We start from the raw sequence: 56,168 nt of genomic DNA, 5'->3' as shown, positions 1-56,168 counted from the left end.
AATCCGGGTGTTCGGACGACATGGGTGTTCTCTCTTCGCCAGGGACTTCAACCCAAGGTAGTCGTACCGTAAAAATAAATAAAATTCACGTTTTTAATGCAAGGCATTCCTTGAAGGAATACAAAAAACACCGATGGTTCCATGAACCATGCGTGCCAAGCCTGCCCCCTGATCGAACACCGACGATAACGTGAAGCCACCGCGAATGGCCGCAGGAAGGCGACTGCAGCCCACTTCGTATCCGCCCCATATTGTTGCGCGAACACCCCGTAAAGCTTTCATATAGTCGATGTCATTTGCCCGGAATTTCGACTATTTCTCTGCAGGTCGCCGCCTGATGCGGTGTTTTCCGGAGACCTGCCATGACCCATATCCAAATCGGCCTGCTTATGCTGTTGGGCATCTGCGCGTTCGGCGTGATCACCCTCTACCTCGACTTCTGGCGTGCGGCCAAGGTGCAACGGGAGAACAAATAAGCCGTCACAGACCGACCAGGCGATAGCCCACCTGCAGTTCGGTGATCAGGTGCTGCGGCTGCGCCGGGTCGGCTTCGAGTTTTTGCCGCAGATGCGCCATATGCACCCGCAGGTAATGGGCGCGATCGGCATAGTCCAGCCCCCAGACATCCAGCAGTAACTGTCGGTGAGTCAGTACCCGCCCCTGCCCCCGGATCAACGCGCTCAACAGGCGAAACTCGATCGGTGTCAGGTGCACGCCCTCGCTGCCACGGCGCACCTCATGGGTTGCCAGATCAACCTCGACCGCACCGAAGCGCACCTTGCTGCTCACCGCCGCCGTGCCGCTTTGTACCTGCCGCCGCAGTTGCGCGCGAATACGCGCGAGCAGTTCGGGAACACCAAACGGCTTGACCAGATAGTCATCGGCCCCGGCATCCAGCGCGGCGACTTTTTCATCTTCGCGATCACGGGCCGACAACACCAGGATCGGTACGCTCATCCAGCCACGCAGCTCGCTGATCAGGTCTTTGCCGTCACCGTCGGGCAGGCCCAGGTCGACAATCACCAGGTCCGGCTGACGGCTCGCCGCGTCGATCAGCGCGCGCTTGCTGCTATCGGCCTCGAAGACCTGGAAGCCTTCGTCCTGCAAGGCGATACCGATGAAACGGCGGATATTGGCTTCATCCTCGACAATCAGGATACGGGTGCTGGTCATAAGGTTTCCATGGACGGCGGTTGACCCGCCGGTAAGCTGATAACAAAACAAAGGCCGTTCGGCGCCCGTGGCCGCGCGACAATCCGCCCTCCGTGGGCTTCGACAATCCGCCGGACCAGCGCCAGCCCCAGGCCGATACCGGACACCGCCGACTCTTGCCGGCCACGGCTGAAGGCTTCGAACAGTTGCTCCGGGGCAATACCGGACGGGCAGCCCGGGCCACTGTCGGCGACCTCGAGGACAATCTGTCGATCGACCTGGCTCGCGGTGATCTCGATCGGCGTATTCGCCGGGGTATATTTCGCCGCGTTGTCCAGCAGGTTGACCAACACCCGCTCGATCAGCAGTGCATCGATCTCCACCAGAGGCAGATCCACCGGCAACAGCGCCCGCACCGGGTGTCGGGCGAGGGGCTCACGCAATTGGCGCAAGGCGCTGCCGACCACTTCTTCCAGCGAATGCCACTGTCGATTGAGGCGCACCCCATGCTCCTGCAGGCGCGCCATGTCCAGCAGGTTTTCGATCAGACGCTGCATCGCGCAGGCCTGATCGTGAATCCCGCTCAACAAGCCACTGACCAATTCGTCGCGCACATGGGGCGCGGCTGCATCAGCGGCCCCGATAATGCTGGTCAAGGGCGTGCGCAGGTCATGGGAAATGGCCGCGAGCAAGGTATTGCGCATCCGCTCACCTTCCATCTGCACCAGGGTGCTTTGCGCCACTTCGACGAAATGCACCCGCTCCAGCGCAATCGCCAACTGGCTCATGCAGGCTTCCAGCAGACGCCGCTCATCGGGGTCCTTCAGACGTTCGGAATCATTCAGGTCGAGAACCAACACACCACGCACACGCATCGGCGCCTTGAGCGCAAAGTAGCAACCCGGTGCGGCAGCCAGGGTGTCACTGCCCTGCCCGGCCGGACGCCCCTGTTCGTAGGTCCACTGGGCGATGCTTTCATCCACTGGGAAGACACTGCCGAGCATAGTGCTGACCCGGTCGTTGGCATCGGGCAATGCCAGGCCGGCCCGGGCTTCGAACACGCCGCTGAAAGTGCGCAGCGCCACCGCGCCGAGCTGCTCGACGGTCAAGGCGGCGGACAGGTCGCGGGCCAACAACGCCAGCGAGGTCGCCCGGCGTTCCCGGGCAGCGGCCGTGCGTGCCTCGTGGCGCAGGCGCGCGGTCAGTTGCCCGGTGATCAGGGCAATGCCCAGCATCAAGGCGAAGGTGAAGAAGTACTGGGTGTCGTTGACGGTAAACGACAGTACCGGCTGGACGAAGAAAAAATCGAAACACAACACCGCCAGCATCGCCGCCCAGACACCCGGCCCGCGCCCCAGGCGCAGCGCCACCAGCACCACCGTCAGCAGGAACAGCATGACCACGTTGGCCGGGTCGAAGACTTGCAGCAACAACGCCGCCACCGCCGTGGCGGCGAAACAAGCCAGGCTCGCCCACAGGTAGGCCAGGCCCCTGCCCGGCGCCAGTCGCGGTTCCGCTTCCGGCCGGGACGGCGCCGTGCGCGGCAGCTCGCCATGGGCAATCACAATCTGGTCAATCTGCGGATGATGGCGACTGATCCGGTCGCTGACCGTCTGATGCCAGAACTGCCAGACCCGGCGTGGCCGATGGCCGAGCAACAGGCGGTTGGCATTGCGCTCACGGGCACAGGCCACCAGGGTTTCGGCGACATCGATGCCCGCCAGGATCGCGGTATCGGCACCGAACTCGGCGGCCAGGGCCAGGGTTTTCACCGCCGCCGCGCGCCGCCGCAGGGCCATGCCGCCGGTCGAGGCCGACTCGACATGCACCACGACCCAGTCGGCTTCGAGCTTCTGCGCCAGGCGCGCGGCTTCCCGCACCAGGCGTTCATCCGAGGGTGCGCCGGCGATCCCCACCAGCAAACGCTCACGGGCGGCCCACAAGGTGTCGATGGAACGCTCGCGGCGATAGACACGCATTTGCGCATCGACCCGATCGGCCGTGCGGCGCAGGGCCAATTCGCGCAACGCCAGCAGATTGCCTTTGCGAAAGAAGTGCCGCGATGCCCGCTCGGCGTGTGGGCCCTGGTAGACCTTGCCGTCCTTGAGGCGCTGCAACAGTTCGTCGGGGGCCAGGTCGATCAGCACCACCTCATGGGCACTGTCGAATACATGGTCGGGGACAGTTTCCCGCACACGGGTGCCGATGATGCCGCTGACCAGGTCGTTGAGGCTTTCCAGGTGCTGGACGTTCAGGCTGGTCCAGACCTCGATCCCGGCCCGCAGCAGCTCTTCGATATCTTGCCAGCGCTTGGGGTGGCGTGAGCCAGGGACATTGCTATGCGCCAGTTCGTCCACCAGCAGCACCGCCGGACGACGGACCAGGGCCGCATCGAGATCGAACTCCGACAACATGCTATCGCCATGGGCCAGGCGATGGAGCGGCAGTTGCTCCAGGCCGGCGAGCAAGGCGGCCGTGTCACCACGGCCGTGGGTTTCGATCAGCCCGGCGACCAGGTCGCGGCCCTGGGCCCGCTCACGGTGGGCGGCTTGGAGCATGGCGCAGGTTTTCCCGACCCCGGCGTTCGAGCCGAAATAGATGCGCAAACGGCCGCGCTGGGCGGCCTTCTCGTCTGCTTGCAGTTGCTCCAGCAGCGCATCCGGATCGGGTCGACCGTCGCGGCTGGTGCGGGAGAGGTCATTCAAATCCATGTCATTCCTTGTACAGACCGCCATCTTCGGCAGTGGGAGCCGGCTTGCCGGCGATGGGACCCGCGAGCCTTGCGACGCCCATCCGCGCGCCATCGCCGGCAAGCCGGCTCCTACAGGATCTGCAGCGCGTTCAAGATCCGCTGCCTAGACCACGCCCACGCCGACCAGCAGCATATCGATCAGTTTGATCCCGGCAAACGGCACCAGCACCCCGCCCAGTCCATAGATCAGCAGGTTGCGATTGAGCAGCGCCGCCGCGCCAATGGCCCGGTAGGCTACGCCCTTGAGCGCCAGCGGGATCAGAAACACGATGATCAGGGCATTGAAGATCACCGCGCTGAGGATCGCCGAGTTCGGGCTGCCGAGGTGCATCACGTTCAAGGCGCCGAGCTGCGGATAAGTCGCCACGAACGCCGCCGGCACAATAGCAAAATACTTCGCCACATCGTTGGCCACGCTGAAGGTGGTCAGCGCGCCACGGGTCATCAGCATCTGCTTGCCGACCTCGACCACCTCGATCAGCTTGGTCGGATTGCTGTCCAGGTCGACCATGTTCCCGGCTTCCTTGGCCGCCTGGGTCCCGCTGTTCATCGCCACCGCCACGTCAGCCTGAGCCAGCGCCGGGGCGTCGTTGGTGCCATCGCCGGTCATGGCCACCAGCTTGCCCTGAGCCTGGTAGTCGCGGATCAGTTGCAGCTTGTCTTCCGGCCGGGCCTCGGCCAGGTAGTCATCGACCCCGGCTTCCACGGCAATGGCCGCGGCGGTCAATGGATTGTCGCCGGTGATCATCACGGTCTTGATGCCCATCCGGCGCAACTCGCCGAAGCGTTCCTTGATGCCGGCCTTGACCACGTCCTTGAGTTCGATCACCCCCAGGGCCCGCGCGCCATCAGCCACCACCAGCGGTGTGCTGCCACGCCGCGAAACTTCATCCACCCGCGCTTGCAAGGCCTGCGGGAAACCACCGCCCAGCGCCTCGACATGCCGGCGAATCGCATCGGCGGCACCCTTGCGGATCATCCGCCCATCCGTCAGGTCGACGCCGCTCATGCGGGTCTGGGCGCTGAACGCGACGAAACTGGCATCCAGTCTTTCCAGATCCGCCTCGCCGAATTCGAACTTCTGTCGTGCCAACAGCACGATGCTACGCCCCTCCGGCGTTTCGTCGGCCAGGGACGCCAGTTGCGCCGCCTCGGCCAGTTCCCGCTCTTTCATACCCGGCGCCGGCAGGAAGGCACTGGCCTGGCGATTGCCGAGGGTGATGGTGCCGGTCTTGTCCAACAGCAGCACGTCGACATCACCCGCCGCCTCCACCGCACGGCCGGAGGTGGCGATCACATTGGCCGCCATCATCCGGCTCATGCCCGCCACGCCGATGGCCGAGAGCAGGCCACCGATGGTGGTGGGAATCAGGCACACCAGCAGGGCCACCAGCACCGTTGCGCTGACCACACTGCCGCTGCCACTCATCAGCACGGCGAAGATCGAATACGGGCTGAGGGTGACGATCACCAGCAGGAACAAGGCCGTCAGTCCCACCAGCAGAATGGTCAGGGCCACTTCGTTGGGGGTCTTCTGACGCTTGGCCGACTCGACCATGGAAATCATTCGGTCGAGAAAGGATTCGCCGGGATTGACGCTGATACGCACCACCAGCCAGTCCGAGAGCACCCGGGTACCGCCGGTCACCGAGGAAAAGTCGCCCCCGGCTTCACGGATCACCGGGGCCGATTCGCCGGTGATCGCGCTTTCATCCACCGACGCCACACCTTCGATGACGAGGCCATCGAGGGGCACCAGATCGCCGGCCTCGATCAGCACCACGGCGTCCTTGCGCAACTCACTGGCCGCCATCGGCAACCATTGCGCGCCATAACGCGGTTTTTGCAGGACCTTGGCCAGGGTCTGGCGCTTCATCCCACGCAAGCTCGCCGCCTGGGCCCGGCTACGACCTTCGGCGAGGGCCTCGGCGAAGTTGGCGAACAGCACGGTGAACCACAGCCACAAGCAGATACTCAGGATAAAACCACTGGGGGCCTCGCCCTGGCCACCCCAGGACTGCAACCACAGCAAAGTGGTGAGCAGACTGCCCAGGTACACCACAAACATCACCGGGTTTTTCCATTGGGCCTGGGGCATCAATTTCCTGAAGGCATCCACAGCAGCCGCCAGCAACAGCTCGCGGTCAAACAACGGCAAACGGGCTTTCATGTCACTCATGATCGATTCTCTTACTCAGTGACGGCGACAGGGGGCTGGCCGGGTGTCGCCAGGGCATCCAGCGCCAGGTTGAGTTGCAGCACATTGACCCGCGGCTCACCGAGCAGGCCGAAGGTGCGCGCCTCGGTCGACGCCCGGACCAAGATCAGCAGGGCGTCTTCGGACAGTTGTCGCAGCGGTGCGACGCGGCGGGCCTGGATCAGCGCGTTGGCCACTGAAATATGCGGGTCCAGCCCGGAAGCCGAAGCCGTCACCGCGTCGACCGGTACCGGCGCTTGCGGGTCCAGGCCGTTCAAGGTTCGATAGGCCTCGGCCCGTTCCTTGACCACGTCGAGCTGACGCTGGCTGGTCGGGCCCAGGTTGCTGGCCCCGCTGAGGCCGGCGTTGTAGGGCGTGGTAACGGTCTTGCTGGCGTCGTTCGGATCGACGCTCTGGGTCACGCTGGGGCGGGCCTGGAAATACTCCGGGCGGCTGAACGCCTGGCCGATCAGCGCCGAGCCGACCACCTGACCGTCGCGCTCCAGCAGGCTGCCCTGGGCCTGGAACGGAAACAGCAGGTTGGCCGCCAGGGTGGTGAGCGCCGGATAGGCCTGCCCGGTCAACAACATGAAAAACACCGAGGACATCAGCACCGGGCGCCACAGGCCACGGAACAGCCCTTGAGTTACCGCCAGCGGCGGCGTGGAAATACGCGTAGTCATGCAATCATCCTCACTTGTAGGTCTGGCCGGAGAGCAGTTGCAGTTGCTCGACCACAGGCCCCAGCGCGAGCGCCGGCAGGAAGGTCAAGCCACCGACCACCAGCACCACGAACACCACCAGGAACATGAACAGCGGCGTGGCGGTGGGAATGGTCCCGGCACCGGCCGGGGTGGTCTTTTTCAAGGCCAGGGAGCCGGCCACGGCGAGCATCGGCAACAGGGTGAAGAAACGCCCGAGCAACATCGCCAGGCCGATGGTGGTGTTGAAGAACGGCGTGTTGGCGTTCAGCCCGGCGAACGCCGAACCGTTGTTCGCGGTACCGGAGGTGTAGGCGTAGAGCACCTCGCTGAAACCGTGCGGCCCGACGTTATTCAGGCTGTCCAGGGTCGCAGGCCAGAGCGCGGCCAAGGCGGTGAAACCGAGGATGCAGATCGGATGCGCAAGCACCGAGAGCATCACCAGTTTCATCTCTCGGGCTTCGATGCGCTTGCCGAGGAACTCGGGGGTGCGACCGATCATCATGCCCACCAGGAACACCGTCAGCAGGGCGTACTGGATCAGGTTGATAAAGCCCACGCCGTCGCCGCCGAACACACAGTTGAGCATCATCTGCGCCATGGGCACGAAGCCACCCATGGGCATCAGCGAGTCATGCATGGCGTTGACCGAGCCGGTGGTGGCGCCGGTGGTGGTGGCGATGAACAGGCTGGTGTCGGCGATGCCGAAACGCAGCTCCTTGCCTTCCATGTTGCCGCCGCTCTGGGTCGCGGACAGCAGTTGGTCGACGCCCAGCTGGGTTAGCAGCGGATTGCCACCCTGCTCGGCAAAATAGACCACCGCGAGAAAGCCGATGAACATCACCAGGAAGGTGCCGAAGAACACCCAGCCCTGACGCCGCCGGGCCAACCGGCTGCCGAAGGCGTAGGTCAGTGCCGAGGGGATTAGCAACATGCTGAAGATATGCAGGATGTTGGTCAGGGGCGTCGGGTTCTCGAACGGGTGCGCGGCGTTCATGCTGAAAAAGCCGCCGCCGTTGGTGCCGATATGCTTGATCGACTCGAAGCTCGCCACCGCACCGACGATCAGTTGTTGCCGGGTGCCTTCAAGAGTGGTCGCCAGGGCCTGGGACTCGAAGGTCTGCGGCATGCCCTGCCAGACATAGACCAGCGCCATGACGAAGCACAACGGCAACATCACCCGGTAGAGGATGCGGGTGAAGTCCACCCAGTAGTTACCGATATCCGTCGCACTGGCCCGGCTCAAGCCGCGAATAAAACCAGCGGCGGCCACCACCCCGGAGGTGGCGCCGGCGAACATCAGGAAGGTGATCACCGCCATCTGGCTGAAGTTGGACAAACTGGTTTCACCCGAATAAGCCTGCCAGTTGGTATTGGTAATAAACGAGGCGGCGGTGTTGAACGCCAGGTCCGGGGTCTGGGCGGCCAGGCCCAGCGGGTTGATCGGCATCGATGCCTGCCCGCGCAACAGCAGGTAGCCGAGCAGCATCATCGCGCCGTTGGACAACAACAGCGCCGAGCCGTAGCGGGCCCAGCCCATGGTTTCCCGCGGATCGACGCCCAGCAGGCGATAGGTCAGGCGTTCCGGCAGCGCATGGGCGGGGTGGCAAAACACCCGGCTCAGCCAGCGCCCCATCAAGACGGCGAGCCCGGTCATCAGACCCAGGACCAGCGCAAATTCCAGCAGTACGGTCAACATGTGGAGGCTCCGTTCAAAGCTTGTTCAAGGCGACAATGAACAAGGCTGTCGCGCCGAAAAACACCAGGGTCGCGCCCAGGAAAATCAGGTCGTACATGGTTGGGTTCCTTGTTCGATACGGTTCTTGCGAACCGTACAAAGCGCCTGCGGCGAGGCGCGCGGTGAGATCAGAAATCTTCGGCCCGGATCAAGGCGTAGCCCAGGTAGACGAACAGGCCGGCCGCGCCCAGGCCGCTGATCAGGTAGATAAGTTTGAGTGTCAACACGGTGGCTCCCCTTGCGAAATCGGCGGCTCGCTCAAGCGCACACAAAGGCGCCGCAAGCCAGGTCAAAGGGTACGGGCGAGGGTATTAAGGTCGGACACTGATTGGCCGGAGGGACGTTAAGATGGCGTATAGAAGCGCGTTCCCCTGCTGGCGTAGAGGAACGTCCAGGGCACGGGATCAGGCCTTGATCGGCAACCAGATCTCCACGGTGCCGGTGCCTTTTTCCGGATTGAAATCGGCGCTGTAGCGCTCGAACTCCGGCGCATCGGCCGCCAGGTAGCCGGATTGCGGCAACCAATGGTTCCAGATGGCCTCGAAGGTCTGCTTGAGGGTATCGAGGGAGCCTTGATGTTCGAACACCGCGTACTGCTGGGCCTGCAGTTCCACCCAGCGATACAGCTCGGGCAGGTCGTCGAGCTTGCTGATCTGCACTCCGGCGATGTACTCGAAGCCGCCCTGGCCATCCGGATGGCAGCAGATACCGTACGTCACCTCACCGACTTGGCTGGGGATTTTTCCGATGTGCGGCACAAAGGCGTCCCACAGGTCAGGGATAGAGCCCGACGTCTCGGCGGTAAAGCGGGCGCCCAGGCCGGCGATCAATTGAAAATGACCGTGCTCGAAGCGTGGCGCTGGCAAGGCCTGCGTGTAGCCAAGATGATGTGCTGCGTCCATGGGTGCAAACTCCATATGGGAAACGACTCCGAAGGCAGTATAGAAGCAAATAATCGTGTCGCTTTGACAACCCGGCCTCTGCCCCCCCTTCGAAAATATTTTCCACGGCACATCTGGACAGATGGCCAGCATCGCCCTTATTGTCTGCCCGCAGGCCACCGCAGTGGCCGACGTCGCTCGGACGGTTCCGGGCGCTTACGTGTCAGAGGTTTACATGGCAGACCAAGGTTCGCCGCGCCGCTTTGCGCGCATTGATCGACTCCCCCCCTACGTATTCAATATCACTGCCGAGCTGAAGATGGCCGCCCGTCGTCGTGGCGAAGACATCATCGACTTGAGCATGGGTAACCCCGACGGCGCCACCCCGCCGCATATCGTCGAAAAACTGGTCACCGTCGCCCAGCGCGAAGACACCCACGGCTACTCCACGTCCAAGGGCATCCCCCGGCTGCGTCGAGCGATTTCCCACTGGTACAAGGATCGCTACCAGGTCGATATCGACCCGGAAAGCGAAGCCATCGTCACCATCGGTTCGAAAGAGGGCCTGGCCCACCTGATGCTCGCCACCCTCGACCAGGGCGACACGGTGCTGGTGCCCAACCCCAGCTACCCGATCCATATCTATGGCGCGGTGATCGCCGGCGCCCAGGTCCGTTCAGTGCCGCTGGTGCCCGGCGTGGACTTCTTCGCCGAACTGGAGCGGGCCATCCGTGGCTCCATCCCCAAGCCGAAGATGATGATTCTCGGTTTCCCGTCGAACCCCACCGCGCAGTGCGTGGAACTGGATTTCTTCGAACGGGTGATTGCCCTGGCCAAGCAGTACGACGTGCTGGTGATCCACGACCTGGCCTATGCCGATATCGTCTACGACGGCTGGAAAGCCCCGTCGATCATGCAGGTGCCGGGGGCCAAGGACATCGCGGTGGAATTTTTCACCCTGTCCAAGAGCTATAACATGGCTGGCTGGCGTATCGGTTTCATGGTTGGCAATCCGGAACTGGTCAACGCCCTGGCGCGGATCAAGAGCTACCACGACTACGGCACCTTCACGCCGTTGCAGGTGGCGGCCATCGCCGCGTTGGAAGGCGATCAGCAGTGTGTCAAGGACATCGCCGAGCAGTATCGCCAACGCCGCAACGTGCTGGTCAAGGGCCTGCATGAACTGGGCTGGATGGTCGAGAACCCCAAGGCCTCGATGTATGTCTGGGCGAAGATCCCCGAAGAGTATGCCCATATGGGTTCGCTGGAGTTCGCCAAGAAACTGCTGGCCGAAGCCAAGGTCTGCGTCTCGCCGGGGGTTGGCTTTGGCGAGTACGGCGACGACCATGTGCGGTTCGCCCTGATTGAAAACCTCGACCGTATTCGCCAGGCCGTGCGCGGGATTCGCGGGATGTTCCGCGCCGATGGCCTGCTGAAGAAAGCCACTGCTGAGTAACCCCTGTGTAGGAGCGAGCTTGCTCGCGATGGTCGTCAACGATAATACGGGGCATCTGATACCCCGCTGTGCCTGGACTGCCATCGCGAGCAAGCTCGCTCCTATGATGGCATTAGGGCTTGCCACAGGATCGGGGCCGACACCGTCACAAGTGTCGGCCCCGAGTCGTTTAGACCACCAGCGACAGCAGCAGGATAAACACCAGCCCCACCACCGACAGAATGGTCTCCATGGCCGTCCAGGTCTTGAACGTCTCGGCCACGGTCATGTTGAAGTACTGCTTGACCAGCCAGAACCCGGCATCGTTGACATGGGACAGGATCAACGAGCCCGCCCCCGTCGCCAGCACCAGCAGCTCGCGGTTGACCCCGGGAATCAGGTCCACCACCGGCATCACGATACCCGCCCCGGTAATCGTCGCCACCGTCGCCGAGCCCGTGGCCACGCGGATCACCGCCGCCACCAGCCAGGCCAGCAGGATCGGCGAAATCTGCGCATTCACGGCAATATGCCCGATCACGTCACCCACGCCACTGGTCACCAGCATCTGCTTGAAGCCACCGCCAGCACCAATGATCAGGATGATCGCCGCGGTCGGCGCCAGGCTGGCATCGAGCAGCTTGAGCACGCGCTTGGAATCCATGCCCTGGCGCTTGCCGAAGGTGTACAGCGCCAACAGCAGGGCCAGCAGCAAGGCGCTGATCGGATGACCGATCATGTCCATCCAGATGCGAAAGAAATGCCCGGTCGGCAGGGCAATGTCGGCAAAGGTCTTGAGCAGCATCAGGAACACCGGCAGCAGCACCGTGACCAGGGTCACGCCGAAGCTAGGCAGCGCTTTGACTTGCGGTTCGCGGGCCAACTGGTCGACCAGTTCCTGCGATGGGTTGCCCGGAATGTACTTGGCAATGAAGGTTCCGTAGATCGGCCCGGCGATAATGGCGGTCGGCAGGGCGACGATCAGGCCGTAGAAAATGGTCTTGCCGATATCGGCATTGAACACCCCGATGGCCAGCAGCGGTCCCGGATGCGGCGGTACCAGGCCGTGCACCGCCGAAAGCCCGGCCAGCAGCGGAATACCAATCTTGATCAGCGGCACGCCGGTACGTCGCGCGACGATGAACACCAGCGGAATCAGCAGCACGAAGCCGATCTCGAAGAACAGCGGGATGCCCACCAGAAACGCCGAGCACATCATCGCCCACTGCACCCGCTCCTTGCCGAAGGCACGGATCAGGGTCTGGGCGATCTGATCGGCGCCGCCGGAATCAGACATCATCTTGCCGAGCATGGTCCCCAGCGCGAGGATGATCCCGACAAAACCCAGCACGCCGCCAAAGCCATCCTGGAAGGCGCCGATGATCTTGCCCGCGGGCATGCCCGAGGTCAGACCGAGAAACGCCGAAGCGATAATCAGCCCGACAAAGGGGTGAATCTTGAAGCGGGTGATCAACACGATCAACCCGATAATCGTGACCACTGCATCCAGCAACAGATAGGTCTCGTGGGACAGTCCGAACATAAGGTGTCTCCTGCTTGTTGTTTTTATACGCGGCGTGGTTTGACGATAGTCGCCTGGGACAGCGCTATCTTTTCGAAGCAAAAATCAGGCGGAACGTTCCAGCCCGTGTCCCTGCCACCAGTGATGGGCCGCCTGTGCCAGGCGCTCGACGCTCTGGCTCGAGGCGTCCAGGATCAGGGTCAGGGGCTCGCCGAGCGGCGGTTCAAGGGTGGCGAACTGGCTGTCGATCAGGGTCGAGGGCATGAAGTGTCCGGGACGATGGGCCACCCGCTCGGCGGCGACTTCGCGGCTCAATTCGAGAAACACGAAGCCCAGGCCCGGTGCCGCGCCGCGCAGGCGTTCGCGGTAACTGTGCTTGAGCGCCGAACAGGTCAGCACCGGATGCCCGCCCGTGGCCAGGACCCGACGCAACTCGTCGCACAGGCTGTCGAGCCAGCCGGCACGGTCGTCATCGGTCAGGGGAATGCCGGCACTCATCTTGGCGATATTGGCGGCGGGGTGAAAGCTGTCGCCTTCGATCTGGGTCGCGCCGTTGAGCCGGCACAGGGCCTCGCCCACACTGGACTTGCCGCAACCGGAGACGCCCATGATGACCAGGGCAGTGATGGGTTGACTCATGTAACACCTCAGCACGAAGACAGCGCTGTCTTTGCCAGAGCTTCCATTACAGGAAAGCAAAGCACAAAACACAGACTGCCGACGCTTTCTTGTCATTTTTATGGGGTGGTGCGCTAAACATCCACGACAGCATCCGACGCGATCAGGCCAACCACGCTCGGACAATTGCAGGCTCGTCGAGACAGCGCTACCTTAGTGCCTTGAATTTTGTTTGGCAAGCCGTCCGATGACCTCCACCAAAACCGACAAGAATACCCGTACCACGGGACGCCCTACCCTCAGCGAAGTCGCGCGCCTGGCCGGCGTCAGTCCGATCACCGCCTCGCGGGCCCTGCGCGGCATCAGCAGCGTGGCCACGGAGCTGGTGGAAAAGGTCCGACAAGCGGCAGAAGAACTGAACTACGTGGTCAACCCGGCCGCCCGCGCGCTGGCCTCGGCCCAGAGCCATTCAGTGGTGGTGCTGGTGCCGTCGTTGTCCAACCTGCTGTTTATCGACACCCTCGAAGCCATTCACTCGGTGCTGCGCCCCCGGGGCTTCGAGGTGCTGATCGGCAACTATCACTATTCCCGCGACGAAGAAGAAAACCTGCTGCGCAACTACATGGCCTACCAGCCACGGGGCTTGTTGCTGACCGGTTTCGACCGCTCGGAAAGCGCGCGGCGGATGATCGAGGCGAGCAACGTGCCGTGTGTCTACATGATGGACCTGGACCCCGGCGCCGGGGTGAACTGCGTCGGCTTCTCGCAACAAAACGCCGGCGCCACCGTGGCCGAACACCTGATCTCCCGCGGTCGCAGGCACCTGGCCTATATCGGCGCGCAGCTGGACCAGCGCACGCTCCTGCGCGGCGAAGGCTTTCGCCAGGCGCTGCAGGCGGCCGGGCTGTACCACCCGGACCTGGAACTGCTGACCCCGCGCCCTTCGTCGGTGGGCCTGGGCGGCGAACTGTTCCTGCAACTGATGCAGAGTCATCCGCAGGTCGACGGGATCTTCTTCGGCAACGACGACCTGGCCCAGGGCGCCCTGCTGGAGGCCATACGCTGTGGCATTAAGGTGCCGGAGCAGGTCGCGGTGGTGGGCTTCAACGACCTGCCTGGCTCGGCCTTCATGGTCCCGCGTCTGAGCAGCATCCGCACGCCCCGGGAGGCCATCGGCCGGCGAGCGGCGGAGCAGATGCTGAGTTTGATGGCCGGCAACCCGGTGGCCCAGCCCGTGCAGGACATGGGCTTTGAACTGATGGTGCGCGAGAGCAGTTAAGCCGCCGCAGGTACCTGGAGTATTCCCCGGCGCACCGGGGAATGGGCCTCAAGCGTGATCGGCGCGACGTTTTTCCCTGATCAGCAGCAGCGCGGCAAACACCCCGATCCAGACCACCGAAGCGCCGTAGTTCAGGCGCTGGTAGAGACCGAAGCCCTCCCCCGCGGCCACCGCCAGCCCCATCAACGGCAATGCCGCCAAGGCCACCAGGGTGCAGGCCAGGGAAAACCAGGCGAAGGCTTTCGAGCCCAGCAAATGACCGGCGAGATACACCCACAAGGCGTTGGCGATCACCAGAGTCAGAAACATCATCAGCCCCGCGCTGTTATGCACGGTCTGGTTGAAGGAAGGGTGCTGCAACCCACAGCCGGCGTCGCAGGAAAAGTAACCGGTGAACAAACTGGCAATGCCGTGCAGCGCAATCAGCACGCCACTGATCTGCGCCAGGCCGCGGCCTTCGAAACAGGCGAAGACCGTCACGCCGAAGGCAAAGAACAACAGCCCCAACGGCACATTGTTGATCAACGGCGACAACTCGTGGGTCGGCGCGCCCAGCGCCCCCAATTCACTCATGGCCTGATTGAGATGGCTGTAGCCCGGATACAGGGCACCAGCCAGGGCCAGCCCGACGAGCAACCAGAAGGGCGTCAACAACCCGGCCACACAGCCGAATTTACGCAATGCCTTGTGCATCTAGCGCGGACCTCTGAGGGTTGGATGAAAGCAACAGGCCACTATCCTAAAACGCCACGGGAACCGCGAGCCAGAGATTTATCGAGCGGACAGACTGACGGCCATGGTCTACCTTGAACTGTCACAAAGCATTCATTCGAGCGTAAAAAAAACTGCATGGAAGTCTGAATGAACTCTCTCAAGGTATTACTGACCGGCGCCTGCGGCCGGATCGGCAAGACGTTTTTCCAGGCCACGAAACAGCATTACGACTTTGTCCTCGCCGACCGCCATCAGCCGGACTTCGCCATCGGCGATCACCGTTTCGTCCGCCTGGACATGGCCGACAAGGAAGAGCTCGCGGCCCTGGTCGATGGCATCGACGTGGTGGTGCACCTGGCGGGCATCCCTTTTGCCGATTCGTCCTTTGAGGAACTGCTGCCCAACAACATCATGGCCACCACCTATCTGCTGGAGGCCGCCGCGAATGCACAATGCAAGCGCGTGGTGTTCGCCAGCAGCGCCCAGGCCATCGAGGGTTACCCCCAGGACCGGCAGATCACTCCGGGCATGCCGGTGATGCCAGCCAATCTGTTCGGGGTGAGCAAATGCTACGGCGAAGCACTGTGTGCCTTCTACTCGGCCCAACGCGGGTTGTCGTGCATTGTCTTGCGCATCGGCGCCTTCAAATTTCCCGACGACCATGACCTGCGCCACACCGCCGACCTGAGTACCTGGCTCAGCCCCCGCGACGCCGTGCAGTTGTTGCAGCGCGCGATCGAGGTCAAAGGTGTGCAGCACCTGGTGGCCTACGGCATCTCCAACAACCGCTTCAAGCGTCTGGACCTGAGTGAAACCACCCGGGTATTGGGTTATCACCCGATGGACGATGCATCCCAGGCGTTCGGGCTGCAGCTTCACTGAACCCGGAAACGCACTGCCGGGAACGGCAACCAAGGCGGCACGGCCCCCCTCCGTCGTGGCGAGCAACGCGAAGACCGCGGACAACCAAGCCAACCCACTCGACCAGCAGGCTGCCGGGGCCTTCCTGAGCACGAAGTAAGCCGTCGGCTCAGCGCAACATTTCGAACAAGGCCCGCACCGCCGCCGAGCGCCCTCCCGCGGCCGACGGCAGCAAACCGAAGTGCCGTTTGATCGGCACCTCCAGGCGCAGCACCCGCAGGCCCTTGCGCTCGGTGGGCAGGGCCAGCTCGGGGACCAGCGTCACCCCGAGGTTTTCCCGCACCAGGGTGTAGGCGCTGCTCCACTCGCGGACCTCGACGCGCACGTCCCGCAGCGACAGGCCGATTTCGCCAGCAATGCTCCGCGCGTTGACCTCGCAACCGCCGGTCGCCAGGACAAAGGGTTCGGCGACCAGCTCGGCCAGACTCACACGGCCATCGGCGCCCCTCGCGGCCAGTCGATGGCCCATGGGGACCACCGCGACCCAGGTGTCGTGCCCCAGCTCCAGGGCGCCACTTTCGATATCAGGGTTGAGCACCACGCCAACGTCCACGGTGTCATTGGCGAGCATGGCCTGCACTTCATGATCGCTAACCTCCAGTGCCACCACTTCGATACCGGGATGGCGTTGGCGGAACTGGCGCAGCAGCGGTGGCAGCAAGGTGCCCAGGATCATTGGAAAGCTCGCCAGGCGAATGCTGCCGCCGACCAGTCCTTTATCGCTGTCGACCTGCCGGCGGATGTTTTCCAGGGCGGCGAGCATCACCCGCGCCTGTGCCAGGACCTGCTGGCCGATGGCGGTGGGCAATGACTGGCGGGCATGGCGGGTGAACAACTGGACGCCGAGGGTCTGTTCCATCGCCGCCAGCGCCTGGCTGGCCGCCGATTGGGTCATGCCGACCTGTTCGGCAGCGTGGGTCAGGGTACCGGTATCGAGTACCGCCACCAGCAGGCGCCAATGCAGCAGATTCATCATGACAGTAGCTGACCTTATGGCTTATTTCTCAAGAATTAATTTTACCCAGGTCCGGGCACCATATGACACTGCCGCTCGCCAAAGCCACCCAGGCTGAACACGGTTCTTACTCCAGGGAGTCTCATTGTCATGAAACTGTACTACGTCCCACAGACCTGCTCGCTGTCACCGCATATTGTCCTGCGTGAGCTCGGCCTGCCCTTCGAACTGGTGCGGGTCGACAACCAAAGCAAAGTCACCGAGCACGGTGAGGACTTTCTCAAGATCAATCCCAAGGGTTATGTGGCCGCACTGCAGTTGGACGATGGCCGGGTTCTCACCGAAGGCACCGCCATCGTGCAGTTTCTCGCCGACCTCAAGCCCGAGGCCGGACTGGCGCCGGTCAATGGCAGTTGGGAGCGCTCGCGCCTGCAGGAGATGCTGAATTTTATTTCCGGCGAAGTGCATGGCGGAATGGGGCCGCTGTTCAACAGTGCGATAGCGGATGCGGTGAAAGCGATTTTCCGGGAGAAGCTGTATAAGCGTTTCGCCCTGCTGAGCAGCACCCTGGAACAGCATGACTACTTGCTGGGCGCACACTTCAGCGTGGCCGATGCCTACCTGTTCACCGTGCTGCGCTGGACGGCCTTCCTTGGCCTGGACCTGGGTCCGTGGCCGGCGTTGGGACGCTTCATGGAGCGCATCGCTCAACGGCCAGCCGTTATCGCCGCGCTGGCGGTGGAACTGGCGGCCTGAAAGTCCGCTGGCGAGCGCGATAGCAGACACCCGCACTTGCACCTCACAGGCCGCCACTCACACGCTGGACCACCGCCGAAGGGACCCAGGCGTTCCAGACCTGTGGTTGTTGACGCAGAAAGGCTTCGGCGACCTGGCGTGGTGGCAGACGTTTTTCAGCCATTTCGGCCAAGGTGCGGTTCAGCAAATCGATGGGCAGGTCGACCTTGGCAAAGAACTCGACCAGTTCCGGGTACTGCGCCTTGAACGGCGCGGACACGCCGATCGCCAGATGCGCCGGTAGCGAGCGGGTACCGCGTGGGTGCGGGTTGCTGGCATCGGCCAGGGTCTTCCAGGCTTCGCCGTCGAACGGCGGCTCTTCCAGTTTCACCAGGTTGAAGCGCCCCAACAGTGGGGTCGGCGACCAGTAGTAGAAAAGGACCGGCTTGCCGCGTTTGACCGAGGACGCGACCTCCGCGTCCAGTGCCGCACCGGAGCCGGTGCGGAAGTTGACGAAGCTGTCGCTCAGGCCATAGGCCTTGATTTTCTGGCTGTTGACGATCTCCGAGGTCCAGCCGCTGGGGCTATTGAGGAAGCGCCCGCGGGACGGGTCTTCCGGGTCGCGGAACACGTCCTTGTAGCGTGGCAGGTCGGCCACCGACTTGAGGTCCGGTGCCAGTGGCTGGATACCCCGCGCCGGGTCGCCCTTGATCACATATTCCGGCACCCACCAGCCTTCGGTGGCGCCCTTGACCGTGTCGCCCAGGCCGAACACCTTGCCTTCGCTTTCGGCCTTGACCCAGGCCGGGCTGCGTCCGGCCCACTCTTCGCCGATGACCTGGATATCGTTTTTCGCCAGGGCGGCTTCCAGGCTCACGGTGCTGCCGGGCAAGGTGTCGGTGGAATAACCGTAGCCTTTCTCGACGATCAGCCGCAGGACCTCGGTGATCAGGCTGCCGCTCTCCCAGGTGATGTCACCGAAGTGGATCGGGGCGTTCTTTTCAGCGGCGGGTGCCGGCTGGGCCAGCAGGCTCAGGGCCAGCAGCGAGCCGCCGAACAGGGTCTTGATGGATTTCATGGTCACCTCGTGGTGGTTGAGTTTTCATGTCGGGTCATCGAGCGCCACTGGGGTTTCCCCCTTGGAGTAGCGGTATGCCTGGCCCAGGTCATGTAATTGCTGACTGACCGTTGAGAAATCCCCAGTTCGGCGGCGATCTCGGGGTAAGTCAGGCCGTTGACCTGGGACAGCAGAAAAGTCGCCTTGACCTTGTCGGGCAGGCCGTCGAACAGGCGGTCGATATTTTCCAGGGCCTTGAGCATCAGGACCCGCTCTTCGGCAGACGGCACTTCGAGCGGCTGAAGCTGTTGCAAGGCATCGAGGTAGGCGCGCTCCAGGTCGCGGCGCCGCCAGAGCTGGTACATCAGGCGCTGGGCAATGGTGGTCAGCAGCGCGCGCGGCTGACGGATCGGCACCGTGTCGGGAACCATCAGCAACTGGACGAAGGTGTCGGCGGCGATGTCTTCGGCGCTGGCACTGGAATCCAGGTGGCGGCGTAAACGGGCGCACAGCCATGGGTAATGACTACGGAACAATCCGCCCAGGTAATCGCTGTGAGGTGTGTCGGCGCCGGACATAGTGGCTCCAATTCAAGAGAGATGTGCTGTATGTCCGGTGGTCCGGTGGCAGGGATCCTACCAACCCGGCTTATTCTTTAATAATATTTAAAAACTATTTTTATATATCATTTAGTTATTTAATTGATTGATTGACGTCGATCCCGTAGGAGCCGTTCAGCGCACCTGGCTAAATCCCAGCGCCTGGGCCTGATCGCGGTAATCCAGCAGGACCTGATAATCCGCCTCGCTCGCCGGCAATATCTCGCTCAAACCCAACGTGGCCGCAACATCGGGAAGCTCGTGCAGCGCTTGGTTCATCGCCGCCCGAATGCCCTCGATCTCCTCGACGCTCGCCCCGGCACGGGTAATGTAAGGCAGGCACGGACTCAAGGCGCTGCGCGCCACCACTCTCAGCCCGGCCACTTCATGGGGCGCAAAACGCGCCAGGCAGGCAAAGGTCACGCTGTCCACCGCCGCCAGGTCGGCGAGATCCTCGCGCAACCAACGCAAGCTTTCCCGGTGAGCACCGCTCTGCCCGACACTGGCAAAGAACCGAGCGTCCCACTGCAGGGGCGCCAGTGAATGTCGCAACAGGTTCATCCCGCTATTGGAACCCTCGTCGTTGATCACACCGCGACTGCCGTGGAAGTCTTCCAGCACACGACGGTCCTCACGCTCACGACTCAGCAACAGGCTGCAATGCTCACCGCCCGAGGCATGCTCCAATTCATAACGCGGACGCCCGACCAGCTTGACCTGACCGCGCAACAGGGTCATCAGCGGATAACCGCAGGTCTGGGTGAACAACAACTGCGGGGACAACCAAAGCCCCATCAAATCCAGGCCCTCGGCAGAACCACGGCGCACCCCGAGCTTTTCCACAATCCGCTCGATCCAGCGCTCGTTGGCCTCCCGCACTTCCTGCGGCGCCACATACATCAACAGTTCGGCATAGCGATGGGTCATGAACCCTCCTCAGGCAAACGGATGCCGTGGGCTATCAACAACCTTCACGGCATGCCGCCGCGCCAGCTCGCCATAGCCTTTTACCAGGTAGCCACCACTGCGCGCCAACCAGGCGTCGCGCCGCGCGCGATAGACCCGCGGGAGGAAATACCAGGGCAGTTTCGGTAGGTCATGGTGCACCAGGTGCAGGTTCAGATTGAGGAACAGCCAGCGCCAGGGCCAGCCCGCTTCGTTGAGCACCGTGCGCTGGTGCGACAAGGCACTCGGGCGGTGTTCATAAAAAGACCGCAGCGCCCCCACCGACAGCGCTGGAACGCTGATCAGCAGCAGGTAATGCCAGGCCGGAATCACGCTGTAATGGACGATGAACGCCAGCATCAACAGGGTCAGCGTGCCGTGGCTCAGCCACATCAGCCAAGCCTGGCGCTCGCCACGGCGCAGGCGCTGGCCTTCTTCCTTGACCAGGCCGAACAAGGCCAGCGGCGCACCCAGCAGCAGGCGCCCCGGGACCGTCTTGTTCAAACGCTGCAGGCCACGCTCCAGGGCCGAGCGGTGCGGCCAGTCCTGCTGACTGAAGTAGCGGCTTTCCGGGTCAACACCGGGCAAGGTCAGGTCCTCATCGCGGTGATGCAACAAGTGGCTGTCGCGATACAGGGTGTAGGGATACCAGACGGCGAACGGCGCATACCCCATCAACTTGTTCAGCCAGACAAAACGGCTCGGATGACCATGCAGCAGTTCGTGCTGCACCGACATCCACAGCGTGACAATGGGAATCAACAACACACTGCTCGGCCACAGGCCCAGCCAGGGATTGGCCAACAGCACGGCGAACCAGCTTAGATAGACACCGATCAGCAATAGCCAGGTTGGCCATTCGGTACGACCGGTAAAGGTTTGCTGCAGGTGCAGGATTTCTTCGCGTTGGGCAACATCGAGATAGTTGGGCATCGTTCGGCTTCACACAGGTTCAGCCGATGGATAAACCCCCGGCTTTATCCCCTGATGTGGATTACCGACGACAAATCTTGCAGATCAATTGGTTATATCCTTAGCACACCTCAATGACCGAAGACATCGACCTTCTTGGCCTTCTTCGCCGCACGCTTTTCATCGGCGCTCTTGGCGGGTTTCTTCTTGGCGGCTTTCTTTGAATCCATGCCCTTGCTCATGATGCGTACTCCAGGAGGATGTAGACTCAGGTATACACCCATCTGACCACTTCGGCTCTCTTATAATCCCGTGCCAGCCCCCTCCAGCGATGAATTCCATGTCCACTCCCGACTACGCACGATTGCCGGAAACGCTGCGGCCACTGCTGAACAAATTCTACCGCGCGCACAATTCACCCATGCGTTCGGCCAGCGCCGGACAACTGTGGGTGGCCCGGCAAGGGGAGATCATCGGCGGTCTGTCGCTGACACCGGTTGCCCAGGGACATTGGCTTAGCGGATTGTTCGTCGCCCCGCCACGACGTGGCCAAGGCATTGCCGCACAGTTGTTGCAACAGGCGCTCGGCGACTGCAACGGCCCGGTCTGGCTGTTCTGTCATCCCGACCTGCGCGGGTTCTATGAGCGCCTGGGATTCCACTGCGACCCGGCACTGCCACAGCCTCTGGCGGAGCGCCTGGCGCGCTACTCGCGCAGCAAGCCGATGATCGCCCTGGGTATAGAACCGTTGGTGAGGTCGACTGCGAAAAATGTGTGATGGGCGCTGCATTTGCCCGTGATAGCCTCGAACCCACACCCGTTTTTTATCAGGATGATCATGAAACGCACCCTCGTGGCTTTAGCCTTGACCGCCCTTCTTGCTCCACTCGCCAGCCAGGCCGCCACCGCCAGTGCCGCCATCACCGACGCGCAATACGCCAAGGTCCTGGCCGGTCCGTGGCGGGCGCCGGAAAACAGTGTCCGCGACGGCTATCGTCATCCCCGGCAGACTTTGCAGTTCTTCGGTTTGCAGGCCAACCAGACGGTGATCGAGATCACCCCCGGCGGCGGCTGGTACAGCGAGGTACTCGCGCCACTGCTCAAGGACCACGGGCATTACATCGCGGCCGTGCAGGCGCCCGCGACCAGTGAGTTCGCCAAACGCTCGGCCGACAACCTGAAGCAGAAATTCGCCAGGGACCCGAGCCACTACGCCAAGGCCGGTGTCGTCGAGTTCGATCCCCAGGCGCCGGTGTTCGGCAAGCCGGGCTCGGCCGATCGGGTACTGACCTTCCGCAATGTGCACAACTGGGTCATGGCCGATGACGCGCCGGCGATGTTCAGCGCCTTCTTCAAGGTCCTGAAACCGGGCGGCGTGCTCGGCGTGGTGGATCACCGCGCCAAGGATGGCGCCGACCTGGCCAGTATCAAGCAAAGCGGCTATCTGCCTACCGCTTACGTGGTGAAACTGGCCACCGATGCCGGGTTCGCGTTGGAAGGACAAAGCGAAATCAACGCCAACCCCAAGGACACCAAGGATTACCCCGGTGGTGTCTGGACCTTGCCGCCGTCACTGAAGCTGGGGGATCAGGACCGAGCCAAGTATGTCGCCATCGGCGAATCGGACCGCCTGACCTTGCGCTTCGTCAAACCCGGCAAGGTAGCGGTCCAATAAGCGGCATTGGAAGCCCGGACGCTCAGTCGTCCGCCGCTGGGTCCAGCTCGGGGAACAGCACTTCGGTGAAACCGAATTTACTGAAGTCGCTGATCCGCGATGGGTACAGGCGACCGATCAGGTGGTCGCATTCGTGTTGCACCACGCGGGCGTGGAAACCCTCGGCGACCCGCACCAGCGGTTCGCCATTGGGCGTGAAGCCTTCGTAGCGGATACGCGAGTAGCGTTGCACCGCGCCACGCAGGCCCGGCACCGAAAGGCAGCCTTCAAAGCCCTCTTCCAGCTCCGGCCCCAGGGGCGTGATCAGCGGGTTGATCAGGATGGTCTGCGGCACCGCCTCGGCATCCGGGTAACGCTCGCTGTGCTCGAAACCGAAGATCACCAGTTGCAGGTCGACGCCGATCTGCGGCGCGGCCAGGCCGACGCCACCGACGTGCTCCATGGTCTGGAACATATCATCGATCAGGTCCCACAGCGCCTTGCTGTTGAACAGTTCCGCCGGCACCGGCGGGGCGATGCGCAATAGGCGCTGATCGCCCATTTTCAGTATTTCACGAATCATGATCAGGCTTCGTCAGTAGTCGGCTTGAGGGAGTGGTCGCGCCCCAAGCCGGAGATAGGCAGGGTGTCGTCATGCTCGTGGAAGTCCTTTCCGCCAGGATTCTTGCCTTCGGACGACATGTGTTCGATCACCGCATTCATTTCAGCCCCCAGCAACAGGACCGCCGCGGAAATATAGAAGTACAGCAGCAAGACGATGATCGCGCCGATACTGCCATACATTGCATTGTAGTCGGCGAAGGTTTTCACGTAGTAGCCGAAGCCCAGGGACGCGACGATCCAGACCACCACCGCGAGCACCGAGCCTGGGGTAATAAAGCGGAATTTCTGCTTCACGTCCGGCATCACGTAGTACATCAGGGCCACGGCGAACATCAGCAGCAGCACCACCACCGGCCAACGCAGCCAGGTCCAGAGCGTGACGACGTAATCCTGCATGCCGATCTGCCCGGCCAGCCAGCTCATCACCTGCGGCCCGAGCACCATCAGCGCGGCGGCGGCCAGCAGCATCACGGCGATGCCGACGGTGTAGAAAATTGACAGCGGGAAGCGCTTCCAGATCGGCCGTCCCTCGAGCACGTCATAGGCGGCGTTCATCGCGCTCATCATCAAGCGTACGCCGGCCGAGGCGGTCCACAGGGCAATGACGATCCCCACCGAGAGCAGGCCGCCCTTGGATTGCTGCAACTGGTCGATCACCGGGTTGACCTGGTCCAGGGCCTGGGGTGGCAATACCAGTTCCGACTGCATGCGCAGCCAGGTGAAGAAGTCCGGCAGGTGCAGGAAACCGATCAGGGCGATCAGGAACAACAGGAAGGGAAACAACGAAAACAGCATCTGGTAGGCCAGTGCCGAGGCATAGGTCGACATTTCGTCGGCGACGAATTCAGTGACCGTGCGCATCATCACGCGGTGCAGGGGCAGGTCGCGCAACTCGGGGAAAATCATAGCGTCTCCTTTCGCCGCAAATAAAGGTAGCGAGTCAAGGCGACTCAAAAGGTGCTTCCAATAAAGCTCTTTCTAACGCAAAGCAACGCGGTTGGCGACCCTCAAAGCATTTCTCGGCCCTAACCCGTGTAGCCGCCACGCGAAAACGGCCAGCCGGGGATGGCCATATGCCGGTGTCATGTCTCGCCATAAGGTTGACCCAGGGCCTGTGTGCAGGGTTTCATTTTTTTCAGCCAGCGCTTGCCCGCGACTTTTCATCGAAGAATTCAGGTTTGCCTTTATGTTTGCCCGCCAACCCCCGAGAATGCGCACCAGATTCAGGCTTCGGCGCTGAAGATCGATAACGGTAGGAAAGTCATGAAACTCGATAAAAAGCAGGCCATCGCCCGCCGCAACCAAGAGCTGGGTGGCGCGGTACTGGGCCTCAACAACTGTCACTTCACCGAATTGAACCGCAACAAGAACATCTGGTGGTTCGATATCCCGGTAGCGCGCCTGGCGATCGGGCAATACGAATGGGTGCACCTGTTGCTGCACACGCCGAGCACCGACCAGTTGCTGCACCTGAAGGTGACCACGGCGTTCCTGCGCGAGAAGATGGAAGGCCTGGTGGTACGCAACGCCGGCAAACGCCGTCCGACCTTGAGTCTGGAACTGAGCGCCGACAAGGACTCGTTCCTCAAGGACGTACGCCCAGCCGGCACCGGCGTGGACTTCGCGCCGTTCCAGCAGCCCTGAGCGTCGCGCTGAAACACTGACGTGAGCTGGCTTGCTGGCGATGGCGTCCGAGTAGGCGCGGTAAGACTCTAGGGCCTCATCGCTGGCAAGCCCACAGTGACCTCGTTCAGCCGAAAAATTCAGCATCGGCAAAATCGCTGTTGCCGAACGCCATAAATGACAAAGCCCCGCATGGCGGGGCTTTGTCATTTCAGCGGGTCAGGCGATTTTCTTCAGGCCCAGCTTCTTCAGCTCCGCATCGCGCAGCTCGCGACGCAGGATCTTGCCGACATTGGTGGTCGGCAGCGCATCGCGGAACTCGACGAACTTGGGCACTTTGTAGCCGGTGACATTGGCGCGCATGTGTTCCATCACCTGGTCCTTGGTCAGGGTCACGCCCGGCTTGGCGACGATGAAGATCTTGATGACCTCCCCGGACCGCTCGTCTGGCACGCCGATGGCCGCACATTGCAGCACACCCGGCAAGGTCGCCAGCACGTCTTCCAGTTCGTTCGGATAAACGTTGAAGCCCGATACCAGGATCATGTCCTTCTTGCGGTCGACAATCCGCATGTAGCCGTCCGGCTGGATGATCGCGATATCGCCGGTCTTCAACCAGCCGTCGCTGTCGAGGATCTCATCAGTGGCGTCCTGGCGCTGCCAGTAACCCTTCATTACCTGCGGGCCCTTGACGCACAGCTCGCCGATTTCGCCCAGGGCCTGTTCTTCCCCGGCATCGTTGACCACCTTGCACAGGGTCGAGGGCACCGGAATACCAATGGTGCCGACCTGAATGTTCTGGCTCGGGTTCACCGAGGCCACCGGACTGGTTTCGGTCATGCCGTAGCCTTCGCAGATCGAGCAGCCGGTCACCGCTTTCCAGCGCTCGGAAGCCGCCAGTTGCAGGGCCATGCCGCCGGACAGGGTGACCTTGAGCGCGGCAAAGTCCAGTTTGCGGAAGGCTTCGCTGTTGCACAGCGCCACGAACAAGGTGTTCAGGCCGACAAAGACACTGAACTTCCACTTCGACAATTCCTTGACCATCGCCGGCAAGTCGCGCGGATTGCTGATCAGGATGTTGTGGTTACCGATCAGCATCATCGCCATGCAATGAAAGGTGAAGGCATAGATGTGGTACAGCGGCAGCGGGGTAATGACGATCTCGCAACCTTCATTGAGCTCCGAACCCATCAGCGCCTTGCACTGCAGCATGTTCGCCACCAGGTTGCGATGGGTCAGCATCGCGCCCTTGGCCACGCCGGTGGTACCACCGGTGTATTGCAACACAGCGACGTCGCTGCTGGCCGGATTGGCTTCCTTGACCGGCTGGCCACGGCCCTTGCTCAGCACGTCGTTGAACTTGACGGCCTTGGGCAGGTGATAAGCCGGGACCATCTTCTTCACGTACTTGATGACACTGTTGATCAACAGGCGCTTGAGCGGCGGCAACAGGTCGGCGACTTCGGTGACGATCACGTGCTTGACGCCGGTCTTGGGCACCACGGTTTCGGCCAGGTGCGCCATGTTCGCCAGGCACACCAGGGCCTTGGCCCCGGAGTCGTTGAACTGGTGTTCCATTTCCCGCGCGGTGTACAGCGGGTTGGTGTTGACCACGATCAGCCCGGCGCGAATGGCGCCAAAGACCGCGACCGGATACTGCAGCACGTTGGGCAGCTGCACGGCAATGCGATCGCCCGGTTGCAGGTCGGTGTGTTGTTGCAGGTAAGCGGCAAAAGCACCCGACAGTTCGTACAGCTCACCGTAGGTGAGTGTCTTGCCGAGGTTGCTGAAGGCCGGCTTGCTGGCGAATCGTTGGCAAGACTGTTTCAATACCGTCTGAACATTCGGGTACTCGTCTGGATTGATATCGGCAGCAACCCCAGCCGGGTACTTATCCTTCCAAAAGTCTTCGATCATGGAAGCCTACTCCTCAGCAACGCGAATTCAGCACCGCATTTGATGCGATTATTATTTGTCTGTGTTTTTTATGGGGTGAGTCCGGCTTTAACTTACGCCGAGAAGTCACAAAGCGCGCCGAGAGTAGCAGCTTTGCCGAGGGTCGCCTAGAGCCAAACGTGGCCATCATGGTCATAAAGATGACTCAAGAAATACCAGCGGTCACTTTTAGAGTAAAGATTCTATTTGTTTGAATTTTGCTCTGGATCGGGGTTTTCAGGTCCAAAAAGCTTCGCGGGCAAGCTCCGCTCCCACATTGGAATATTGTCGTCTCGTTATTTCGAGTCCGACTCAAATCCACTGTGGGAGCGGAGCTTGCCCGCGAAGAGGTCCGCAATGACGCCACATCAGCTGCGCCTCAAGCGATATCGCGCAACTCCCGCCGCAGGATCTTGCCCACCGCCGTCATCGGCAGCGAATCGCGCAGCACGATGTGCTTGGGCACTTTGTAGCCGGTAAAGTTTTCCTTGCAGTAGGCCTTCAGCTCTTCGAGGCTGACCCCCGTATCCCGCGCCACCACGAACAACTTCACCGCCTCGCCGGAACGCTCGTCCGGTACGCCGATCACCGCGCAATTGGCGACCTTCGGATGGGCCATCACCACATCTTCGATTTCATTGGGGTACACGTTGAAACCGGAGACGATGATCATGTCCTTCTTGCGATCAACGATACGCACGAAACCGTCCGGGTCGATCACCGCGATATCGCCGGTCTTGAACCAGCCCTCGGCGTCCAGCACCTGTTCGGTGGCTTCCGCCTGCAACCAATAACCCTTCATGACCTGCGGCCCCTTGATGCACAACTCGCCGCGTTCGCCCAATGGCTGCTCGACGCCGTTGTCGTCGATGACCTTCAAGGCGGTGCCGGGCACCGGCAGGCCCACCGTCCCCAGCTTGCCCTTGTCGCCATAGGGGTTGGTGCAGGCGATCGGCGACGTCTCGGTCAACCCGTAGCCTTCGGTGATGCGACAGCCGGTGAGCGTCTGCCAGCGGTCGGCGGTGGCCTTGACCAGCGCGGTGCCCCCCGAGTTGGTGAGTTTCAGGCTGGAAAAATCCAGGGCCTTGAAATCCGGATGCTCCATCAACGCCACAAACAGGGTGTTGAGCCCCAGCAGCGCGGAAAAACGCCAGTTTTTCAGCTCCTTGATAAAGGCAGCGATGTCCCGTGGATTGCTGATCAACACGTTGTGGTTGCCGGTGACCATCATGCACATGCAGTTCGCGGTGAAAGCATAGATGTGGTACAGCGGCAGCGGCGCGATCATCACCTCCTGACCTTCCTTGAGCAGCGGCTGGCCGTCCGGGCCGGGCTGGGACAGGCAGCCGCGGGCCTGCTGCATGTTCGCCACCAGGTTGCCATGGGTCAGCATCGCCCCCTTGGCCAGGCCGGTGGTGCCGCCGGTGTATTGCAACACCGCGATATCCTCGAGGCCGACGGTCAAGGGCCGCACGGCGTGGCCCCGACCCAGGCGCAAGGCACTCTTGAACGAGGCCGCCTGGGGCAAGTCGTAGGCCGGGACCAGTTTCTTCACCTTGTCCACCACCAGGTTGGTCAACCAACCCTTGGCGGCGGGCATCAGGTCGCCCATCTTCGCTTCGATCAGATACTCGATCTGGGTATCGGGCAGCACTTCCTGGACCCGCTGCCCGAACAGGTTCAGGTACACCAGCGCGCGGGCGCCGGAATCCTTGAACTGATGGCGCATCTCGCGAACGGTGTACAGCGGATTGGTGTTGACCACGATCAGCCCGGCGCGCAACGCACCGAACACGGCAATCGGATAATGCAGGACGTTGGGCAGTTGCACCGCGATGCGGTCGCCCGGTTGCAGCTCGGTGTGGTTTTGCAGGTAACCGGCGAAGGCCGCGCTGTAGCGTTCGAGCTCGGCGTAGGTCAGGGTCACCCCCATGTTGCTGAAGGCCGGACGGTCGGCGAACTTCTTGCAGGAGCGCTCGAACACCTCGATCACCGACTTGTAGGCGCCCAGGTCGATGTCCAGGGGTACGCCGCTAGGGCGTTTGTCATTCCAGAAATCAGGTTGCATTGTTTTTGTCCTCTTACCTGAGCCTCTGCGGGGCCGCCTGCGCGCCAAGGCGAAAAAAGCGGTGCTTAGCGGACGTTAGCAGTTAACGCGGATCAGGCAAATATGCCGGACACAGTCATTAACATCATGAATCTTGCTGCCAATGCGCGGCAGGGTCTGCTTCCTGTGCGAGGATGCGCTATACAATGGAGCGACAACGCGCCCCGGCCGATGTCCGTCTCGTCCCCGTGCAAAGGAACCGCCATGATCCATGACACCTTCTGGCTGACCGTGAGTGACCACAGCCGCCTGTACGTCAATCGCTGGTTGCCGGACGGCCCCCCGAAAGCCGTGATTATGCTGTCCCACGGCATGGCCGAGCACAGCGGCCGCTATGAACGCCTGGCCGATGCCTTGTGCGACGCCGGTCATGCCCTGTACGCCTTCGACCAGCGCGGCCACGGCAAGACCGCCGAACACGGCATCCTCGGCCACTACGCCGACCAGGACGGCTGGTGCGCGGTGGTCAGTGACCTGGCCAGCCTCAACCAGCGCATCGGCGAGCAACACCCGGGGGTACCGATCATCCTGCTCGGTCACAGCATGGGCAGCTACATCGCCCAGGCCTACCTGCTGCACCACAGTGCCAGCCTGCAGGGCGCGATCCTCAGTGGCTCGAACTTCCAACCGGTGGTGCTGTACCGCGCGGCCGCCGCGATTGCCCGCTTCGAACGCTGGCGCCAGGGCCCCACCGGGCGCAGCGCACTGATCGACTGGCTGTCGTTCGGCTCGTTCAACAAGGCCTTCAAACCCAACCGCACCGCCTTCGACTGGCTGAGCCGCGACCCGAATGAAGTAGACAAATACGTCAACGACCCGCTGTGCGGCTTCCGTTGCACCAACCAATTGTGGATTGATCTGCTCGGCGGCCTGCAGCAGATCAGCAAGGCGAAAAACCTCGCGCAGATCGACCCGGGCCTGCCGCTGCTGGTGATCGGCGGCAAATGTGATCCGGTCAGCGAGGGCAAGCGTCTCAAGGATCTGGCCGACGCTTTGCGCGCTGCCGGTAGCCAGAACCTGCAATTGAACGTCTACCCACAGGCACGGCATGAAGTGTTCAACGAGAGCAACCGCGAGGAAGTCACCCACGACGTGATCCAGTGGCTGGAACAAGCCCTGGCCCATCGCCGCCCCTCGCGCTCGGAATGATCGCCGGCTACATTATTTTCTTTGAAATCAATTCGTTGATTTTAAATAACCGCTAACAGGATCCCCTTGCGATGACCCAGGTTACCAACACGCCTTACGAAGCCCTTGAGGTCGGCCAGACCGCCAGCTACAGCAAGACCGTTGAAGAGCGCGATATCCAGTTGTTCGCCGCCATGTCCGGCGATCACAACCCGGTGCACCTGGACCCCGAGTTCGCCGCGGCAAGCATGTTCAAGGAGCGCATTGCCCACGGCATGTTCAGCGGTGCGCTGATCAGCGCCGCGGTGGCCTGCGAGCTGCCTGGGCCGGGCACCATCTACCTGGGCCAGCAAATGAGCTTCCAGAAGCCGGTGAAGATCGGCGACACCCTGACCGTGCGCCTGGAGATCCTCGAGAAACTGCCGAAATTCCGCGTGCGCATCGCCACCCGCGTCTTCAACCAGCGCGATGAGCTGGTGGTCGACGGCGAGGCCGAGATCCTCGCGCCACGCAAGCAACAGACAGTGACCCTGACCAGCCCGCCGCCGATCACCATTGGCTGACCATCAGTGGGAGCTGGCTTGCCAGCGATGAGGCCCGTGAGTCTTACGGCGCCCGTGCGGACGCCATCGCCAGCAAGCCGGCTCCCACCAAACCGCGCTCCAGCGCAAAAAATCCGTTGTGCTCAACAAACAAAAAAACGCCGGATCAACCGGCGTTTTTTGTGACCGCGCGAAACTTAACTGGCGCGAGCGATATTACGCAGCGCTTTCACCTGGTCATGATTGCGCAGCACCCCCTGGTACTGGCGGTTCACCAGATCGGTGAGCCCCACCAGGTTGTACTTGGCCAGCTTCACCAGCGCTTCGCTGTAGGCCTTCTTGGCGTGGTCTTCACCGCGCTCGGCTTCGTTGAGCACGGCCTCTTCACCCTTGCCGGTGAACAGCGCCTTGACGTCCACCCAGCGACGGTGCAGGTCACCGGCCACACTGCTGGAGTTCTCCGGATCACCGCCCAGTTTGCGCACCTCGGCCTGCAACTGCAGCGCCGAGTTCGCACACTCGCTGGCACGCTGCACAAACAACGCCTTCAGCTCAGGATGCTTGATATCGTCCGCACACGTCTGAAAACCTTTCTGACCATCTTTGCTGACTTCAATCAGATGGTTGAGAATCGATACGGCTTCTTTATTGATGTTGGTCATGGCTCAATTCCTTCTGGTGGTGGAAGTTAGCCAAGACGGTTGCAGTCACCGTGCCAAATCATGAACAACTATTTTTTACTTACATTTCATAAACTTAAAAATATTCAAAGAATCTGTATGGTGGTTATTTGCATGAACTGTCAATTGGCCTGCATGCAGAATGCCGGTATTTTTCAAGACGCTTGAACAGCGCAAGACAAGGTCGCCCATGAATCCCGAGAAACTCGAACTGCTGGTCACCCGCGAAATGCCATTCGGCAAATACAAGGGGCGGATCATCGCCGACCTGCCCGGCCCGTACTTGAACTGGTTCGCCCGCGAGGGCTTCCCCCACGGCGAACTCGGCGGCCTGCTCGCCTTGATGCAGGAGATCGACCACAATGGCTTGTCCGACCTGCTCGACCCGCTCCGCGCCAAGCACGGCAAACCCAAACCCCGCCATTGAGCCCCGTTGTCGAGAGAAGTACCGTCATGCCATGGAATGAAGAACACGCCCGCGACGAACACTTCTGGCAAACCGTGGCCGAGCGCTACGACGTAGAGCCCGGTCCGATCAACCTGGAAAACGGCTACTTCGGCCGCATGACCCGTAGTGTCGTGGAGACCTACAAAGGCCATATCGAGTTCATCAACCGTAGCAACTCGGTGTATGTGCGCCAGCGCTTCGAAACCATCGAAAGCCTGGAGATTCGCGCGCAACTGGCCGACCTGTTGGGCAGCCATCCGCAAGCGCTGGCCCTGACCCGCTGCGCCAGCGACGGCCTGCACGCGCTGATCCGCAACTACAACGCCTTGCAGCCAGGCGACCAGTTGCTGGTCAGCGACCAGGAATACCCCAGCGTACTGGGCGCCATGCGCTGGCTGGCGCGCAACCGCGGCGTCGAGCTGATCGAGATCAGCCACCCCTTCCCGACGAGTTTCGCCAACCTGGTGAGCACCTACCAGGAAGCCTTCGAACGCTACCCCCGGCTGAAACTGATGGCCCTGACCTATGTCACCCATCGCAGCGGGCTGGTGATGCCGGTGCAGGCCATCGCGACCCTGGCCCGCGAGCATGGGGTCGACGTGATTCTCGACGGTGCCCATGCCCTCGGCCAGATCGACTTCAACCTCGAAGCACTGGGTATCCTGTTTGCCGGTTTCAACCTGCAGAAATGGATGGGCGCGCCACTGAGCCTGGGCTTTCTCTATATCGATCCCAAGCGCCTGGCGGATATCGACCCGGACATGGGCGAAGACCGCTACCCCCTCAACGATATCCGTGCCCGGGCCCCCTATGGCACACCGAATATTCCGGCCTGGATGACCTTGCCTCTGGTCCTTGAGGAACATCGGGCACTCGGTGGCTCGGCGGCCAAGGGCGCGCGACTCAATTACCTGCGGGATATCTGGGTGAGCGCGGCACGCGGAATGCCGGGTATCGAGGTGCTGACACCGGATGATCCGCGGTTGTATTGCGGCATCACCTCGCTGCGCTTTCGGCATGAGCCGGACCAGCAGCGGATGGTCGAACGACTCTTGAAGGACTACAACCTGTTTACCGTGGTCCGCGACGGCACCGCCCATGGCAATTGCATCCGGGTCACACCGGGCCTGGCCAACTCGGCCGAGGACTTCAAGCTGTTGGCCCGGGCGCTGGGCGAATTGAGTCGTTGAGTGGCCCGCTGCGTGGGATCGCGAGCGAGCTTGCTCCTACCGATATCCGCGTCGTACAGACGATCACGTCTACAACACCGCTTTTCACCAGGCAAAAAAAAAACGGTGCGCCGACCAAGCGCACCGTAAAGCCGTAGAACACACAACGAATTCAGTAACGCTCAATCAGTCCAGCAAGGCCAGCGCCTCGGCGGTGCACTCCTGGATCCGCGCCCAGTCGCCGTTCTTGATCCACTCCGGATCAAGCATCCAGCTGCCGCCCACGCACATCACGTTTTTCAACGCCATGTAGCTCTTGATATTGGCCGGGCCGACGCCGCCGGTTGGGCAGAATTTCACTTCGCCGAATGGGCCGCCCAAGGCCTTGATGGCTGCCACACCGCCGCTGACTTCCGCCGGGAACAGCTTGAAGCGGCGATAGCCCAGGCCATAACCTTCCATGATCCCGGAGGCATTGCTGATGCCGGGCAACAACGGAATCGGGCTGTCGACGCTGGCTTCCAGCAGATCACGGGTAATGCCCGGAGTGACGATGAATTGCGAACCCGCCGCCTCCGCCGCCGCCAGCATCTGCCGATCGAGCACGGTGCCGGCACCGGTCACCAGCTCCGGACGCTGCTCACGCAGGATCTGGATGGCCTTGAGGCCGAACTGCGAGCGCAGGGTCACTTCCAGCGCGGTCAGGCCACCGGCGGCCAGGGCATCGGCCAGCGGCAGGACATCCTGTTCGCGGGCAATGGTGATCACCGGAAGAATCCGTGCACGGGCGCAGAGCTCATCGATCAGGACGACCTTGTCTGCCATGGAGACGGTCGGGGCATTTTTTGTCATAGCAGCGGATCCTTGACTCATGGGCACCAGTAAATATTCAGGGTAGGTTGCAAGAACGCGCGAATCGGCATGGCGGCGAGGTCGTCGCCGGCCAATGCGGCACTCAGGGTGGTCAGTTTCGACTGGCCGGAAATCGCCAGCACGGTGAAGCTTGCCGAAGCCAGCAGGGCCCGACTCATGCTCAGGCGCTGGCGCGGCACGCTGGGCGCCAGCATCGGCCAGATCCGCCGGCTGCCATCCACTTGCAGGGCCGCCGCCAGGTTCGGGCTGCCGGGGAACAGTGACGCGGTGTGACCGTCATCGCCCATGCCCAGGACCAGCACGTCGATCGCCGGCAGCTCGGCGAGCAGTTGATCGGCCTGTTCGGCCGCCGCTTCCAGGTTCGCCGCGGCGCTGTACAAACCGATAAACCGCGCCATGGCCGCCGGGCCCTGGAGCAGGTAGCGCTTGAGCAGGCCGGCGTTGCTGTCGGCGTGCTCCACCGGCACCCAGCGCTCGTCGGCCAGGCTGATAACCACACGGGACCAGTCCAGCTCCTGTTTCACCAGGCTCTGGAAGAACGCCACCGGGCTGCGCCCGCCGGACACCACCAGGGTCGCCACGCCACGCGCGGCAATCGCTGCCCGCAGTTGCTCGGCCACCGCCTGCGCCTGACCCTCGGCCAACAGCGCCGGGCTGCGGAACTCGCGAGCCTGCACGCCCTGCGGCAGTTTCAATTCAGATATCGCCATACCACGACCTCCCATCCCGCGTGATCAGTGCAATGGAACTCATCGGCCCCCAGGACCCCGCTGCGTACGGCTTGGGCGCATCGCCGGATTTTTTCCAGCCGGCGATCAACTGGTCGCACCACTTCCACGCGGCTTCGATCTCATCTTTACGGACAAACAGGTTCTGGTTGCCGTGCATCACTTCCAGCAACAGACGCTCGTAGGCGTCCGGAATCCGCGCACTGCGATAGGTGTCGGAGAAATTCAGTTGCAGCGGCCCGCTGCGCAGTTGCATGCCCTTGTCCAGGCCCTGCTCCTTGGTCATCACCCGCAGGGAAATCCCTTCGTCCGGTTGCAGACGGATGATCAGCTTGTTGCTGATCTGCAAGCGCTGCTCGGGAGCGAAGATGTAGTGCGACGGCTCCTTGAAGTGGATGACGATCTGCGACAGCTTCTGCGGCATGCGCTTGCCGGTACGCAGGTAGAACGGCACGCCGGCCCAGCGCCAGTTGCGGATATCGGCGCGCAGGGCAACGAAGGTCTCGGTATCGCTCTGGGTGTTGGAGTTTTCTTCCTCCAGGTAACCCGGTACCGAATGCCCTTCGCTGTGCCCGGCAATGTACTGGCCGCGCACCACCTGGGTGGTCAGGCCTTCCGGGCTGATCGGCGCCAGGGCCTTGAGCACCTTGACCTTTTCGTCACGGATGCTGTCGGCCGAGAGATCGGCCGGCGGGTCCATGGCGATCAGGCAGAGCAGTTGCAGCAGGTGGTTCTGGATCATGTCCCGCAGCTGGCCAGCCTTGTCGAAGTAACCCCAGCGACCTTCGATACCGACCTTCTCGGCCACGGTGATTTCCACGTGGGAGATGTAGTTCTGGTTCCACTGGGTTTCGAACAGGCTGTTGGCGAAACGCAGGGCGATCAGGTTCTGCACCGTCTCCTTGCCCAGGTAGTGGTCGATGCGATAGGTGCGGTTTTCCGGGAAGAACCGCGCCACGGCGTCGTTGACCTTGCGCGACGACTCGAGGTCCGAACCGATGGGCTTTTCCAGCACCACCCGGGTGTTGTTCGCCAGGCCGACCTTGGCCAGGTTCTCGCAGATCGCGCCATAGACCGAGGCCGGCGTGGCGAAATAGGCGATCAGGCACTGAGTGGTACCGGCCTGCTCGGCCAGGGCGACATAGTCGTCAGCCTTGAGGAAGTCCACATGCTGGTAGCTCAGGCGCGCGAGAAAGCGCTCAAGCACCGCTTCGTCGATTTCCTTGGTCTCGACAAAAACCCGCAGTTCTTCTTCGATGGTCGCCAGGTGCTCGGCATTGCTGCCGGGCTCGCGGGCCAACGCCAGGATGCGTGTGTCCTCATGCAGCAGGCCCGCGCCATCAAGGTGATACAAGGCAGGAAACAGCTTGCGAAGCGCCAGGTCGCCCAGGGCGCCGAACAAGGCAAAGGTGCACGGTTCAACCGTTATCGAAGGCATGATGTTTGTTCTTTTATCAAGTTAAGCGATAAATACCTTTTTTCGAGGCATCACTCAAGGAAAAATGTAGTAATAACCACAACATTTTATCAAAATGATGATTCCGAGTGGTGGTCATCACACGCCATCAGTAGGATAGGCCACCGCCGGGAGCTGCCCAAGGGCATTGTTCCGGGCCTTGCAGAACCCAAGTTGTCTCGAATCAAGGAATCACCAAATGGACCGCGTGCGAAATCTCCTGGAGCAGATCCAGGGCCGCCTCGAAGGCCTGAACAAGGCCGAGCGCAAAGTCGCCGAAGTCATCCTGCTCAACCCGCAGCAGGCGACCCGTTTCAGCATCGCCGCCCTCGCCCAGGCGGCCTCGGTCAGCGAGCCGACAGTCAACCGCTTCTGCCGCTCGTTCGGCGTCAGCGGCTACCCCGAACTCAAGTTGCAACTGGCCCAGAGCCTGGCCAGCGGCGCGGCCTATGTAAGCCGTGCGGTGGAGGCCGACGACAACCCCGAGGCCTACACGCAAAAGATCTTCGGCAGCGCCATCGCCTCCCTGGACAGCGCCTGCCAGGCCCTGGACCCGAACCTGATCAGCCGCGCCGTCGACCTGCTGATTCAGGCCCGGCAGATCCACTTTTTCGGCCTGGGGGCATCGGCGCCGGTGGCCCTGGATGCCCAGCACAAGTTCTTTCGCTTCAACCTGGCGGTCACCGCCCATGCCGATGTGCTGATGCAGCGGATGCTCGCCTCGGTGGCCCACACCGGCGAGTTGTTCGTGATCATTTCCTATACCGGGCGTACCCGGGAACTGGTGGAAGTGGCGCGCATCGCCCGGGAGAACGGTGCCTCGGTGCTTGGATTGACGGCGGCGGGCTCGCCTCTGGCCAAGGCCAGCACCCTGAGCCTGAATATTCCGCTGCCGGAAGACACCGACATCTACATGCCGATGACCTCGCGGATCATCCAGTTGACGGTGCTCGACGTACTGGCCACCGGCATGACCCTGCGCCGTGGCGTGGATTTCCAGCCGCACCTGCGCAAGATCAAGGAAAGCCTCAATGCCAGCCGTTATCCGGTGGGCGACGAGTTCAACTGAGGCCGGCACAGATTCTGTGTCGACTGGGCGGGCCCTATCGCCAGCAAGCCGGCTCCCACAGAATCCGGGCTCGACGATAGAGCAGAGTGGAATGCCGACCTGTGGGAGCCGGCTTGCCGGCGATGGCGTCATCCGCCACATCGCCTAGGCCGAAGCCCGCGCCTGCAAACTCAGATGCGCCCGCTCCCCGGGCGCCAGGCACAGGCTGTCGGTGCCGCCACTGGCGGCCTCGACACAGACAAAGCCCATCACTTCATTCCAACTTACCCCCAGCAACGGCCGGTGCCCCGGATGCCAGACCACGGTGTCGGCGCTGTCGCCGGTGTCGATGCACAGCTCTCGCTGCCAGGCGTGATCCTTGAGGTGCAGTTCACCGTCATGCTGGAACACCCGCTGACACCCGCCATCGACCCGCAACTCGCCTTCCTGCCGGCACGCCTGGCGACTCAACTGATCATAACCCTGCGCACCGTCAAGCCCGGACAGCGCTATCTCACCAACATCGCCAATACGCCAATAGGCGTGCAGCGCATGGCTCAACTGACACGGTTCGCTGTCCTGATGCTCGGTGCTCAGGCGCAGGTCCATGCTGTCGCCCAGGCGCGCATGCAGGTCGACCTGCCAGTCGCAAAGCTGCAAGCGCCAATGCAGGCTGACACCCTCGTCATCGCTGCTACTCTCCAGCAGCTTCCAGTCGATCAGCCGCGCCCAACCATGGGACGGCCAGGCGTTTTCGCTCGGATGCCGCCCATACCAGGGCCAGCACACCGGCACCCCACCGCGAATCGCCCCGACCTGCGGCCATTTGGCCGCGCACCACAGCCAGGGCTTCTGCCCCTGCGGCTGGAAGTGCAACAGTTGCGCGCCCTGGCGGCTGAACACCGCCTGGCACAAGGGATGATCGATCACCAGTACTTCACGCTGTTGAAAGCGCTCCCACTGGAACACCGGCTGCTCGCGCCGGGATTTGAAAAAACGTTGTAGCGGTTGCTCATGCATGTGCCGCGAATCCTGAAATCACCCAACCATTTGCATCCCTCCACCTGTAGGAGCGAGCTTGCTCGCGATGAACGCAAGGGCACCGCGTACCTCCAGTTGCCCCGCGTTATCGTTGACGTTCATCGCGAGCAAGCTCGCTCCTACAGTGTGCTGCAAAAAAAAGCGGACGGTCTGGTGGACCATCCGCAAGATGCGCACATAGAGAGAGAGCTTATCAGTCGAAGCCTTAGAAGACCGACTGAATTTTCAGGCCAGCGACCACAGCGTTGTCGACTTGATTCACACCACCCGGGTGGGTGACGTACTGCAGGTTGGGACGTACGGTCAGCCAGTTGGTGACGTGGAAGCCGTAGTTGATTTCGGTGTTGAACTCGGTGTCGCGCAGTGGCGAGTACAGCGGGTTGTTGTAGTCGCTGACGTTATTGGCCGCGTTTTCCAACTCGGCGTTTTCCCTCACGTCCTGGTTGACATGGATACGGGCGAAACCGATCCCGACGTCATCCTTCGGACGCGCATCGAACGGCCCTTTGTACACGAACATCACCGACTGGTAGTTGTCGACGAGGTTGGTGGCCTTGTCGTGGAAGGTCGCGTTGGCCGCGATGTTCAGACCGCGGGAAGCATCGCCGTTGTGGCTGGTGAGTTGCTGCTGGGCAACGAACCAGTAACCGTGCTTGCTGTTGTGGACACGATAAGGGAGACCGGTCGTTGCCGCGTCCCCGCCATTGTTGTCCCTGAGCACATCATTGGCAGGGGCCGCGCTTTTGTAGTAACCGACACGGTATTCGCCCGGCAGGTCGTTGACCTTCGGCGACCAGACCAGTTCGACCGGCAAGACGGTGCCCTTGGTACCGCTGCCGCTGAGTTTGAAGCCGTTACCGTGCTCCAGTTGCGACGGGTTCTGGTTGTAAGCACCGATCTGCGCATACAACTCAGGCGTGATGTTGTACTTCACGCGAATAGCGGCCTGGGCGACGGGCCAGTTGAACCAGGTGTTGACATAGTTACCCACCTGGGAGCCACAGAACGACAGGTTCTGGAAATCGCAAGGGAAGGTGTTGAAGTCTTCGCCTTCACCGAAGTAACCGAGTTTCACGTCCAGCTTGTTGTCGAACATCTGGTGCTGGATCCACAGCTGGGTCAGACGGACCATGTGGCCGCGACCGTCGACTTCCTGGGAGGAGCTCAAGGTGCCGGCACGTGGGTCGCCGATACGGTCATTGGAGATGTTCTCACCGTTACGGTTGGTGAGCTGGATCTTGGCCTGGGTGTTATCCCAGCCCCACAGTTTTTGCAGGTCCAACGCCACGCCCAGGCCAAACTGGTCGGCGTAACGCGAGGTGTGGTTATTGTTGTAGCCACCATGCAGGTTGCTACCCACCTCACCGACGTAGTCCGCCTTGATGTCGATACCTTCCTCGATCAGCTTGGTTCGCTCTCCACCCCAGTCACCGGTCATCCATTTGGAGTTAGCGCTGAACGCATCGTCCGCCATTGCATTAGCGGCCAGAACCAGTGTTGCCGCCGCCGACAATTGGCAGAACAGGCGGGCATTGGTGTTTTGCTTTTTCATCCCTACATCCTCGTCTTTATTGTTATTAAGCTGTTTTTATCTAACGCGGTTACATCGACTGCGACGCGGGGCGAACCCCGCGTCACGAATTTCAGCGGCCCTTGAATTGCGCCACATTGTCGGTATGCACCTGGGCCTGCGGCTTAGCCACCACGCCCAGGCGTTCACCGGTCTGGGCGTCAAACAACAACACCTTGGCCGGATCGAATTGCAGGGTCAGGGTTTCGCCCACCTGGGGCGCCACGTCCGGCGCCAGTCGGCAGCAGACCTTGGTCTCGTTGAGGTTGACGAACACCAGGGTGTCCGGGCCGGTCGGTTCGGTGACCTGCACTTCGGCACGAATGCTCGGCAAGCCATTGGGCTCGCCCTGCATCAGGCTGATCTGCTCCGGGCGCATGCCGAGAATAATTTCGCGGTCTTCAAGACCGGCGTCGGTCACGTCCAGCGGCAACTCGCAACGAGCCTGGCCGCTGTCGAGCAAGGCCAGCAGGCGACCGTCCTTGCGTTGCAGACGCAGGGGGATGAAGTTCATCGGCGGCGAACCGATGAAGCTGGCGACGAACAGGTTCGCCGGATCGTTATAGATCTGCTTCGGCGTGCCGAACTGCTGGATGATGCCGTCCTTCATCACCGCCACCTTGTCGCCCAGGGTCATGGCTTCGATCTGGTCGTGGGTCACGTAGACCGTGGTGGTTTTCAGGCGCTGGTGCATCAGTTTCATTTCGGTGCGCATCTCGACCCGCAGCTTGGCGTCGAGGTTGGACAGCGGTTCGTCGAACAGGTAGATCTTCGGCCGCCGCGCCAGGGCACGGCCCATGGCCACGCGCTGCTGCTGGCCACCGGACAACTGGCCCGGCTTGCGGTTGAGCAAGTGTTCGATCTGAAGCAGCTTGGCGACCCGCGCGACTTCTTCGTCGATGGCCGCCTGGCTCATCTTGCGGATTTTCAGGCCGAACTCGATGTTCTCGCGCACACTCATGGTCGGGTACAGCGCATAGGACTGGAACACCATGGCGATGTCACGATCCTTCGGGCTCATGCCGCTGACGTCCTGATCATCAATCATGATCGCGCCGCCGGTGATGTTCTCCAGGCCTGCGATGCAGTTCATCAGCGTCGACTTGCCACAGCCCGAAGGTCCCACCAGGATCAGGAACTCACCGTCCGAGATCGACAGTTCGATGTTCTTCAGGGTGTCCGGCAAACCGGCGCCGTAGGTCTTGTTTACATTGCGAAGTTCGAGCGTTGCCATGATTACCCCTTGACTGCGCCGGCCGTCAGCCCGCGCACGAAATACTTGCCTGCGACCACATAGACCAGCAGGGTCGGCAGCCCGGCGATCATCGCCGCTGCCATATCAACGTTGTATTCCTTGACCCCGGTACTGGTGTTGACCAGGTTGTTCAGCGCCACCGTGATCGGCTGCGAATCACCGCTGGAGAACACCACACCGAACAGGAAGTCGTTCCAGATCTGAGTGAACTGCCAGATCAGGCAGACCATGATGATCGGGGTCGACATCGGCAGAATGATCAGCCGGAAGATGGTGAAGAAACCCGCGCCATCCAGGCGCGCCGCCTTCACCAGCGCGTCGGGAATGCTCACGTAATAGTTACGGAAGAACAGCGTGGTGAACGCCAGGCCGTAAACGATATGCACGAACACCAGGCCGGTGGTGGTGCTGGCCAGGCCCATCTTGCCGAGGGTGAACGAGGCCGGCAGCAGCACGGTCTGGAACGGCAGGAAGCAACCGAACAGCAACAGGCCGAAGAACAACTGCGAACCGCGAAAGCGCCACATCGACAGCACATAGCCGTTCAACGCACCGATGGCGGTGGAGATCAGCACCGCCGGAACGGTGATCTTGATCGAGTTCCAGAAGTAACCATTGACCGTGGCCCAGGCCTTGACCCAGCCGATGTCGGTGATCACCGTCGGCCAGCTCAGCAGGTTGCCGGTGCTGATGTCTTCCGGCGACTTGAAGCTGGTCAACAGCATGACCACCAGCGGTACCAGATAGAGCAGCACGGCGAGGATCAGCACCGCGTAGATGGCGATGCGACTCAGGCTGATAGCCGGTTTGTGGACGAGACTAGTCATTACGCTTGGTCCTCAGCTCGGAGTACAGGTAAGGCACGATGATCGCGAGAATCGCACCGAGCATCAGGATCGCACTGGCCGAGCCCATGCCCATCTGGCCGCGACTGAAGGTAAAGGAGTACATGAACATGGCGGGCAGGTCGGACGAGTAGCCCGGGCCGCCGGCGGTCATCGCCGCCACCAGGTCGAAGCTCTTGATCGCGATGTGCGCCAGGATCATCACCGCACTGAAGAACACCGGACGCAGGCTTGGCAGCACCACTTTCCAATAGATCTTGGGCAGGCTCGCGCCATCGATCTGGGCCGCACGAATGATCGATTGATCGACACCGCGCAAGCCGGCCAGGAACATCGCCATGATGAACCCCGAGGCCTGCCATACCGCCGCGATCACCAGGCAATAGACCACACGATCAGGGTCGATCAGCCAGTCCAGGCGGAAGCCTTCCCAACCCCAGTCACGCAGCAGTTTGTCGAGGCCCATGCCCGGGTTGAGCAGCCATTTCCAGGCGGTACCGGTGACGATCATCGAGAGCGCCATCGGGTACAGGTAAATCGTGCGGATAAAACCTTCGCGACGGATGCGCTGGTCGAGGAACACCGCCAACAGCACGCCGATCACCAGGGTGACGCCGATGAACAAGCCACCGAACAGCGCCAGGTTCTTGCTCGCCACCCACCAGCGGTCGTTGTCGAACAACCGTGCGTATTGCGCCAGGCCTACCCATTTGTAGGACGGCAGGAAAGTCGAGTTGGTGAACGACAGCACGAACGTCCACAGGATATAGCCATAGAAGCCCACCAGGACGATGAACATGCTGGGCGCCAGCACCAGTTTGGGTAGCCAGCGCTGCAATGCATCGAACGGCGAGGCTTTGCTGAACACAGCAACAGAACTCATGGGAAAATCCACTACAGGGAAAAGGGACTACATGCAGATCCTCTGTAGGAGCCGGCTTGCCGGCGATTGCGGTTTATCAGTTGGCGAATCCGGTGACCGATATTCCGCTATCGCTGGCAAGCCAGCGCCTACAGGGAGCCTGCGTTGCTAATGATTACTTGGCGGACTTGACCGCCGCGCCGAGTTTCTTCGCCGCATCGGCAGGATCGGCTTTCGGGTCGTTGATGTAGTTGGTCACTACGTCAAAGAACGCACCCTGTACCGCCAGCGTGGTCGCCATGTTGTGCGCCATGCTCGGTTGCAGGCCGCCAGTCTTGGCATCGTCCAGGAAGTCCTTGGCCGACTTCTGGGCGCACTCGTCGAAGCCGAGCTTGTCCATTTCGTGGAGCATGTCGTTACGAACCGGGATCGAGCCTTTGTTGATGCTGAAGACTTTCTGGAAGTTCTCACCCAGGACGACCTTGGCAATATCCTGCTGACCTGCCGCGGTGCCCTTGTCTTTCTGCTTGAACACCGCCAGGGAGTCGATGTTGTAGGTGAAGGCTTTATCGGTACCCGGGAAGGCTACGCATTCGTAGTCCTTGCCAGCGACTTTCTTGGCCGCCGTCCACTCGCTCTTGGCCCAGTCACCCATGATCTGCATGCCGGCCTTGCCGTTGATGACCTTGGCCGCTTCCAGGTTCCAGTCCTGGCCTTTGCCGTCCTGGTCCATGTAGGTCGCGACTTTCTTCAGTTCGGTCAGCGCCTTGACCATTTCAGGACCGGTCAGGGTAGCGTTGTCCAGGTCGACCAGGGCTTTCTTGTAGCCATCAACGCCCATCACCGACAACACGACAGCTTCGAAAACGGTGCTGTCCTGCCAAGGCTGACCGCCGTGGGCAAGCGCAATGAAACCCGCCGCCTTGAGCTTGTCGCCGGCAGCGTAGAATTCCTGGAGGGTGGTCGGTGCTTTTTCGATACCGGCTTTCTTGAAGACTGCAGGGTTGATCCACAGCCAGTTGACGCGGTGAATGTTCACCGGCACGGCCACGTAATCACCGTTGTACTTCACGGTATCGGAGACTTTCTTGTCGAGCAGGCCGTCCCACTTCTCGTCTTTGGCAACACCCTTCAGAACGTCAGTGTCGAGCAGCCCGGTGGATGCCCATTCCTGGATATCCGGGCCTTTGATCTGCGCAACACCCGGTGGGTTGCCGGCTACGGCACGGCTTTTCAGCACGGTCATGGCAGTGGCACCGCCGCCGCCCGCTACCGCACCGTCTTTCCAGGTGAAGCCGTCTTTTTCAACTTGAGCCTTGAGGACATCGACCGCGGCTTTTTCACCACCGGAAGTCCACCAATGGACAACTTCCACGGACCCTTTCGAGTCGGCGGCAAGAGCGCTTAGGGGAAACAACGAGGCGAGAGAAACGACAGCGGCGAGGCGGGAAATCGAATTCATCTGTAGTACCTTTCTTGTTGTTATGCATGCAAGTCTGGTGCTTGCGCTGCATGGGATTCTAGTCAAGGCAAGGCCCCTCGCAGGTAACGAAGGGACGTGCAAATGTCACCGCATGGTTACATGGTTTGCGTTGCCGTTATTAGCCGAAGATTGCCGGGCCAGAGCACTCGCGAGGCTCGGAGCGAGTGGCAGGTCGGGCAGCAGTACCGCTTGAAAGGCATGATAGAGGTCGGGTTTGCCGCCCCAGATCTTGGCATCGGGCCGATTGTGCTCGTCCAGTTCGTGATGCCAACTGCCCAACACCGGGTCGATGAAGTGCACATCGATGAAATCCCAGAAGCGTCGATACCAGGTTTCGTACTGCGCCTCGCCGGTGCGCCGGAGCAAGGCGGCGGCCGTGGCGCTGGCTTCGGCATGGGTCCAGTGCAGGCGCTGACGGACCACCGGGCGATTGGCCCAGTCCAGCGTGTAGACGATGCCCGGCGTGCCATCGGCCTGCCAGCCATGGCGGCAGGCGCTGTCGAACAGCCCGCGGGCATCGTCCAGCAACCAGCCGGGGGTGAACAGGCCGGCCGCACGGCGTGCGGCCTCCAGGTGCAAGACCAGCCGCGCCCACTCGAAACCGTGGCCGGGCGTGGTGCCATAGGGGCGAAAGCCGTCCGCCGGGTTGTCGTGGTTGTACTCGCGCAGGGGTTGCCACTGGCGATCGAAGTGCTCGATGACCATGAAATCGTTGGCGGCGGCGTGATGATGGATCACCCGCTCGACGATGCGCAGCGCGCGATCCAGCCAGCGACTGTCGCCGGTGACATCGGCCAGGGCGAGAAAGGCCTCGGTGCCATGCATATTGCTGTTGGCGCCGCGATAGGCTTCTTCCTGCTGCCAGTCGCGGGCGAAGGATTCACGCAGGGCGCCCTCCTCCTCGCTCCAGAAATGCGTTTCCAGCACGCCGATCGCTTCGGCCAGCAGGCTCGGGGCATCGGCGCTGCCGGCGACCACCGCGGAACTCGCGGCCAGGGCGACAAAGGCATGCAGGTAGGCGGCCTTGCCGCTGTTGCCATCGCGGTGATCGGGCCGCGCATACCAGCCGCCGTGGGTGGCATCGCGCAACGGGCCCCAGAGAGCGGCGACACCGTGCTCGACCAGGGCCAGACAACCGGGAATCCCCTGGATATGGGCCATGGCGAAACTGTGGGTCATGCGCGCGGTGTTCATGGTTTCGGCCATGGCCCCGTCCGCCAGTTGCCCGCGCTCGTCGAGGTTGCCGAAGCCTTCGGCCAGGCGCGAGGCCTTGGCAAACGCCAGCAGCCGCCGGCCTTCGGCCAGCAGCCAAGCGTGATGGGCCGGGGCGTTGAGCCAGCTGCTGAAGGGCAGTTCAAGGGTGTCCATCCGAGTACCTTTCTTGTTGTTAGGATCAAAAGACAGGGCGCATTCCCCAGGCCGTCAGATAAGGAAATGTGACTTTGAAAACACCGCACACCCCTGTAGGAGCTGGCTTGCCAGCGATGGCGATGTCACGTTCACCGCCGCCATCGCTGGCAAGCCAGCGCCTACAGGAGACCGTGTTCAACCTTGACTGATCAGCAATGGAACCAATGCCTGTCATCGGGCGATTCTAGCCAGCCATCTCGCGCCACCAGGTCACGAAGCCCCGCGCAAATGTCACCACTCAGTGACAAACATCAAAGGAAGCACCCTTCGACCCAAGGCTCCGCAAGGTAGGAAAATTGCTGAATAAGTCGTTTCCCTTTCCAATGTAGGAGCAATCCCTAACGTCTTTTCCCACATTGAAGCACTCCTTTACTTCGGCGAATCTGCTGCACTTCTTCATTTCAGGTGCGCCGGTCGAGCGCCCACAAGGAGGTGTGATCCATGGTTGCCCCCCACCTGCGCAACCCCCGCCAATGCTGCATTTTCCCGGTCTACAACGCACAAGGGCTGTGTGCCTGGCGGGTCGAGGTCGTGCGCGGCGGCGTCCGCCTGGACGGGGTCTTCAGCTTTGCCGAATGCGGCGGCGAGGAACCGGCCCGGAGCATGGCCGAGTCCTACCGCAACGCCCTGGTGCTGAAAATGCAGCCTTCGCTGAGCTATGCCGAACGCCAGCGCCTGATGCCCCACAACACCAGCGGGCATCCCGGGGTGATTCGGGTCGAGACCAACAACACCGGCTATTGGCGCGCCAGCACGCGGATTCATGGCTACTGCCTGAGCCGCAGTTTCAGTGTCCGCCGCCACGGCGAAGAACAGGCCAAGCGCCTGGCGCTGCGTGAGCGCGAACGCCAGCTGGCCTTGTGCGGCGAGCCCTATGAACAGGCGATGGAAGCCTTGCAGCGCTACTTCAGCCAGAGCAACAGCCGCGTGCGCGAGCACCGTATCCGCGCCGCCATGGCGCGACCGCGGGAGGTCTCGGTCTCAGCCGATATTCTCACGCCGGACCCGCTCGAGCCGGCGCTGAACATCAGTGCGGAACAAGCGTTCCTGTCGATCAGTCGGCATTTCGCGGCAAGTACAAAGTAACCCGCAGCCCACCGTCGCGCAGGTTCTGCAGGCTCACCTCACCGCCATGGCTGTGGGCGATATTGCGCGCGATGCCCAGCCCCAGGCCGTAGCCCTGCTGCTGACCGGACAAGCGAAAGTGCGGTTCGAAGACCTGCTCCAGGCGCTGCTCGGGTACCCCTGGCCCCTCATCATCGACGTGCAGGACAAAGGCCACGTCGTCGTCTTCGATGTGCAGATGGGCCTTGTCACCATACTTGAGGGCGTTGTCGATCAGATTGCCCATGCAGCGTCGCAGCGCCAGCGGCTTGCCGGGAAAGGCCGCGTGGGCGCGCCCGTCCAGCGAGACCCGACCGTTGCCGTTGGGTGGCAGGTAGGGTTCGATCAGACAATCGAGGGCGTGGTTGAGGTCCACCGGTTCGATGTTCTCGTGGATATCGGTGTCCTTCACGCATTGCAGCGCGCCCTTGACCAGCATCTCCAGCTCGTCGAGGTCGCGGCCAAACTTGTGCTGCAGCTTCTCGTCCTCCAGCAGCTCGACCCGCAGGCGCAGGCGGGTGATGGGGGTGCGCAGGTCGTGGGAAATGGCGCTGAACAACTGGCTGCGTTCGGTCAGGTAACGACTGATGCGCTCACGCATGGCGTTGAATGCGCGCCCCACCTCCACCACTTCGCTACCGCCACCCTCGGCCACCGGCCGTACCTGCGCATCGCCCAGGGACATGTCCCGCGCCGCCCGTGCCAGGCGCTTGAGGGGACGGCTCTGCCAGTGCACCAGCAGGCCGATGAACAACAGCAGAAAGCTACTGGTGAGGACGATAAACCACACCTGCTGGGACGGCAGGCCTTCCTCCTCCAGGCTGGTGTAGGGTTCCGGCAACAGGGAGGCGATATACAGCCATTCGCCGGGGGACATCTGGATCTGCGTCACCAGCACCGGCGGATTGACCGGTTCCAGGGTCAATGCATAGTGGGCCCAGGAACGCGGCAGCTCGTCGAGTTTCAGGCCGCCGTTGAAGATCCGCAGGTCGTCCGGGCTGACGAATTGCACCGAGATATCCACCTCGTTGCCCAACGCCTGGCGCAACACCTCGTGCACGGCGTCGAGCACCGCGGTCTTGCGTGGCGTGGCCGGCAGCAGGCGCATGTCCAGGGGTTTGTCATTGAGGGTGACGACAAAACGCGTGCCGCCCATGCTGCGCAACTGGTCGAGCACCAGCGGACGATAGGCCAGCGGCAGCGAGCGCAGGTAGCTGACACTGGCGGTCATCGAATGAGCCAGGCTGCGGGCACTGGTGACCAGGCCTTCGAGCTGCGTGGCCCGCAACTGCGAGAGCCAGATCACGCTGGACAGCGTCTGGGCGATCAACACCGCCAGCAGGGTCAGCAGCAACATGCGCCCCAGCAGCGAGCGCGGAACCGGCAGGCGCCGGCGCAGTTCAGAGGGCATTGGCTGCGGTGACGTTGGCCGCCAGCTGATAGCCGCTGCCGCGCACGGTGCGAATCAGTCGCGGCGGCTTGTCGGTGTCGCGCAGGCGTTGGCGCAGGCGGCTGACCGCCATGTCGACGATCCGGTCCAGGGGCATCAGATCACGCCCGCGGGTGGCATTGCCGATGGTGTCGCGGTCGAGGATTTCCTGGGGGTGATCAAGAAACAGCTTGAGCAAGGCGAAGTCGGCGCCGGAGAGAATCACTTCTTCACCGTCGGTGTGGAACAGCCGGTGGCTGACCGTGTCCAGACGCCAGTCGTCAAAAGCCAGCACCTCGCTGCCATTGCGCTCCTGGCCGAACTGGGCACGGCGCAACAGGGCCTTGATCCGTGCCTGCAGTTCCCGTGGGCTGAACGGTTTGCCCAGGTAATCGTCGGCGCCCAGTTCCAGACCGATGACCCGGTCGGCCTCGTCGGAGCTGGCCGTCAGCATGATGATCGGCACCTGCGCCTGTCGCGGATGCTGGCGTACCCAGCGGCAGAGGCTGAAGCCGTCTTCGTCGGGGAGCATGACGTCGAGGATCACCAGATCGCTGTGGGCATCGTTGAGGGCTTGGCGAAAGCCGGCGCCATCGCCGACGGTACGCACCTGGAAACCGGCACGGCTGAGGTAGGTGTCCAGCAACTCACGGATTTCCTGATCGTCGTCGACCAGGAGAATGGACTTACTGAATACGCTCACGGAAATCGTCCTTGTTGTTGTGATGAGGACTGAAATGCGGATTATGCCTTAATCGATTAAGCCGTGAAGCAGTGTTGCCTGGGGGAATGGAATGCCTTTGCGGGCAAGCCCCAAATACCCGTCAATCAAGAAAATCTGAAGCCGAGCACGATCTTGTGGCGAGCGGGCTTGCCCGCTCGCCACAATTGAGATCGCGTCTACCTGAAGCCTTATTAACTCGCCGACACCAGGGTGTGCTCAAAAGCCTGCTGCAACGCCACCCCCGCGCCAATCAGCCCGGAATACGGGGCCGTCACCAGCCACACCGGGATGCCCTTGAAGTAGTCGCTCATGCAGCCTTTGTCAGCAAAGCTCCTGGCAAAGCCGCTGTTGATGAAAAAATCGGCAAACCGCGGGATCACCCCGCCGACGATATACACCCCGCCGCGCCCGCCCGTGGTCAGCACGTTGTTGCCCGCCACCCGGCCCAGCCAGCAACTGAACTGCTCCAGCACTTCCCGGGCAATCGGATCGCCCGCCAGACCGGCCGCGGTAATCGACTCCGGGGTTTCCAGCACCGGCACGTGCCCGTCCACCGCGCAGATCGCCCGGTATACCCGTGGCAAGCCGCCACCGCTCAACGCCGACTCGGCGCTGACATGGCCGATTTCACTGTGAATATGCTGCCAGAGCTGGGTTTCACGTGGGCTGCTCAAGGGCAGGTCGACATGCCCACCTTCCCCCGGCAAGGCCATGAAGTGCTGCTCGCCCAGGTGTAACAAAGTACCCACGCCGAGGCCGGTGCCGGGACCGATCACCACCGCCGGACGCAACGGCTCCGGCGTGCCTTCGCAGACCACCCGGTAGTCACCCGGCTCCAGCCGGGTCATGCCCAGGGCCATGGCGGAAAAGTCGTTGACCAGCAACAGCTCGTCGACCTGCAAGGTTTCGCAGAACGCCCGGCGGCTCAGCCGCCAGTGGTTATTGGTGAACCGAAACTCGTCGCCGCCCACGGGGCCCGCCACCGACAGGCACACGGCGCCGACCGCCCCCAGCGCCAGGCCCAGGCCGTCGAGGTAGACCTTGATGGCCGCCTCGGGGCTGGCATGATCGACAGTTGCCAGGATCTTCACCGAATCCAGGGCATTGTCCTTCCACAACGCGAAACGCGCATTGGTGCCGCCAATGTCGCCTACCAACGCCAACTTCATTCAAGGTGCTCCAGGGCCGAAGTGAACGCGCTGGCGCCCTGCTCCGCCGAGCTGAAGGCCATGCGCATGAAGCCGAAGAGTTCGCGGCCACAGCCGATATTATTACCCAGCAGGCCGACCACGGGCTCGCGCGCGGCGAATTCGGCGTCGTCCACCAGCACCCGCAAGGTGCCCTTGACCCCGTCCACGCGGATCACATCGCCATCACGGACCCGCGCCAGCGCGCCGCCGACATGGGCTTCGGGGCAGACATGGATGGCCGCCGGAATCTTGCCCGAGGCCCCGGACATGCGACCGTCGGTGACCAGCGCGACCTTGAAGCCACGGTCCTGCAACACGCCGAGGAACGGGGTCATCTTGTGCAATTCCGGCATGCCGTTGGAGCGCGGCCCCTGGAAGCGCATCACCGCGACAAAGTCCTTCTCCAGCAAGCCGGCCTTGAATGCATCGGCCAGGTCCTGTTGGTCCTGGAACACCACCGCCGGGGCTTCGACGATCTGGTGCTCCAGGGCCACGGCGGAAACTTTCATCACGCCGCGGCCAAGGTTGCCTTCCATCACCCGCAGGCCGCCTTCCGGAGAGAAGGCCCGGGCCACGGGGCGCAGGATATGTTCATCGAGGCTTTCGATCGGGCCGTCGCGCCAGACCAGTTCGCCGTCCAGCAAGAACGGCTCCTGGGTGTAGCGGCTCAGGCCGTGGCCGGCGACGGTATTCACATCTTCGTGCAACAGGCCGGCTTCCAGCAGTTCACGAATCAGGAAGGCCATGCCACCCGCCGCCTGGAAGTGGTTGATATCGGCCTTGCCGTTCGGATAGACATGGGAGAGGGTCGGCACCACCTCGGAGAGGTCGGCCATGTCCTGCCAGGTCAGTTGGATACCGGCCGCCTGGGCAATCGCCGGCATATGCAGAGTGTGGTTGGTGGAACCGCCGGTGGCGTGCAGGGCAACGATGGAGTTGACCAGCGAACGCTCGTCTACAATCTCCCCCAGGGGCATGAAGCTGCCGCTCTGCTTGGTCAGGCGGGTGATCTGGTGCGCCGCTTCGCGGGTCAGGGCATCGCGCAGCGGGGTATTCGGATTGACGAAGGACGAACCCGGCAAGTGCAGGCCCATGACTTCCATCAGCAACTGGTTGGTGTTGGCGGTGCCGTAGAAGGTGCAGGTGCCGGGGCTGTGGTAGGACTTCATCTCCGACTCCAGCAGCTCCTCGCGGCTGGCCTTGCCTTCGGCATAGCGCTGGCGCACATCGGCTTTTTCCTTGTTGGAAATCCCCGAGACCATCGGCCCGCCGGGCACAAAGATGGTCGGCAGGTGACCGAAGCGCAAGGCGCCCATCAACAGGCCGGGCACGATCTTGTCGCAGATGCCAAGCATCATCGCCGCGTCGAACATGTTGTGCGACAGGGCCACGGCGGTGGACATCGCGATCACTTCGCGGCTGGCGATGCCCAGCTCCATGCCCGGCTCACCTTGGGTCACGCCATCGCACATGGCCGGCACACCGCCAGCGAACTGGCCGACCGAGCCGATCTCGCGCAGGGCGTGCTTGATCTGTTCCGGATAGGTTTCGTAAGGCTGGTGCGCGGAGAGCATGTCGTTATAGGACGAAACGATCGCCACGTTGGCGGCGTTCATCAGGCGCAGGTTCTGCTTGTCGTCGCTGCCGCAGCCGGCCACGCCATGGGCAAAGTTCGCGCATTGCAGCTTGCCGCGCATCGGGCCATCACTGGCGGCACCGCGAATCAGTGCCAGATACGCCTGGCGAGTGGCGTGGCTGCGGGCGACAAGCCGTTCGGTGACCTCAAGAACGCGGGGATGCATGTGTAGAACTCCAGGCTAACGGATAGGGCGACCTGTGGTTCCAAGCTGATCGAAAGCCTCGTACGACGGGGCTTTTCAATCATCTGGACCTGTTGATTCAGGTCACTCGTTGTAGATAAAACAAAATATTGCCACTAAAAAGGCTTGTTTTCTATTTTTATGCGAATAATCTTGTAATTCCAACAACAAAACTATGACAGGCGCTTCCCTAAATGACTCTACGAATCGCAATCAACGGTTTTGGCCGCATCGGCCGCAACGTACTGCGTGCACTCTATACCCAAGGTTACCGTCAAGACCTGCAGGTCGTCGCCATCAACGACCTGGGCGACAGCGCCATCAATGCTCACCTGCTCAAGTACGACACGGTTCACGGCACTTTTGATGCCAGCGTAGAACATGACAATGAAAGCCTGATCGTCAACGGCGATCGCATTTCCGTCAGCGCGATCCGCAATCCGGCCGAACTGCCCTGGGCCGCCGAGAAGATCGACGTGGTTTTTGAATGCACCGGTCTGTTCACCGACCGTGCCAAGGCTGCCGCGCACCTGACTGCCGGCGCCCGCAAAGTGATTATTTCCGCGCCGGCCAAAGGCGCCGATGCCACCGTGGTGTACGGGGTCAACCATGACATCCTGCGCCAATCGCACCAGATCATTTCCAACGCATCATGCACCACCAACTGCCTGGCCCCGGTGGCCCAGGTGCTGCACCGCGAGCTGGGTATCGAAAGTGGCCTGATGACCACCATCCATGCCTACACCAATGACCAGAACCTGACCGACGTCTACCACACCGACCCGTACCGCGCGCGTTCGGCGACCCAGAACATGATCCCGAGCAAAACCGGCGCCGCCGAAGCCGTGGGCCTGGTGCTTCCGGAACTGGCGGGCAAGCTGACCGGCATGTCCGTGCGCGTGCCGGTGATCAACGTGTCCCTGGTCGACCTGACCGTGCAACTCAAGCGCGAGGCCACGGCTGAAGAAGTCAACGCCCTGCTCAAGGAAGCCAGCCGGCATTCGAAGATCCTGGGTTACAACACCCTGCCGCTGGTTTCCAGCGACTTCAACCACAACCCGCTGTCGTCGATCTTCGACGCCAACCACACCAAGGTCAGCGGCAAGCTGCTCAAGGTCCTGGCCTGGTACGACAACGAGTGGGGCTTCTCCAACCGCATGCTGGATAACTGCCTGGCGCTGTGCAACGCCGAGTAAAAAACCAACACGGAACAAGGAACAGGCGTGGAACAGGAACCGATGATAGGGATCAGTTTTACCCAGACCACCATGGCGGCGCGCAAGCGCATCGCCCTGGTGGCTCACGACCACTGCAAAGTGTTTCTGCTGGACTGGGCCGAGCGCCAGAAAGACCGTCTGGCCCAGCATGAGCTGGTGGCCACGGGCACTACGGGGTTGTTGCTGAACAAGCGCCTGGGCCTGCCGGTGGAAAGCATGATCAGCGGCCCGTTGGGCGGTGACCAGCAATTGGGCGCCCGTATTGCCGAGCAGCGGGTCGACATGCTGATTTTTTTCTGGGACCCGTTCGAACCCCAGCCCCACGACCCGGATATCAAGGCATTGCTGCGGGTCGCTGCGGTGTGGAACATTCCCGTGGCCTGCAACGAGTGCACCGCCGACTACCTGCTCGGCAGTCCGTTGATGGAGCAGGCGCATAAGTATCGGGTACCGGATTATGAGGCGTATCTGGCGGCACGGCGTTAACGCCAGTCAGCAGGCTGGACACTCTCCGTTGTGGAACCTCGCCAGGAGACCCATCGCTGCGTAGACGTCCGTGAAGATCGCCAAATGCTTCACGGGCCAGCCCTGCTCCTACAGTGCGTCGTCTGTGCCACAATTTTGTACACAACACAAAACTGTAGGAGCCAGCTTGCTGGCGATAGCGGCGGTGAATCATCCATCGTCATGACTGAAGGTGACACTCACTGCCACCTATCAGCTTCAGTCGAATGAATGACTGCCCAGGGTCAGATATTCCCCCCTTCGACCACAGCAATTGGTGGCACTCTGCCTTGCTTCGCCTCCGAGTATCCGAGAGAATCCCGCTGCTTTAGCGGTTTGACGCTATGGCACGGGAGCGTTAATGGAAGTCACTTACTGGGTAGGGAGAAGGACGTGAAAAAGCTATTCAAATGGGTCGGTATCGTTTTTGGCTGCCTGATAGCCATCTCAATCATCTCGAATGCCATGAAGTCTCCAGAGCAAAAACAGGCGGATGCCGCCGCTCTGGAACAAAAACATGCGCAACAAGCCGCCGCCGATCAAGCTCAGGCACAGGCAGCACAAGACAAGGCGAAGCAGGATGTGGCGGCCATGCCCGCGGTCACGGCCAAGGCTATTGCAGTAGCTTATAACGAGAACACTGTGGCTGCCGATCAACAGTTCAAAGGCAAAAAGTTCAAAGTCTCGGGCACTGTCGCCGATATCAGCACCAACTTCATGGGTGCGCCTTACCTGACACTGGTCGGTGGTGTGAACCAGTTCATGGAACCGCAATTCGCTTTCGAAAAAGAAGACGCCCCTAAACTGGCTCCGCTGAAAAAAGGCGCCAAAGTCACCCTGCTGTGCGTGGGCAAGGGGGACGTCGCCAAGATTCCGATGTCGGACGCCTGCATACTGCTCTGATTCACAGATTTGACCCCATCAGCCACCCGGACAGGGTTCAAATGCTGCAAGCATTGATTTCGCTGGGGGAAATACGAAAGTGTTGAAAGCCCGCCTTTGGCGGGCTTTTTTCGTTTTGGTCTATCGCTGGTCCAACGAAGGCGAAACCGGAGCAGGTGAACGCGAGGGTATCGAGCAAACGGGTCGTATTTGCCGGTGCCGGCTCAGACTCATTTGAAGGCTCATCAGAGACTTTACGGAGGTACATATCTCTGTCCGCCATGCTGGAAGCGTTGCGAATGCTCGGTGAATCGGGAGTGATTTTCTTGGTCATGGTGAAACTCCTTTGCTAGGTAAGGAGCTCGTCATCCACGCTGCAAAACGAAAGGTGGCGAGCCGTACACAGGTTTGCAGACCGGAGCAAAGGAACCGGCAGGCCGAAGCCTCCTGCACACAGCCCGCCATGAAGCGAGCACAAATGCCGCTTTCGCGGCGCTGTGCGCCTTTGCTATTCCGGGCTGCAAAACCCGTATCGCTGAATTGGCAGCGACAGCCAGACTCTAGCGTTCACCTTTTGCGCACGCAATATTCTCCCACGGCTGAAACATGTAGGAAACATGAGATTTTTTGCAAGCCATTTCATCTACTGGCGAGATATTGATGAGTTGAGTATAGAAAGAAGAAACAGCCTACACACTCATCTAAAGATAATGACTTAAAATTCGCTAAAATCTTTGCCCCAGCCAAATACCGCAGTACTAGGCTGAATATTGAATAAGCGCATCGAAATACAAAAACTTTATTGCTTAAAACTTCAAACAGGTTGAACACCTATTCGCTTGTGCATAATCAGGAGCACAATGCAAAGGATGCTCTCCCTTGTCACAGACCTCACCACCCAAGCCCCTTCACGACTACTGCAACTTGCACGAAGATGACGTCATACCGCATCCCGTGACGGGCCTTCCAAGCTACGGCTTTATTCCAGGCTATAGCAGTCGAAACCTCACGTTACCGGCGGGCGAAATTTATCTCAGAGTGGGAAAGCATGTCGGCGTAAACAAAGGCTTCGGGGCCAATCACATCTGGCAAGGCCACGGGCACGAGCTTCCCAAGTGGGGATGCAAGAGCATTCACGATGTTGCAATATATGTGGCGAGTATCTGCTCACCGGGCGCGCAAATTCTGTGTGAGTTTTATCTCACAGCAGACGGTTATCGTCTGACCATTCTGAAAGGTGCAAAAGGATGTGTGATTCTTTCGCCACAGTTAGACACAGAGGGAAACAACTTCTACTCGGTGGTGACCGCCTACAAACTACACCGTAGTCCTCACGCAACGAAAGTCGGTACTCTGAAAACAAAAAAAGCGCTCTGAAATGAGCGCCTTTTCAAGAAAGTAATGAGGGCTGGTAGTCGCAGCGCTTCGCTTAGCACGTCCCCGTGTCACCACGAGAAAGGGGTCGGAAGCCAACCACTGTTGCCGGTTGCCGCTACCACAAGGCCGGCGAGCCTTGCACATCCACAGTATTGAGCCGATGTCGCCGTGATGCTCAATACCCCTGCTCTTTAAGGAGCCCTCGCGAAACATTATCAGCGACGTATCCAAAAAGAGCAACGGCCCTGATTGTTTCGGCTCGATGCCAACGACCGGCTAATCGTGTATCGTCCATCCGGACGCCATCGCCAGCAAGTCGGCTCCTAC

Annotated in this window: 53 protein-coding genes (1 of these 53 only partly in view); 17 read left to right on the top strand and 36 right to left on the bottom strand. The window is 61.5% G+C overall.

The features are described 5' to 3' along the window. The 8 genes from AC07T0_RS17960 to AC07T0_RS17925 form a co-directional block, all read right to left on the bottom strand. Positions 1–22 carry the beginning of a class I SAM-dependent methyltransferase gene (locus tag AC07T0_RS17960; protein WP_495002472.1) on the bottom strand. It extends 707 nt beyond the left edge of the window, so 22 of the gene's 729 nt are visible here — the first part of the coding sequence; it begins with the start codon at positions 20–22; its stop codon lies beyond the left edge, outside the window. A gap of 458 nt (positions 23–480) precedes the next feature. Then, on the bottom strand, positions 481–1,173 hold the full coding sequence (locus AC07T0_RS17955; protein WP_495002471.1) for a response regulator: 693 nt from the start codon (positions 1,171–1,173) through the stop codon (positions 481–483). Beyond that, positions 1,170–3,863, bottom strand: a complete 2,694-nt coding sequence (locus AC07T0_RS17950) for a DUF4118 domain-containing protein (RefSeq protein WP_495002470.1) — start codon at positions 3,861–3,863, stop codon at positions 1,170–1,172. The genes AC07T0_RS17955 and AC07T0_RS17950 overlap by 4 nt, the downstream gene beginning before the upstream one ends. 144 nt (positions 3,864–4,007) lie before the next feature. After that, complete coding sequence (gene kdpB, locus AC07T0_RS17945; protein ID WP_495002508.1) at positions 4,008–6,074, bottom strand: potassium-transporting ATPase subunit KdpB; 2,067 nt, start codon at positions 6,072–6,074, stop codon at positions 4,008–4,010. 20 nt (positions 6,075–6,094) lie between these two features. Continuing rightward, positions 6,095–6,784 (bottom strand): potassium-transporting ATPase subunit KdpC, encoded by a 690-nt coding sequence (kdpC, locus tag AC07T0_RS17940; protein ID WP_495002469.1) that lies wholly within the window; start codon positions 6,782–6,784, stop codon positions 6,095–6,097. Between the two features lie 10 nt (positions 6,785–6,794). Further along, positions 6,795–8,501 (bottom strand): potassium-transporting ATPase subunit KdpA, encoded by a 1,707-nt coding sequence (gene kdpA, locus AC07T0_RS17935; protein WP_495002468.1) that lies wholly within the window; start codon positions 8,499–8,501, stop codon positions 6,795–6,797. 167 nt (positions 8,502–8,668) lie between these two features. Further along, the gene (kdpF, locus tag AC07T0_RS17930; protein WP_100944121.1) at positions 8,669–8,767 is read right to left on the bottom strand and encodes a K(+)-transporting ATPase subunit F; all 99 of its coding nucleotides are present in this window, start codon (positions 8,765–8,767) and stop codon (positions 8,669–8,671) included. Between the two features lie 177 nt (positions 8,768–8,944). Further along, positions 8,945–9,442: a GyrI-like domain-containing protein gene (locus AC07T0_RS17925; RefSeq protein WP_495002467.1), complete on the bottom strand. Its 498-nt coding sequence runs from the start codon at positions 9,440–9,442 to the stop codon at positions 8,945–8,947. Positions 9,443–9,656: 214 nt separating this feature from the next. On the opposite strand from AC07T0_RS17925, the gene alaC reads away from it, so the two are divergent. Further along, on the top strand, positions 9,657–10,877 hold the full coding sequence (gene alaC / locus AC07T0_RS17920) for an alanine transaminase (protein ID WP_495002466.1): 1,221 nt from the start codon (positions 9,657–9,659) through the stop codon (positions 10,875–10,877). A 169-nt stretch (positions 10,878–11,046) separates the two neighbouring features. On the opposite strand, the gene AC07T0_RS17915 is transcribed toward alaC, so the two are convergent. Further along, complete coding sequence (locus tag AC07T0_RS17915) at positions 11,047–12,399, bottom strand: GntP family permease (protein ID WP_495002465.1); 1,353 nt, start codon at positions 12,397–12,399, stop codon at positions 11,047–11,049. Positions 12,400–12,483: 84 nt separating this feature from the next. Beyond that, the gene (locus AC07T0_RS17910) at positions 12,484–13,017 is read right to left on the bottom strand and encodes a gluconokinase (protein WP_495002464.1); all 534 of its coding nucleotides are present in this window, start codon (positions 13,015–13,017) and stop codon (positions 12,484–12,486) included. A 226-nt stretch (positions 13,018–13,243) separates the two neighbouring features. Here AC07T0_RS17910 and gntR point away from each other — a divergent pair, with 226 nt between their 5' ends. Then, positions 13,244–14,275 carry an HTH-type transcriptional regulator GntR gene (gene gntR / locus AC07T0_RS17905; RefSeq protein WP_495002463.1) on the top strand — a complete coding sequence of 344 codons (1,032 nt, stop codon included), beginning with the start codon at positions 13,244–13,246 and terminating at the stop codon, positions 14,273–14,275. 48 nt (positions 14,276–14,323) lie between these two features. Here the strand turns inward: gntR and AC07T0_RS17900 are convergent, their stop codons facing one another. Continuing rightward, the gene (locus AC07T0_RS17900; RefSeq protein ID WP_495002462.1) at positions 14,324–14,968 is read right to left on the bottom strand and encodes a DUF998 domain-containing protein; all 645 of its coding nucleotides are present in this window, start codon (positions 14,966–14,968) and stop codon (positions 14,324–14,326) included. A 168-nt stretch (positions 14,969–15,136) separates the two neighbouring features. On the opposite strand from AC07T0_RS17900, the gene AC07T0_RS17895 reads away from it, so the two are divergent. Beyond that, entirely contained in the window at positions 15,137–15,871 is a 735-nt protein-coding gene (locus AC07T0_RS17895) for an NAD-dependent epimerase/dehydratase family protein (protein ID WP_495002461.1), read from the top strand. Between the two features lie 148 nt (positions 15,872–16,019). On the opposite strand, the gene AC07T0_RS17890 is transcribed toward AC07T0_RS17895, so the two are convergent. Further along, positions 16,020–16,886, bottom strand: a complete 867-nt coding sequence (locus AC07T0_RS17890) for a LysR family transcriptional regulator (RefSeq protein WP_495002460.1) — start codon at positions 16,884–16,886, stop codon at positions 16,020–16,022. Between the two features lie 129 nt (positions 16,887–17,015). Here AC07T0_RS17890 and gstA point away from each other — a divergent pair, with 129 nt between their 5' ends. Continuing rightward, positions 17,016–17,621, top strand: coding sequence for a glutathione transferase GstA (gene gstA, locus AC07T0_RS17885; RefSeq protein WP_495002459.1), 606 nt, complete (start codon positions 17,016–17,018; stop codon positions 17,619–17,621). A 43-nt stretch (positions 17,622–17,664) separates the two neighbouring features. Here the strand turns inward: gstA and AC07T0_RS17880 are convergent, their stop codons facing one another. The 4 genes from AC07T0_RS17880 to AC07T0_RS17865 form a co-directional block, all read right to left on the bottom strand. After that, positions 17,665–18,678, bottom strand: coding sequence for an ABC transporter substrate-binding protein (locus AC07T0_RS17880; RefSeq protein WP_495002458.1), 1,014 nt, complete (start codon positions 18,676–18,678; stop codon positions 17,665–17,667). Positions 18,679–18,680: 2 nt separating this feature from the next. Then, a complete protein-coding gene (locus AC07T0_RS17875) occupies positions 18,681–19,235 on the bottom strand; it encodes a sigma-70 family RNA polymerase sigma factor (RefSeq protein WP_495002457.1) in 555 nt (184 codons plus the stop codon). A 156-nt stretch (positions 19,236–19,391) separates the two neighbouring features. After that, positions 19,392–20,183 carry a phosphate/phosphite/phosphonate ABC transporter substrate-binding protein gene (locus AC07T0_RS17870; protein WP_495002456.1) on the bottom strand — a complete coding sequence of 264 codons (792 nt, stop codon included), beginning with the start codon at positions 20,181–20,183 and terminating at the stop codon, positions 19,392–19,394. 9 nt (positions 20,184–20,192) lie between these two features. Further along, positions 20,193–21,134, bottom strand: coding sequence for a fatty acid desaturase (locus AC07T0_RS17865; RefSeq protein ID WP_495002455.1), 942 nt, complete (start codon positions 21,132–21,134; stop codon positions 20,193–20,195). Between the two features lie 319 nt (positions 21,135–21,453). Between AC07T0_RS17865 and AC07T0_RS17860 the strand changes: the two genes are divergently transcribed. Both AC07T0_RS17860 and AC07T0_RS17855 read left to right on the top strand, forming a co-directional pair. Beyond that, positions 21,454–21,891, top strand: a complete 438-nt coding sequence (locus AC07T0_RS17860; protein ID WP_495002454.1) for a GNAT family N-acetyltransferase — start codon at positions 21,454–21,456, stop codon at positions 21,889–21,891. Between the two features lie 60 nt (positions 21,892–21,951). Beyond that, complete coding sequence (locus AC07T0_RS17855; protein WP_495002453.1) at positions 21,952–22,788, top strand: class I SAM-dependent methyltransferase; 837 nt, start codon at positions 21,952–21,954, stop codon at positions 22,786–22,788. 22 nt (positions 22,789–22,810) lie between these two features. Here AC07T0_RS17855 and def read toward each other — a convergent pair whose 3' ends face one another. Then, complete coding sequence (gene def, locus AC07T0_RS17850; RefSeq protein ID WP_495002452.1) at positions 22,811–23,350, bottom strand: peptide deformylase; 540 nt, start codon at positions 23,348–23,350, stop codon at positions 22,811–22,813. Between the two features lie 2 nt (positions 23,351–23,352). Further along, positions 23,353–24,297, bottom strand: coding sequence for a YihY/virulence factor BrkB family protein (locus AC07T0_RS17845; protein WP_495002451.1), 945 nt, complete (start codon positions 24,295–24,297; stop codon positions 23,353–23,355). A gap of 357 nt (positions 24,298–24,654) precedes the next feature. Here AC07T0_RS17845 and AC07T0_RS17840 point away from each other — a divergent pair, with 357 nt between their 5' ends. After that, entirely contained in the window at positions 24,655–25,035 is a 381-nt protein-coding gene (locus AC07T0_RS17840) for a hypothetical protein (protein WP_495002450.1), read from the top strand. A gap of 198 nt (positions 25,036–25,233) precedes the next feature. Here the strand turns inward: AC07T0_RS17840 and fadD1 are convergent, their stop codons facing one another. Both fadD1 and fadD2 read right to left on the bottom strand, forming a co-directional pair. Then, the gene (gene fadD1 / locus AC07T0_RS17835) at positions 25,234–26,931 is read right to left on the bottom strand and encodes a long-chain-fatty-acid--CoA ligase FadD1 (protein ID WP_495002449.1); all 1,698 of its coding nucleotides are present in this window, start codon (positions 26,929–26,931) and stop codon (positions 25,234–25,236) included. A gap of 397 nt (positions 26,932–27,328) precedes the next feature. Then, positions 27,329–29,017 carry a long-chain-fatty-acid--CoA ligase FadD2 gene (fadD2, locus tag AC07T0_RS17830; protein WP_495002448.1) on the bottom strand — a complete coding sequence of 563 codons (1,689 nt, stop codon included), beginning with the start codon at positions 29,015–29,017 and terminating at the stop codon, positions 27,329–27,331. A gap of 243 nt (positions 29,018–29,260) precedes the next feature. Between fadD2 and AC07T0_RS17825 the strand changes: the two genes are divergently transcribed. Further along, the gene (locus tag AC07T0_RS17825) at positions 29,261–30,205 is read left to right on the top strand and encodes an alpha/beta hydrolase (RefSeq protein ID WP_495002447.1); all 945 of its coding nucleotides are present in this window, start codon (positions 29,261–29,263) and stop codon (positions 30,203–30,205) included. 71 nt (positions 30,206–30,276) lie between these two features. Beyond that, complete coding sequence (locus AC07T0_RS17820; RefSeq protein WP_248802594.1) at positions 30,277–30,747, top strand: MaoC family dehydratase; 471 nt, start codon at positions 30,277–30,279, stop codon at positions 30,745–30,747. A gap of 176 nt (positions 30,748–30,923) precedes the next feature. Here AC07T0_RS17820 and AC07T0_RS17815 read toward each other — a convergent pair whose 3' ends face one another. Continuing rightward, positions 30,924–31,388, bottom strand: coding sequence for a ferritin-like domain-containing protein (locus AC07T0_RS17815; protein ID WP_495002446.1), 465 nt, complete (start codon positions 31,386–31,388; stop codon positions 30,924–30,926). 208 nt (positions 31,389–31,596) lie between these two features. On the opposite strand from AC07T0_RS17815, the gene AC07T0_RS17810 reads away from it, so the two are divergent. Together AC07T0_RS17810 and AC07T0_RS17805 are read left to right on the top strand one after the other, a co-directional pair. Then, positions 31,597–31,833 carry a DUF3820 family protein gene (locus AC07T0_RS17810; RefSeq protein WP_027619874.1) on the top strand — a complete coding sequence of 79 codons (237 nt, stop codon included), beginning with the start codon at positions 31,597–31,599 and terminating at the stop codon, positions 31,831–31,833. Between the two features lie 26 nt (positions 31,834–31,859). Beyond that, a complete protein-coding gene (locus AC07T0_RS17805; protein ID WP_495002445.1) occupies positions 31,860–33,044 on the top strand; it encodes an aminotransferase class V-fold PLP-dependent enzyme in 1,185 nt (394 codons plus the stop codon). A 165-nt stretch (positions 33,045–33,209) separates the two neighbouring features. Here AC07T0_RS17805 and AC07T0_RS17800 read toward each other — a convergent pair whose 3' ends face one another. The 3 genes from AC07T0_RS17800 to zwf are packed head-to-tail and all read right to left on the bottom strand — an operon-like array spanning position 33,210 to position 36,062. Beyond that, positions 33,210–33,875, bottom strand: a complete 666-nt coding sequence (locus tag AC07T0_RS17800) for a bifunctional 4-hydroxy-2-oxoglutarate aldolase/2-dehydro-3-deoxy-phosphogluconate aldolase (protein ID WP_248797246.1) — start codon at positions 33,873–33,875, stop codon at positions 33,210–33,212. 17 nt (positions 33,876–33,892) lie between these two features. Beyond that, positions 33,893–34,606: a 6-phosphogluconolactonase gene (gene pgl, locus AC07T0_RS17795; RefSeq protein ID WP_495002444.1), complete on the bottom strand. Its 714-nt coding sequence runs from the start codon at positions 34,604–34,606 to the stop codon at positions 33,893–33,895. Next, entirely contained in the window at positions 34,593–36,062 is a 1,470-nt protein-coding gene (gene zwf / locus AC07T0_RS17790; RefSeq protein WP_495002443.1) for a glucose-6-phosphate dehydrogenase, read from the bottom strand. The genes pgl and zwf overlap by 14 nt, the downstream gene beginning before the upstream one ends. 226 nt (positions 36,063–36,288) lie before the next feature. Here zwf and AC07T0_RS17785 point away from each other — a divergent pair, with 226 nt between their 5' ends. Next, positions 36,289–37,149, top strand: coding sequence for a MurR/RpiR family transcriptional regulator (locus tag AC07T0_RS17785; RefSeq protein WP_495002507.1), 861 nt, complete (start codon positions 36,289–36,291; stop codon positions 37,147–37,149). Between the two features lie 144 nt (positions 37,150–37,293). Here AC07T0_RS17785 and AC07T0_RS17780 read toward each other — a convergent pair whose 3' ends face one another. The 7 genes from AC07T0_RS17780 to AC07T0_RS17750 form a co-directional block, all read right to left on the bottom strand. Continuing rightward, on the bottom strand, positions 37,294–38,148 hold the full coding sequence (locus AC07T0_RS17780; RefSeq protein ID WP_495002442.1) for a D-hexose-6-phosphate mutarotase: 855 nt from the start codon (positions 38,146–38,148) through the stop codon (positions 37,294–37,296). 226 nt (positions 38,149–38,374) lie between these two features. Beyond that, entirely contained in the window at positions 38,375–39,721 is a 1,347-nt protein-coding gene (locus tag AC07T0_RS17775; protein ID WP_495002441.1) for a carbohydrate porin, read from the bottom strand. A gap of 91 nt (positions 39,722–39,812) precedes the next feature. After that, entirely contained in the window at positions 39,813–40,973 is a 1,161-nt protein-coding gene (locus AC07T0_RS17770) for an ABC transporter ATP-binding protein (RefSeq protein ID WP_495002440.1), read from the bottom strand. A 2-nt stretch (positions 40,974–40,975) separates the two neighbouring features. Beyond that, positions 40,976–41,821, bottom strand: coding sequence for a carbohydrate ABC transporter permease (locus tag AC07T0_RS17765; protein WP_495002439.1), 846 nt, complete (start codon positions 41,819–41,821; stop codon positions 40,976–40,978). Continuing rightward, on the bottom strand, positions 41,814–42,722 hold the full coding sequence (locus AC07T0_RS17760; protein WP_495002438.1) for a carbohydrate ABC transporter permease: 909 nt from the start codon (positions 42,720–42,722) through the stop codon (positions 41,814–41,816). Before AC07T0_RS17760 ends, AC07T0_RS17765 begins: the two co-directional genes overlap by 8 nt. 154 nt (positions 42,723–42,876) lie before the next feature. Next, positions 42,877–44,163: an ABC transporter substrate-binding protein gene (locus AC07T0_RS17755; RefSeq protein WP_495002437.1), complete on the bottom strand. Its 1,287-nt coding sequence runs from the start codon at positions 44,161–44,163 to the stop codon at positions 42,877–42,879. Positions 44,164–44,268: 105 nt separating this feature from the next. Continuing rightward, entirely contained in the window at positions 44,269–45,552 is a 1,284-nt protein-coding gene (locus AC07T0_RS17750) for a D-mannose isomerase (protein ID WP_495002436.1), read from the bottom strand. Positions 45,553–46,035: 483 nt separating this feature from the next. On the opposite strand from AC07T0_RS17750, the gene AC07T0_RS17745 reads away from it, so the two are divergent. After that, the gene (locus AC07T0_RS17745) at positions 46,036–46,680 is read left to right on the top strand and encodes an AP2/ERF family transcription factor (protein WP_495002435.1); all 645 of its coding nucleotides are present in this window, start codon (positions 46,036–46,038) and stop codon (positions 46,678–46,680) included. Here the strand turns inward: AC07T0_RS17745 and AC07T0_RS17740 are convergent. From AC07T0_RS17740 to edd, 4 genes are all read right to left on the bottom strand, one after another. Then, positions 46,649–48,109, bottom strand: coding sequence for an ATP-binding protein (locus AC07T0_RS17740; RefSeq protein WP_495002434.1), 1,461 nt, complete (start codon positions 48,107–48,109; stop codon positions 46,649–46,651). The two genes, AC07T0_RS17745 and AC07T0_RS17740, sit on opposite strands and share 32 nt — an antisense overlap. Further along, on the bottom strand, positions 48,099–48,830 hold the full coding sequence (locus AC07T0_RS17735) for a response regulator (protein ID WP_177143352.1): 732 nt from the start codon (positions 48,828–48,830) through the stop codon (positions 48,099–48,101). The genes AC07T0_RS17740 and AC07T0_RS17735 overlap by 11 nt, the downstream gene beginning before the upstream one ends. A gap of 212 nt (positions 48,831–49,042) precedes the next feature. Further along, on the bottom strand, positions 49,043–50,020 hold the full coding sequence (locus AC07T0_RS17730; protein WP_495002433.1) for a glucokinase: 978 nt from the start codon (positions 50,018–50,020) through the stop codon (positions 49,043–49,045). Next, positions 50,017–51,843 (bottom strand): phosphogluconate dehydratase, encoded by a 1,827-nt coding sequence (gene edd, locus AC07T0_RS17725; RefSeq protein ID WP_495002432.1) that lies wholly within the window; start codon positions 51,841–51,843, stop codon positions 50,017–50,019. Before edd ends, AC07T0_RS17730 begins: the two co-directional genes overlap by 4 nt. A gap of 212 nt (positions 51,844–52,055) precedes the next feature. On the opposite strand from edd, the gene gap reads away from it, so the two are divergent. From gap to AC07T0_RS17710, 3 genes are all read left to right on the top strand, one after another. Next, positions 52,056–53,057, top strand: coding sequence for a type I glyceraldehyde-3-phosphate dehydrogenase (gene gap, locus AC07T0_RS17720; RefSeq protein ID WP_495002431.1), 1,002 nt, complete (start codon positions 52,056–52,058; stop codon positions 53,055–53,057). A gap of 42 nt (positions 53,058–53,099) precedes the next feature. Further along, positions 53,100–53,564, top strand: coding sequence for a methylglyoxal synthase (locus AC07T0_RS17715; protein ID WP_495002506.1), 465 nt, complete (start codon positions 53,100–53,102; stop codon positions 53,562–53,564). Between the two features lie 411 nt (positions 53,565–53,975). Next, the gene (locus tag AC07T0_RS17710; protein WP_495002430.1) at positions 53,976–54,485 is read left to right on the top strand and encodes an OB-fold protein; all 510 of its coding nucleotides are present in this window, start codon (positions 53,976–53,978) and stop codon (positions 54,483–54,485) included. A gap of 37 nt (positions 54,486–54,522) precedes the next feature. On the opposite strand, the gene AC07T0_RS17705 is transcribed toward AC07T0_RS17710, so the two are convergent. Further along, positions 54,523–54,798, bottom strand: a complete 276-nt coding sequence (locus AC07T0_RS17705) for a hypothetical protein (protein ID WP_495002429.1) — start codon at positions 54,796–54,798, stop codon at positions 54,523–54,525. A 590-nt stretch (positions 54,799–55,388) separates the two neighbouring features. Between AC07T0_RS17705 and AC07T0_RS17700 the strand changes: the two genes are divergently transcribed. Beyond that, positions 55,389–55,841: a hypothetical protein gene (locus AC07T0_RS17700; protein WP_495002428.1), complete on the top strand. Its 453-nt coding sequence runs from the start codon at positions 55,389–55,391 to the stop codon at positions 55,839–55,841. Positions 55,842–56,168: the final 327 nt, after the last annotated feature.

The sequence above is a fragment of the Pseudomonas sp. GW821-FHT04D07 genome (assembly GCF_059420225.1).
This window is presented reverse-complemented; position numbering and strand designations above follow the sequence as displayed.

What these genes read in the sequence shown, in the direction of transcription:
- gap (WP_495002431.1), top strand. Translation starts at nt 52,056, where the DNA reads ATGACTCTACGAATCGCAATCAACGGTTTTGGCCGCATCGGCCGCAAC.
- AC07T0_RS17880 (WP_495002458.1), bottom strand. Translation starts at nt 18,678, where the DNA reads ATGAAATCCATCAAGACCCTGTTCGGCGGCTCGCTGCTGGCCCTGAGC.
- pgl (WP_495002444.1), bottom strand. Translation starts at nt 34,606, where the DNA reads ATGGCGATATCTGAATTGAAACTGCCGCAGGGCGTGCAGGCTCGCGAG.
- AC07T0_RS17890 (WP_495002460.1), bottom strand. Translation starts at nt 16,886, where the DNA reads ATGATGAATCTGCTGCATTGGCGCCTGCTGGTGGCGGTACTCGATACC.
- zwf (WP_495002443.1), bottom strand. Translation starts at nt 36,062, where the DNA reads ATGCCTTCGATAACGGTTGAACCGTGCACCTTTGCCTTGTTCGGCGCC.
- AC07T0_RS17895 (WP_495002461.1), top strand. Translation starts at nt 15,137, where the DNA reads ATGAACTCTCTCAAGGTATTACTGACCGGCGCCTGCGGCCGGATCGGC.
- AC07T0_RS17810 (WP_027619874.1), top strand. Translation starts at nt 31,597, where the DNA reads ATGAATCCCGAGAAACTCGAACTGCTGGTCACCCGCGAAATGCCATTC.
- AC07T0_RS17900 (WP_495002462.1), bottom strand. Translation starts at nt 14,968, where the DNA reads ATGCACAAGGCATTGCGTAAATTCGGCTGTGTGGCCGGGTTGTTGACG.
- edd (WP_495002432.1), bottom strand. Translation starts at nt 51,843, where the DNA reads ATGCATCCCCGCGTTCTTGAGGTCACCGAACGGCTTGTCGCCCGCAGC.
- AC07T0_RS17730 (WP_495002433.1), bottom strand. Translation starts at nt 50,020, where the DNA reads ATGAAGTTGGCGTTGGTAGGCGACATTGGCGGCACCAATGCGCGTTTC.
- AC07T0_RS17845 (WP_495002451.1), bottom strand. Translation starts at nt 24,297, where the DNA reads ATGATTTTCCCCGAGTTGCGCGACCTGCCCCTGCACCGCGTGATGATG.
- AC07T0_RS17870 (WP_495002456.1), bottom strand. Translation starts at nt 20,183, where the DNA reads ATGACCCATCGCTATGCCGAACTGTTGATGTATGTGGCGCCGCAGGAA.
- fadD2 (WP_495002448.1), bottom strand. Translation starts at nt 29,017, where the DNA reads ATGCAACCTGATTTCTGGAATGACAAACGCCCTAGCGGCGTACCCCTG.
- AC07T0_RS17800 (WP_248797246.1), bottom strand. Translation starts at nt 33,875, where the DNA reads ATGACAAAAAATGCCCCGACCGTCTCCATGGCAGACAAGGTCGTCCTG.
- AC07T0_RS17860 (WP_495002454.1), top strand. Translation starts at nt 21,454, where the DNA reads ATGTCCACTCCCGACTACGCACGATTGCCGGAAACGCTGCGGCCACTG.
- AC07T0_RS17755 (WP_495002437.1), bottom strand. Translation starts at nt 44,163, where the DNA reads ATGAATTCGATTTCCCGCCTCGCCGCTGTCGTTTCTCTCGCCTCGTTG.
- AC07T0_RS17815 (WP_495002446.1), bottom strand. Translation starts at nt 31,388, where the DNA reads ATGACCAACATCAATAAAGAAGCCGTATCGATTCTCAACCATCTGATT.
- AC07T0_RS17780 (WP_495002442.1), bottom strand. Translation starts at nt 38,148, where the DNA reads ATGCATGAGCAACCGCTACAACGTTTTTTCAAATCCCGGCGCGAGCAG.
- AC07T0_RS17745 (WP_495002435.1), top strand. Translation starts at nt 46,036, where the DNA reads ATGGTTGCCCCCCACCTGCGCAACCCCCGCCAATGCTGCATTTTCCCG.
- AC07T0_RS17770 (WP_495002440.1), bottom strand. Translation starts at nt 40,973, where the DNA reads ATGGCAACGCTCGAACTTCGCAATGTAAACAAGACCTACGGCGCCGGT.
- kdpC (WP_495002469.1), bottom strand. Translation starts at nt 6,784, where the DNA reads ATGACTACGCGTATTTCCACGCCGCCGCTGGCGGTAACTCAAGGGCTG.
- AC07T0_RS17705 (WP_495002429.1), bottom strand. Translation starts at nt 54,798, where the DNA reads ATGACCAAGAAAATCACTCCCGATTCACCGAGCATTCGCAACGCTTCC.
- AC07T0_RS17950 (WP_495002470.1), bottom strand. Translation starts at nt 3,863, where the DNA reads ATGGATTTGAATGACCTCTCCCGCACCAGCCGCGACGGTCGACCCGAT.
- def (WP_495002452.1), bottom strand. Translation starts at nt 23,350, where the DNA reads ATGATTCGTGAAATACTGAAAATGGGCGATCAGCGCCTATTGCGCATC.
- kdpB (WP_495002508.1), bottom strand. Translation starts at nt 6,074, where the DNA reads ATGAAAGCCCGTTTGCCGTTGTTTGACCGCGAGCTGTTGCTGGCGGCT.
- AC07T0_RS17855 (WP_495002453.1), top strand. Translation starts at nt 21,952, where the DNA reads ATGAAACGCACCCTCGTGGCTTTAGCCTTGACCGCCCTTCTTGCTCCA.
- AC07T0_RS17865 (WP_495002455.1), bottom strand. Translation starts at nt 21,134, where the DNA reads ATGCCCAACTATCTCGATGTTGCCCAACGCGAAGAAATCCTGCACCTG.
- gstA (WP_495002459.1), top strand. Translation starts at nt 17,016, where the DNA reads ATGAAACTGTACTACGTCCCACAGACCTGCTCGCTGTCACCGCATATT.
- kdpA (WP_495002468.1), bottom strand. Translation starts at nt 8,501, where the DNA reads ATGTTGACCGTACTGCTGGAATTTGCGCTGGTCCTGGGTCTGATGACC.
- AC07T0_RS17750 (WP_495002436.1), bottom strand. Translation starts at nt 45,552, where the DNA reads ATGGACACCCTTGAACTGCCCTTCAGCAGCTGGCTCAACGCCCCGGCC.
- AC07T0_RS17915 (WP_495002465.1), bottom strand. Translation starts at nt 12,399, where the DNA reads ATGTTCGGACTGTCCCACGAGACCTATCTGTTGCTGGATGCAGTGGTC.
- AC07T0_RS17925 (WP_495002467.1), bottom strand. Translation starts at nt 9,442, where the DNA reads ATGGACGCAGCACATCATCTTGGCTACACGCAGGCCTTGCCAGCGCCA.
- gntR (WP_495002463.1), top strand. Translation starts at nt 13,244, where the DNA reads ATGACCTCCACCAAAACCGACAAGAATACCCGTACCACGGGACGCCCT.
- fadD1 (WP_495002449.1), bottom strand. Translation starts at nt 26,931, where the DNA reads ATGATCGAAGACTTTTGGAAGGATAAGTACCCGGCTGGGGTTGCTGCC.
- AC07T0_RS17765 (WP_495002439.1), bottom strand. Translation starts at nt 41,821, where the DNA reads ATGACTAGTCTCGTCCACAAACCGGCTATCAGCCTGAGTCGCATCGCC.
- AC07T0_RS17775 (WP_495002441.1), bottom strand. Translation starts at nt 39,721, where the DNA reads ATGAAAAAGCAAAACACCAATGCCCGCCTGTTCTGCCAATTGTCGGCG.
- AC07T0_RS17875 (WP_495002457.1), bottom strand. Translation starts at nt 19,235, where the DNA reads ATGTCCGGCGCCGACACACCTCACAGCGATTACCTGGGCGGATTGTTC.
- AC07T0_RS17715 (WP_495002506.1), top strand. Translation starts at nt 53,100, where the DNA reads ATGATAGGGATCAGTTTTACCCAGACCACCATGGCGGCGCGCAAGCGC.
- AC07T0_RS17955 (WP_495002471.1), bottom strand. Translation starts at nt 1,173, where the DNA reads ATGACCAGCACCCGTATCCTGATTGTCGAGGATGAAGCCAATATCCGC.
- AC07T0_RS17760 (WP_495002438.1), bottom strand. Translation starts at nt 42,722, where the DNA reads ATGAGTTCTGTTGCTGTGTTCAGCAAAGCCTCGCCGTTCGATGCATTG.
- AC07T0_RS17740 (WP_495002434.1), bottom strand. Translation starts at nt 48,109, where the DNA reads ATGCCCTCTGAACTGCGCCGGCGCCTGCCGGTTCCGCGCTCGCTGCTG.
- alaC (WP_495002466.1), top strand. Translation starts at nt 9,657, where the DNA reads ATGGCAGACCAAGGTTCGCCGCGCCGCTTTGCGCGCATTGATCGACTC.
- AC07T0_RS17820 (WP_248802594.1), top strand. Translation starts at nt 30,277, where the DNA reads ATGACCCAGGTTACCAACACGCCTTACGAAGCCCTTGAGGTCGGCCAG.
- AC07T0_RS17805 (WP_495002445.1), top strand. Translation starts at nt 31,860, where the DNA reads ATGCCATGGAATGAAGAACACGCCCGCGACGAACACTTCTGGCAAACC.
- AC07T0_RS17840 (WP_495002450.1), top strand. Translation starts at nt 24,655, where the DNA reads ATGAAACTCGATAAAAAGCAGGCCATCGCCCGCCGCAACCAAGAGCTG.
- AC07T0_RS17825 (WP_495002447.1), top strand. Translation starts at nt 29,261, where the DNA reads ATGATCCATGACACCTTCTGGCTGACCGTGAGTGACCACAGCCGCCTG.
- AC07T0_RS17910 (WP_495002464.1), bottom strand. Translation starts at nt 13,017, where the DNA reads ATGAGTCAACCCATCACTGCCCTGGTCATCATGGGCGTCTCCGGTTGC.